The organism is Streptomyces sp. NPDC031225 (assembly GCF_055570355.1).
The window spans coordinates 115,344-165,647 of sequence record NZ_JBVIHJ010000026.1 but is presented as its reverse complement, the minus strand read 5'-3'; the positions used below and the strand labels follow the sequence as shown (position 1 = coordinate 165,647).

The 50,304-nt window shown below is 70.2% G+C and carries 55 protein-coding genes, 1 tRNA gene and 2 pseudogenes; 22 read left to right on the top strand and 36 right to left on the bottom strand.

The features are described 5' to 3' along the window. Positions 1-99 precede the first annotated feature (99 nt). Entirely contained in the window at positions 100-1,551 is a 1,452-nt protein-coding gene (locus ACZ48Z_RS35695; RefSeq protein ID WP_468740056.1) for an MFS transporter, read from the bottom strand. Positions 1,552-1,618: 67 nt separating this feature from the next. Next, entirely contained in the window at positions 1,619-2,953 is a 1,335-nt protein-coding gene (locus tag ACZ48Z_RS35690) for a DUF445 domain-containing protein (RefSeq protein ID WP_468740055.1), read from the bottom strand. 194 nt (positions 2,954-3,147) lie between these two features. On the opposite strand from ACZ48Z_RS35690, the gene ACZ48Z_RS35685 reads away from it, so the two are divergent. Continuing rightward, complete coding sequence (locus ACZ48Z_RS35685) at positions 3,148-4,482, top strand: SGNH/GDSL hydrolase family protein (protein WP_468740054.1); 1,335 nt, start codon at positions 3,148-3,150, stop codon at positions 4,480-4,482. Positions 4,483-4,603: 121 nt separating this feature from the next. On the opposite strand, the gene ACZ48Z_RS35680 is transcribed toward ACZ48Z_RS35685, so the two are convergent. From ACZ48Z_RS35680 to ACZ48Z_RS35665, 4 genes are all read right to left on the bottom strand, one after another. Continuing rightward, positions 4,604-5,320, bottom strand: coding sequence for a DUF1707 SHOCT-like domain-containing protein (locus tag ACZ48Z_RS35680; RefSeq protein ID WP_468740053.1), 717 nt, complete (start codon positions 5,318-5,320; stop codon positions 4,604-4,606). Between the two features lie 33 nt (positions 5,321-5,353). Beyond that, positions 5,354-6,331 carry an ABC transporter ATP-binding protein gene (locus ACZ48Z_RS35675; RefSeq protein WP_468740052.1) on the bottom strand — a complete coding sequence of 326 codons (978 nt, stop codon included), beginning with the start codon at positions 6,329-6,331 and terminating at the stop codon, positions 5,354-5,356. Then, the gene (locus ACZ48Z_RS35670; protein ID WP_468740051.1) at positions 6,328-7,092 is read right to left on the bottom strand and encodes an ABC transporter permease; all 765 of its coding nucleotides are present in this window, start codon (positions 7,090-7,092) and stop codon (positions 6,328-6,330) included. Before ACZ48Z_RS35670 ends, ACZ48Z_RS35675 begins: the two co-directional genes overlap by 4 nt. A 289-nt stretch (positions 7,093-7,381) precedes the next feature. Further along, positions 7,382-8,182 carry an ABC transporter permease gene (locus ACZ48Z_RS35665; RefSeq protein ID WP_468740062.1) on the bottom strand — a complete coding sequence of 267 codons (801 nt, stop codon included), beginning with the start codon at positions 8,180-8,182 and terminating at the stop codon, positions 7,382-7,384. Positions 8,183-8,383: 201 nt separating this feature from the next. Here ACZ48Z_RS35665 and ACZ48Z_RS35660 point away from each other — a divergent pair, with 201 nt between their 5' ends. Then, positions 8,384-10,807, top strand: a complete 2,424-nt coding sequence (locus ACZ48Z_RS35660; protein ID WP_468740050.1) for a transglycosylase domain-containing protein — start codon at positions 8,384-8,386, stop codon at positions 10,805-10,807. Between the two features lie 66 nt (positions 10,808-10,873). On the opposite strand, the gene ACZ48Z_RS35655 is transcribed toward ACZ48Z_RS35660, so the two are convergent. Next, positions 10,874-11,176 carry a GroES family chaperonin gene (locus ACZ48Z_RS35655; RefSeq protein ID WP_468740061.1) on the bottom strand — a complete coding sequence of 101 codons (303 nt, stop codon included), beginning with the start codon at positions 11,174-11,176 and terminating at the stop codon, positions 10,874-10,876. Between the two features lie 92 nt (positions 11,177-11,268). Continuing rightward, positions 11,269-11,598, bottom strand: a complete 330-nt coding sequence (locus ACZ48Z_RS35650) for a DUF3618 domain-containing protein (RefSeq protein WP_468740049.1) — start codon at positions 11,596-11,598, stop codon at positions 11,269-11,271. A gap of 126 nt (positions 11,599-11,724) precedes the next feature. Here ACZ48Z_RS35650 and bcp point away from each other — a divergent pair, with 126 nt between their 5' ends. Beyond that, on the top strand, positions 11,725-12,192 hold the full coding sequence (bcp, locus tag ACZ48Z_RS35645; RefSeq protein WP_468740048.1) for a thioredoxin-dependent thiol peroxidase: 468 nt from the start codon (positions 11,725-11,727) through the stop codon (positions 12,190-12,192). On the opposite strand, the gene ACZ48Z_RS35640 is transcribed toward bcp, so the two are convergent. Then, complete coding sequence (locus tag ACZ48Z_RS35640; protein ID WP_468740047.1) at positions 12,173-12,691, bottom strand: GNAT family N-acetyltransferase; 519 nt, start codon at positions 12,689-12,691, stop codon at positions 12,173-12,175. The two genes, bcp and ACZ48Z_RS35640, sit on opposite strands and share 20 nt — an antisense overlap. Positions 12,692-12,851: 160 nt before the next feature. Here ACZ48Z_RS35640 and ACZ48Z_RS35635 point away from each other — a divergent pair, with 160 nt between their 5' ends. The 3 genes and pseudogenes from ACZ48Z_RS35635 to ACZ48Z_RS35625 all read left to right on the top strand — a co-directional run bounded on the left by ACZ48Z_RS35635 (position 12,852) and on the right by ACZ48Z_RS35625 (position 14,255). After that, complete coding sequence (locus tag ACZ48Z_RS35635; RefSeq protein ID WP_468740046.1) at positions 12,852-13,502, top strand: HNH endonuclease signature motif containing protein; 651 nt, start codon at positions 12,852-12,854, stop codon at positions 13,500-13,502. An 8-nt stretch (positions 13,503-13,510) separates the two neighbouring features. Then, a pseudogene (locus tag ACZ48Z_RS35630) lies at positions 13,511-14,172 on the top strand (HNH endonuclease). Then, positions 14,172-14,255, top strand: a tRNA-Leu gene (locus ACZ48Z_RS35625). The pseudogene ACZ48Z_RS35630 and the gene ACZ48Z_RS35625 overlap by 1 nt, the downstream one beginning before the upstream one ends. A gap of 54 nt (positions 14,256-14,309) precedes the next feature. Here ACZ48Z_RS35625 and rdgB read toward each other — a convergent pair. The 4 genes from rdgB to ACZ48Z_RS35605 all read right to left on the bottom strand — a co-directional run bounded on the left by rdgB (position 14,310) and on the right by ACZ48Z_RS35605 (position 16,535). Then, a complete protein-coding gene (gene rdgB / locus ACZ48Z_RS35620; RefSeq protein ID WP_468740045.1) occupies positions 14,310-14,912 on the bottom strand; it encodes an RdgB/HAM1 family non-canonical purine NTP pyrophosphatase in 603 nt (200 codons plus the stop codon). A 23-nt stretch (positions 14,913-14,935) separates the two neighbouring features. Next, positions 14,936-15,334: a hypothetical protein gene (locus tag ACZ48Z_RS35615; RefSeq protein ID WP_468740044.1), complete on the bottom strand. Its 399-nt coding sequence runs from the start codon at positions 15,332-15,334 to the stop codon at positions 14,936-14,938. Positions 15,335-15,478: 144 nt separating this feature from the next. Further along, positions 15,479-16,216, bottom strand: a complete 738-nt coding sequence (gene rph, locus ACZ48Z_RS35610; protein ID WP_468740043.1) for a ribonuclease PH — start codon at positions 16,214-16,216, stop codon at positions 15,479-15,481. An 85-nt stretch (positions 16,217-16,301) separates the two neighbouring features. Further along, complete coding sequence (locus tag ACZ48Z_RS35605; RefSeq protein WP_328747801.1) at positions 16,302-16,535, bottom strand: PTS sugar transporter subunit IIB; 234 nt, start codon at positions 16,533-16,535, stop codon at positions 16,302-16,304. Positions 16,536-16,795: 260 nt separating this feature from the next. On the opposite strand from ACZ48Z_RS35605, the gene ACZ48Z_RS35600 reads away from it, so the two are divergent. Beyond that, entirely contained in the window at positions 16,796-18,103 is a 1,308-nt protein-coding gene (locus tag ACZ48Z_RS35600) for a PTS transporter subunit EIIC (RefSeq protein WP_468740042.1), read from the top strand. 72 nt (positions 18,104-18,175) lie between these two features. Here ACZ48Z_RS35600 and ACZ48Z_RS35595 read toward each other — a convergent pair whose 3' ends face one another. After that, positions 18,176-18,928, bottom strand: a complete 753-nt coding sequence (locus ACZ48Z_RS35595; protein WP_468740041.1) for an MBL fold metallo-hydrolase — start codon at positions 18,926-18,928, stop codon at positions 18,176-18,178. Between the two features lie 234 nt (positions 18,929-19,162). Here ACZ48Z_RS35595 and ACZ48Z_RS35590 point away from each other — a divergent pair, with 234 nt between their 5' ends. Then, on the top strand, positions 19,163-19,612 hold the full coding sequence (locus ACZ48Z_RS35590; protein ID WP_468740040.1) for a type II toxin-antitoxin system PemK/MazF family toxin: 450 nt from the start codon (positions 19,163-19,165) through the stop codon (positions 19,610-19,612). A gap of 20 nt (positions 19,613-19,632) precedes the next feature. On the opposite strand, the gene ACZ48Z_RS35585 is transcribed toward ACZ48Z_RS35590, so the two are convergent. The 7 genes from ACZ48Z_RS35585 to clpS form a co-directional block, all read right to left on the bottom strand. Continuing rightward, positions 19,633-20,583 (bottom strand): PLP-dependent cysteine synthase family protein, encoded by a 951-nt coding sequence (locus tag ACZ48Z_RS35585; protein WP_468740039.1) that lies wholly within the window; start codon positions 20,581-20,583, stop codon positions 19,633-19,635. Between the two features lie 6 nt (positions 20,584-20,589). Beyond that, the gene (locus tag ACZ48Z_RS35580; RefSeq protein WP_468740038.1) at positions 20,590-20,868 is read right to left on the bottom strand and encodes a MoaD/ThiS family protein; all 279 of its coding nucleotides are present in this window, start codon (positions 20,866-20,868) and stop codon (positions 20,590-20,592) included. A gap of 89 nt (positions 20,869-20,957) precedes the next feature. Next, positions 20,958-21,053 (bottom strand): putative leader peptide, encoded by a 96-nt coding sequence (locus ACZ48Z_RS35575; RefSeq protein WP_020940333.1) that lies wholly within the window; start codon positions 21,051-21,053, stop codon positions 20,958-20,960. 79 nt (positions 21,054-21,132) lie between these two features. Further along, positions 21,133-21,555 carry a M67 family metallopeptidase gene (locus ACZ48Z_RS35570; protein WP_468740037.1) on the bottom strand — a complete coding sequence of 141 codons (423 nt, stop codon included), beginning with the start codon at positions 21,553-21,555 and terminating at the stop codon, positions 21,133-21,135. A gap of 80 nt (positions 21,556-21,635) precedes the next feature. Beyond that, positions 21,636-23,075: an amino acid permease gene (locus ACZ48Z_RS35565; RefSeq protein ID WP_468740036.1), complete on the bottom strand. Its 1,440-nt coding sequence runs from the start codon at positions 23,073-23,075 to the stop codon at positions 21,636-21,638. 321 nt (positions 23,076-23,396) lie between these two features. Next, positions 23,397-23,999, bottom strand: a complete 603-nt coding sequence (locus tag ACZ48Z_RS35560) for a DUF2017 domain-containing protein (protein ID WP_468740035.1) — start codon at positions 23,997-23,999, stop codon at positions 23,397-23,399. A gap of 12 nt (positions 24,000-24,011) precedes the next feature. Continuing rightward, positions 24,012-24,329: an ATP-dependent Clp protease adapter ClpS gene (gene clpS / locus ACZ48Z_RS35555; RefSeq protein WP_020138980.1), complete on the bottom strand. Its 318-nt coding sequence runs from the start codon at positions 24,327-24,329 to the stop codon at positions 24,012-24,014. A gap of 57 nt (positions 24,330-24,386) precedes the next feature. Here clpS and ACZ48Z_RS35550 point away from each other — a divergent pair, with 57 nt between their 5' ends. Further along, positions 24,387-25,733, top strand: a complete 1,347-nt coding sequence (locus tag ACZ48Z_RS35550) for a nicotinate phosphoribosyltransferase (RefSeq protein WP_468740034.1) — start codon at positions 24,387-24,389, stop codon at positions 25,731-25,733. Positions 25,734-25,836: 103 nt separating this feature from the next. After that, the gene (locus ACZ48Z_RS35545) at positions 25,837-26,424 is read left to right on the top strand and encodes an isochorismatase family protein (RefSeq protein ID WP_468740033.1); all 588 of its coding nucleotides are present in this window, start codon (positions 25,837-25,839) and stop codon (positions 26,422-26,424) included. Between the two features lie 619 nt (positions 26,425-27,043). On the opposite strand, the gene ACZ48Z_RS35540 is transcribed toward ACZ48Z_RS35545, so the two are convergent. After that, positions 27,044-27,796, bottom strand: a complete 753-nt coding sequence (locus tag ACZ48Z_RS35540) for a GbsR/MarR family transcriptional regulator (protein WP_468740032.1) — start codon at positions 27,794-27,796, stop codon at positions 27,044-27,046. 224 nt (positions 27,797-28,020) lie between these two features. Between ACZ48Z_RS35540 and ACZ48Z_RS35535 the strand changes: the two genes are divergently transcribed. Genes ACZ48Z_RS35535 through ACZ48Z_RS35525 form a run of 3 tightly spaced genes read left to right on the top strand, consistent with a single transcriptional unit; the run spans position 28,021 to position 30,478 of the window. Next, positions 28,021-28,692 carry a DUF4097 family beta strand repeat-containing protein gene (locus tag ACZ48Z_RS35535; protein WP_468740060.1) on the top strand — a complete coding sequence of 224 codons (672 nt, stop codon included), beginning with the start codon at positions 28,021-28,023 and terminating at the stop codon, positions 28,690-28,692. Positions 28,693-28,733: 41 nt separating this feature from the next. Next, on the top strand, positions 28,734-29,696 hold the full coding sequence (locus ACZ48Z_RS35530) for an ATP-binding cassette domain-containing protein (protein WP_468740031.1): 963 nt from the start codon (positions 28,734-28,736) through the stop codon (positions 29,694-29,696). After that, entirely contained in the window at positions 29,693-30,478 is a 786-nt protein-coding gene (locus ACZ48Z_RS35525; protein ID WP_468740030.1) for an ABC transporter permease, read from the top strand. The genes ACZ48Z_RS35530 and ACZ48Z_RS35525 overlap by 4 nt, the downstream gene beginning before the upstream one ends. Before the next feature lie 107 nt (positions 30,479-30,585). Here ACZ48Z_RS35525 and ACZ48Z_RS35520 read toward each other — a convergent pair whose 3' ends face one another. Together ACZ48Z_RS35520 and ACZ48Z_RS35515 are read right to left on the bottom strand one after the other, a co-directional pair. After that, complete coding sequence (locus tag ACZ48Z_RS35520) at positions 30,586-30,933, bottom strand: hypothetical protein (RefSeq protein ID WP_468740029.1); 348 nt, start codon at positions 30,931-30,933, stop codon at positions 30,586-30,588. A gap of 113 nt (positions 30,934-31,046) precedes the next feature. Then, positions 31,047-33,401: an immune inhibitor A domain-containing protein gene (locus ACZ48Z_RS35515; protein ID WP_468740028.1), complete on the bottom strand. Its 2,355-nt coding sequence runs from the start codon at positions 33,399-33,401 to the stop codon at positions 31,047-31,049. 336 nt (positions 33,402-33,737) lie between these two features. On the opposite strand from ACZ48Z_RS35515, the gene ACZ48Z_RS35510 reads away from it, so the two are divergent. Beyond that, entirely contained in the window at positions 33,738-33,998 is a 261-nt protein-coding gene (locus ACZ48Z_RS35510; protein WP_468740027.1) for a hypothetical protein, read from the top strand. Positions 33,999-34,137: 139 nt separating this feature from the next. On the opposite strand, the gene ACZ48Z_RS35505 is transcribed toward ACZ48Z_RS35510, so the two are convergent. Together ACZ48Z_RS35505 and ACZ48Z_RS35500 are read right to left on the bottom strand one after the other, a co-directional pair. Further along, positions 34,138-34,776, bottom strand: a complete 639-nt coding sequence (locus ACZ48Z_RS35505; protein ID WP_468740026.1) for an RDD family protein — start codon at positions 34,774-34,776, stop codon at positions 34,138-34,140. 89 nt (positions 34,777-34,865) lie between these two features. Beyond that, positions 34,866-36,605 (bottom strand): RDD family protein, encoded by a 1,740-nt coding sequence (locus ACZ48Z_RS35500; protein WP_468740025.1) that lies wholly within the window; start codon positions 36,603-36,605, stop codon positions 34,866-34,868. Positions 36,606-36,868: 263 nt separating this feature from the next. On the opposite strand from ACZ48Z_RS35500, the gene ACZ48Z_RS35495 reads away from it, so the two are divergent. Continuing rightward, on the top strand, positions 36,869-37,381 hold the full coding sequence (locus ACZ48Z_RS35495; protein ID WP_468740024.1) for an SsgA family sporulation/cell division regulator: 513 nt from the start codon (positions 36,869-36,871) through the stop codon (positions 37,379-37,381). A gap of 19 nt (positions 37,382-37,400) precedes the next feature. Here ACZ48Z_RS35495 and ACZ48Z_RS35490 read toward each other — a convergent pair whose 3' ends face one another. Then, positions 37,401-38,807 carry an FAD-binding oxidoreductase gene (locus ACZ48Z_RS35490; RefSeq protein ID WP_468740023.1) on the bottom strand — a complete coding sequence of 469 codons (1,407 nt, stop codon included), beginning with the start codon at positions 38,805-38,807 and terminating at the stop codon, positions 37,401-37,403. A gap of 92 nt (positions 38,808-38,899) precedes the next feature. Between ACZ48Z_RS35490 and ACZ48Z_RS35485 the strand changes: the two genes are divergently transcribed. Further along, positions 38,900-40,342 (top strand): tetratricopeptide repeat protein, encoded by a 1,443-nt coding sequence (locus tag ACZ48Z_RS35485; RefSeq protein WP_468740022.1) that lies wholly within the window; start codon positions 38,900-38,902, stop codon positions 40,340-40,342. Here the strand turns inward: ACZ48Z_RS35485 and nthA are convergent. The 5 genes from nthA to hppD are packed head-to-tail and all read right to left on the bottom strand — an operon-like array spanning position 40,320 to position 42,797. Beyond that, a complete protein-coding gene (gene nthA, locus ACZ48Z_RS35480; protein WP_468740021.1) occupies positions 40,320-40,904 on the bottom strand; it encodes a nitrile hydratase subunit alpha in 585 nt (194 codons plus the stop codon). The genes ACZ48Z_RS35485 and nthA overlap by 23 nt on opposite strands. Continuing rightward, positions 40,894-41,193, bottom strand: coding sequence for an SH3-like domain-containing protein (locus tag ACZ48Z_RS35475; RefSeq protein ID WP_468740020.1), 300 nt, complete (start codon positions 41,191-41,193; stop codon positions 40,894-40,896). Before ACZ48Z_RS35475 ends, nthA begins: the two co-directional genes overlap by 11 nt. Next, positions 41,186-41,467 (bottom strand): hypothetical protein, encoded by a 282-nt coding sequence (locus tag ACZ48Z_RS35470; RefSeq protein WP_468740019.1) that lies wholly within the window; start codon positions 41,465-41,467, stop codon positions 41,186-41,188. The genes ACZ48Z_RS35475 and ACZ48Z_RS35470 overlap by 8 nt, the downstream gene beginning before the upstream one ends. Positions 41,468-41,485: 18 nt before the next feature. Next, positions 41,486-41,617 (bottom strand): hypothetical protein, encoded by a 132-nt coding sequence (locus ACZ48Z_RS35465; RefSeq protein WP_468740018.1) that lies wholly within the window; start codon positions 41,615-41,617, stop codon positions 41,486-41,488. Between the two features lie 34 nt (positions 41,618-41,651). Beyond that, positions 41,652-42,797, bottom strand: coding sequence for a 4-hydroxyphenylpyruvate dioxygenase (hppD, locus tag ACZ48Z_RS35460; RefSeq protein WP_468740017.1), 1,146 nt, complete (start codon positions 42,795-42,797; stop codon positions 41,652-41,654). Positions 42,798-42,923: 126 nt separating this feature from the next. Between hppD and ACZ48Z_RS35455 the strand changes: the two genes are divergently transcribed. The 5 genes and pseudogenes from ACZ48Z_RS35455 to ACZ48Z_RS35435 all read left to right on the top strand — a co-directional run bounded on the left by ACZ48Z_RS35455 (position 42,924) and on the right by ACZ48Z_RS35435 (position 44,642). Then, positions 42,924-43,400 carry an Lrp/AsnC family transcriptional regulator gene (locus ACZ48Z_RS35455; protein WP_468740016.1) on the top strand — a complete coding sequence of 159 codons (477 nt, stop codon included), beginning with the start codon at positions 42,924-42,926 and terminating at the stop codon, positions 43,398-43,400. A gap of 28 nt (positions 43,401-43,428) precedes the next feature. Next, a pseudogene (locus ACZ48Z_RS35450) lies at positions 43,429-43,689 on the top strand (CBS domain-containing protein); the annotation flags it as partial. Then, complete coding sequence (locus ACZ48Z_RS35445; RefSeq protein ID WP_468740015.1) at positions 43,686-43,808, top strand: hypothetical protein; 123 nt, start codon at positions 43,686-43,688, stop codon at positions 43,806-43,808. The pseudogene ACZ48Z_RS35450 and the gene ACZ48Z_RS35445, both read left to right, overlap by 4 nt. 64 nt (positions 43,809-43,872) lie before the next feature. Further along, positions 43,873-44,448 (top strand): ArsR/SmtB family transcription factor, encoded by a 576-nt coding sequence (locus ACZ48Z_RS35440; protein ID WP_468740014.1) that lies wholly within the window; start codon positions 43,873-43,875, stop codon positions 44,446-44,448. Between the two features lie 11 nt (positions 44,449-44,459). After that, positions 44,460-44,642 carry a hypothetical protein gene (locus ACZ48Z_RS35435; protein WP_468740013.1) on the top strand — a complete coding sequence of 61 codons (183 nt, stop codon included), beginning with the start codon at positions 44,460-44,462 and terminating at the stop codon, positions 44,640-44,642. Here ACZ48Z_RS35435 and ACZ48Z_RS35430 read toward each other — a convergent pair. From ACZ48Z_RS35430 to ACZ48Z_RS35420, 3 genes are read right to left on the bottom strand one after another with little or no spacing between them, the layout of a single operon-like run. Continuing rightward, entirely contained in the window at positions 44,639-45,430 is a 792-nt protein-coding gene (locus ACZ48Z_RS35430) for a S16 family serine protease (RefSeq protein WP_468740012.1), read from the bottom strand. The genes ACZ48Z_RS35435 and ACZ48Z_RS35430 overlap by 4 nt on opposite strands. A gap of 42 nt (positions 45,431-45,472) precedes the next feature. Continuing rightward, complete coding sequence (gene menC / locus ACZ48Z_RS35425) at positions 45,473-46,582, bottom strand: o-succinylbenzoate synthase (protein ID WP_468740011.1); 1,110 nt, start codon at positions 46,580-46,582, stop codon at positions 45,473-45,475. Then, positions 46,579-47,352 (bottom strand): chorismate synthase, encoded by a 774-nt coding sequence (locus ACZ48Z_RS35420; protein ID WP_468740010.1) that lies wholly within the window; start codon positions 47,350-47,352, stop codon positions 46,579-46,581. The genes menC and ACZ48Z_RS35420 overlap by 4 nt, the downstream gene beginning before the upstream one ends. 104 nt (positions 47,353-47,456) lie before the next feature. Here ACZ48Z_RS35420 and ACZ48Z_RS35415 point away from each other — a divergent pair, with 104 nt between their 5' ends. After that, on the top strand, positions 47,457-49,016 hold the full coding sequence (locus ACZ48Z_RS35415) for a PucR family transcriptional regulator (RefSeq protein WP_468740009.1): 1,560 nt from the start codon (positions 47,457-47,459) through the stop codon (positions 49,014-49,016). 373 nt (positions 49,017-49,389) lie between these two features. On the opposite strand, the gene ACZ48Z_RS35410 is transcribed toward ACZ48Z_RS35415, so the two are convergent. Beyond that, positions 49,390-50,031: an IclR family transcriptional regulator gene (locus tag ACZ48Z_RS35410; RefSeq protein WP_031041623.1), complete on the bottom strand. Its 642-nt coding sequence runs from the start codon at positions 50,029-50,031 to the stop codon at positions 49,390-49,392. Positions 50,032-50,304 lie beyond the last annotated feature (273 nt).

Here is a 50,304-nt window from a genome sequence, read left to right as displayed (position 1 = left end):
CACCCCCCACCCCGCACCCGACCCACCCACCGAACCCGAAGCGATTAGGGGCGCGGGGAACTGCGCAAAAAACGCCCGCCCCCACCGAACCCGCAGGGATCACGTCGCCGTCAGCGGCTTCGCGATGTCCTCCAGGGAGCGACGTTCCGCATGGACCGCGAGGAACGCCGCCACCAGCCCCGCCGCACACATCAGACCCGCACCGATCTGGAAGGCCAGCACCGTGTCGCCGACCTTGCCCGTACTCGTCAGGTCGGCGAACAGCAGCGGCCCGCTGATACCACCCGCCGCCGTGCCCAGCGCGTAGAAGAACGCGATCGACATCGCGCGGGTCTCCATCGGGAACACCTCGGACACCGTGAGGTAGGCACTGGACGCGCCCGCCGAGGCGAAGAACAGCACCGCACACCAGCAGGCCGTCATCGTGGTCGCGCTCAGCGACCCCTGGTCGAACAGCCACGCCGTCGCGAACAGCAGCAGTCCCGAGAGCAGGTAGGTCGACGAGATCATCACCCGCCGCCCGACCGTGTCGAACAGCTTGCCCAGCAGCAGCGGCCCGCAGAAGTTGCCGATCGCGATGACGGCGAAGTAGTACCCGGTGTTCCCGGTCGGCACGTCGAAGAACGTCGTGAGGATCGCGCCGAAGCCGAAGGTGATCGCGTTGTACAAAAAGGCCTGGCCGATGAAGAGCGAGAACCCCAGCACGGAACGGCGCCGGTAGTCGGAGAACAGCGTCCGCGCGATCTCCACGAACGAGATACTGCGCCGCTGACGGATCGTGATCTCACCCTCGGCCCGCGGCAGAGCCGAACCCCGCTCCGCCTCCACCCGTTCCTCGATCGACGTGACGATCCGCTCGGCCTCCTCGTCCTGCCCATGGATGAGCAACCACCGTGGACTCTCGGGCACATGTCGCCGTACGAGAAGGATCACGACGGCCAGCACGGAGCCCAGCGCGAACGTCAGCCGCCATCCCACGTCCTTCGCGAACAAATCCGTGTTCAGCGCGACGATCGACAGCAGGGATCCCCCCACCGCTCCCAGCCAGAAACTCCCGTTGATGATCAGGTCGACCCGCCCCCGGTACTGCGCCGGGATCAGCTCGTCGATCGCGGAGTTGATCGCCGCGTACTCGCCTCCGATCCCGAACCCGGTCAGGAACCGGAACAGGAAGAACCACCAGGAGTCGAAGGACACCGCGGTCAGCGCCGTGGCCGCCAGATAGACAGCCAGCGTGATCATGAACAGCTTCTTGCGGCCCCATTTGTCGGTCAGCCGCCCCCAGAACAGGGCTCCCACGCACGCACCGGCCACGTACAGCGCCGCCGCGATGCCGGTGACCTGCCCGGAGGAGATCGACAGTCCGCTTCCCGGTTCCGACAACCGGCTCGCGATGTTGCCGACGACCGTGACCTCCAGGCCGTCGAGGATCCATACGGTGCCGAGTCCGATGACGATCGTCCAGTGCCAGCGGGACCAGGGGAGCCGGTCGAGCCGAGCGGGGATGTTCGTCGTCACGGTACGGCCGGAATCGGCCTGCGCGGTGGTCAAGGGACCGCTCCCTCCTCAAGACGTGCGGGTCGGGCGAACCTCCCCCGTATTCCCCCGACCAGCGCGTCTACGCCCCAAGCGCCCGCGACACCGTGTAGATCAACAGCCCCACGAGTGACCCCACCACCGTGCCGTTGATGCGGATGAACTGGAGGTCCCGGCCGATGTGCGCCTCGATCTTCCGGGTCGTGTGCTCGGCGTCCCAGCCGGCCACCGTGTCCGTGATCAGCAAGGTGATCTCGCGCCGGTAGGTCGTGACCACGTACACCGCGGCCCCCTCCACCCATCCGTCGACCTTCGCCTGCACCTTCGGGTCCTCGGCCATCCGCGCGCCCAGCGACAGCAGGGACGCCCGCACCCGCAGCCGCAGTTCGCTGCGCTCGTCCTCGGCGGCGGACACGATCATCGACCGTACGGCCGTCCAGGCCGACGCGATGAGGTCCTGGACCTCGCCGCGCCCCAGCACCTCCCCCTTGAGCCGTTCGATGCGCGCGCGGGTGTCGGTGTCGGACTGGAGGTCGGAGGCGAAGTCCGACAGGAACCGGTCCAGTGCGCCGCGAGCCGGATGCGACGGCATGTCCCGCATCTCCGTCACGAACCGCAGCAGCTCCTTGTAGACCCGCTCGCCGACCTTCTTGTCGACGAAACGCGGGGTCCAGCCGGGCGCTCCGCCCTGCACCGCGTCCATGACCTGCGCGTCGTGCAGCACGAGCCAGTCATGGGCGCGGGTCACCACCAGGTCGACAGCCCGTCGGTGTCCTCCGTCGGCGACGACCTTCTCCAGCATCTTCCCGATGCCGGGCGCGATCTCCTGGGCGTCGGCACGCCGGGTGATCGCCTCGCCGACCACGGCCTGGACGTCGGAATCCCGCAGCACGGTCAGGGCGCCCCGGAGCGCGGCCGACAGCTCTGCGGTCACCCGGTCGGCGTGCTCGGGTTCCGCGAGCCAGGCGCCGAGCCGGCTGCCGATGCCCACGGACCGCAGCCGCTGCCGTACGACGTCCTCGGAGAGGAAGTTCTCGCCGACGAACTCGCCGAGGGACACCCCCAGTTGGTCCTTCTTGGTGGGGATGATCGCGGTGTGCGGGATGGGCAGGCCGAGGGGGTGGCGGAAGAGGGCCGTGACCGCGAACCAGTCGGCCATCGCGCCGACCATGCCGGCCTCGGCGGCCGCGGCGACGTAGTCCGCCCAGGTGCCGGCACCCTCGTGGGACGCCCATGTGGCCAGCACGTACACCAGCGCCACGAAGAGCAGCAGTCCGGTGGCGGTGAGCTTCATGCGCCGCACACCGCGCTGCTTCTCCAGGTCGGCCTCGCTGAAGGTGCTCATCGCACGGACGTCCGCCCGGCCACGCCGCTCGGCGTCAGATGGTCCGGTTTCTTCAGTTTTCGTACGTTCCATCCGCTCCACCCGTTCGGTGATCCCTCACCCATTGTCCCTTCCTGACCGACTCCCGGAACGGAACAAGAGTTCCCGGCGCCCGACCGGACGAGGGAACCGGAGGGGGTCTCGTCACTTGCTTCAGGTTCATGCCTCATCATGAGGTGATCAGATCGGAGCCCCGGGCTCCCATCTCCCGAGGAGACCAGCACCACATGACAAGGCGTCATGGTTACGCCCTGCTCGCCGCGATCGTCGCCACGATCGTGGCCCTGTCCACCGCCATCTACGTCGCCGTGGCGGCCGGCACCGGCACCAGGGACCGAACCTCACTGTCCGGCTCCGGGCCCTCGCGTCCCTCCGCCGCCCCCGCCTCCGCCGGGGTCTGGGTGGGCACCTGGTCCGCCGCCCCGGTCGGCGCCGAGCCCGGCACCGGCAACGAGGGCATGACCGGCCGCTCGGTCCGCAACGTCGTCCACACCAGCGTCGGCGGTACGAGTGCCCGCATCACGCTGTCCAACCTCTACGGCAAGAGCCCGCTGACCATCACCCACGCGACCATCGCGCTCGCCGCCGGCACCAGGACCGCCGCGGCGAGCGCGGGCACCATGCGGCGGCTCACGTTCGCGGGCAACACCACGGCCGTCATCGCCGCGGGCGGGCAGATGCTCAGCGACGCCGTCGCCCTGGCCGTCCCGGCGGGCAGCGACGTCCTGGTCACCACCTACTCCCCCACCCTCTCCGGCCCGGTCACCTACCACCCGGCGGCCCGGCAGACGTCGTACGCCGCCGAGGGCGACGTCACGGCGGACGCGACCGGGACGGCGTACACCGAGCGGGTCGACCACTGGCGGTACCTCACCGCGCTGGACGTGCTCAGCGACGAGGCCGACGGCACGGTGGTCGCCTTCGGCGACTCGCTCACCGACGGCAAGAACTCCACGGCCGACGCGAACAACCGCTGGCCGGACTACCTGAACCGGCACCTGCGCACGGCCCTGGCCGGCGGCCGGGACCTTCCCCGCTACAGCGTCGTCAACGCGGGGATCGGCGGCAACCGGGTCCTCGCGGACGCCCGCGGACGGCCCCTGGAGAACCAGGCCGGCATCCGCCGCTTCACCCGTGACGTGCTCGACCGCCCCAACGTCAGGATCGTCGTCGTCGACCTCGGCATCAACGACATCCTCCGCACCCCGGGTGCCGCCGACCCGAACGGCATCCTCACCGGCCTCCGCGACCTGGTCCGCCAGGCCCACGCCCGCGGCATCAGGGTCGTCGGCGCCACGCTCATGCCCTTCGGCGACCGCAACGGCTGGACCGAGGCGCGGGAAGGAGTGCGCCAGGCCATCAACGCGGAGATCCGCTCGGGGAAGGTCTACGACGCGGTCGTCGACTTCGACAAGGCGGTACGGGATCCCCACGACCCGCGGCTACTGCGCTCCCTGTACGACTCGGGGGACCGTCTCCACCCCAACGACAGGGGGTACGAGCGGATGGCGGACGCGTTCGATCTGGAGTACCTGAAGGGCGCGGCGGCGGCACGGTTGTGAGTGCGGCCCGGTGGGGACTGTTCGCGCAGTTCCCCGCGCCCCTGGGTCCGTACCCATAGGGGCGCGGGGAACTGCGCGACCAGCCACAACGGACCCGCAGCCGCCGAACGACCGCTCAGTCCTACCCCCGCGCATCGTCCCGCGCCGACCGCTTGAGCTCACGGACGGCCTCCCTGCGGTCCAGTTTCTCCTGGCGCCGTTCCTCCCGGAGCCGCTGCCGTTCCACCCGGGTGAGCTTGCGCTCGACGCCGACCCCGCCCCAGAACGCGAACCCGGTCACGATCACGCGGGGTGCCCCCGGCTCTCCCGGCACGCCGTCCTCACGCTGGTCGAACCCGCCCATGATCCCGATCCCGCGGACCACGACCTCGACCCCCGGCGGCACGATCACCTGCATCCCGCCCATCACGGCCACGCAGTTGATCTCGACCTCGCGGTCCGCGAAGTTCGCCTCGCGCAGATCGATCTCCCCGCCGCCCCAGAAGGCGAAGCAGTTGAACCGCCGGGGCACGGTCCACCGCCCCTTGCGCTGGAACCCGGACATCACCGCGACGGCCCACGTCGAGGACCCCTCGCCGCCGACGATCCGGGACGCCCAACTCCCGTCCGGCTCCGGCCGTTTCACCATGTCGACCCGGGGAGCGGCACTCTGACCGACCGGCAGGTCCCGGGTGATCGGCACGAGCTCCCCGTACGTCCGGGCTTTGAACGTCGTCTCCAGCCGCTCCTCGAACTCCTCCATGTCGAGCCGCCCCTCGGCGAGGGCGTCCCGCAGGACCTCGGCGACCCGTTCACGATCGGCGTCGGAAGCACGCAGCTCCGGGAGTTCTTCCGTCATACGGGGCAGCCTACGAGTTACCTCCCCACACGGCTACGACACCGCTTTCTCCGCTTCTCCCGCGTACATCTTCGCGATCACCGCCTCGATGTCCGGCTCCCGCACCGACAGATCCACCAGCGGATACTCCGCCGCGACCCGCGCCACGAGGGCCGCCGCCGACTCGGACGCCGGGAAGGCGAGCCACTGCCGCGGCCCCTCCACCCGGACCACGCGTGCGGGAGCCGCCTCGATCGGCGGGAGTTCCCGTTCCAGGTCCACCACCAGGGTGCGCTCGCTCTCGCCCACCTCGTGGAGACCGGCGAGCGGACCGTCGTACATGAGGCGCCCGTGGTCGATGACCATCACGCGCGAGCAGAGCTGCTCGATGTCCTGGAGGTCGTGCGTGGTCAGCAGGACCGTCGTGCCGCGCTCGGTGTTCAACTCCCGCAGGAATCCCCGCACCTTGGCCTTGGAGATGACGTCGAGTCCGATGGTCGGCTCGTCCAGGTACAGCACCTCGGGGTCGTGCAGCAGGGCCGCCGCGATGTCGCCCCGCATCCGCTGCCCCAGGGACAGTTGGCGTACCGGGACGTCCAACAGGTCGGCGAGTTCGAGGAGTTCGACACAGCGGTCGAGGTTCTCGCGGTAACGGGCGTCCGGGATACGGTACATGCGGTGCATCAGCTTGTACGAGTCGATCAGCGGGAGGTCCCACCACAGGGTGGTGCGCTGGCCGAAGACCACACCGATGCGGTGGGCCAGGCGCGTGCGTTCGCGGGACGGGTCGATCCCCGCCACCCGCAGCCGGCCGCCGGACGGGGTCAAGATGCCCGTCAGCATCTTGATCGTCGTCGACTTCCCGGCGCCGTTCGGGCCGATGTACCCGACCATCTCGCCGCGCGCCACGGTGAAGGAGATCGAGTCGACCGCCCGCACCTGGCGCCGCTCCCGTTTCAGGAAGCCGGTCTTCTTGCGTACGTCGAAGACCTTCTCGACCTGGTCGAGTTCAATGAAGGCGTCCACCGTCAACTCCCCGTACTCCGATACGAACCGAGCCCCGTCCGCCACGCCAGCCCGGCCAGCGCACAGCACAACGCGGCCACCAGCGGGGACGCGAAGGCCACCCACCCCGGCAGCTCCAGCGGGTACGGCCGCCCCAACACATGGGACGCCGGTACCCAGTTGACGAAGGCGAGGGGCAGCATGAACGTCACCCCGCGCACGAAGTCCTTCCCGAACACGGCCGGCGGATACTGCAACAGGGTGGTACCGCCGTACGTGAACGCGTTCTGCACCTCGCTCGCGTCCTGCGCGTAGATCTGGAAGGCGGCTCCCGCCACGAACAGCGCGCTGAAGATCACCGCGCCGCTCACCACCATCACCGGCACCAGCAGCACCTTCGCCACGCTCCAGTCGACGTCGACCGCCGCCAGCGCCCAGACCAGCACCACCGCGCCCTGCGTGATCCGGCCCAGCCGGCGCAGCGCGAAGCGGTCCGCGCCGATCTGCGCGAGCACCGGCGCGGGCCGCACCAGCAGGATGTCGAAGGAGCCGTCACGGATGCGGGAGCCCAGCACGTCCATCGAGCCGAGCACCAGGTCGGCGATGCCGAAGGAGGTGACGGACAGGCCGTAGAGGAAGGCGATCTCGGGCAGCTTCCAGCCGCCCAGCGAGTCGACCTGCGAGAACATCAGCAGGATCCCGACGAAGTCCAGGCCGGTCACCGCCAGGTTGCCGAGCACCGTGACGACGAAGGACGTGCGGTAGGTCATGGCGGAGCGGATCCACATGCCCGCGATCAGCCGGTAGGCCCGCAGCCCCTCGCCCAGCAGCGACGCCCGCCCCGGACGCGCTGCCTCACCCAGCAGCGGTGCCGCGGCCGGGCGCGGTGTCTCTCCCCGGCGCGATGTCCCGCCCGGACTCGATGTCCCGCCCGGACTCGATGTCCCGCCCGGACTCGATGTCTCACCCGAGCGCGCCGCCGCACCAGGCCCCGCCGCCGCACCCGAACCCGTACCCGAACCCGAACCCGAACCCGACGCCGTACCCGTACCCGGCCCCGAACCCGGCCCCGATGTCTCACCCACCCTGCACCACCACCCGCCGCGTCGCCGCAGACTGGAGCAGCCGCCCCGCCGCCAGCAGCACCACCGCCCACACCGCCTGGAAGGCGTACGCCCCCAACGGGTCCGTCTTCCCCATCAGTACGTCCGCCGGCATCTGCAGCTGCGCCGCCCACGGCAGCACCCGCACGATGTCGCCGAACACACCCGGGAAGGCGTTCAGCGGGAGCACCATGCCCGAGCAGAAGATGCCCAGGATCATCACGGCCTGCGAGACGCCCTGACCGTCCATCAGCCAGAACGCGCTCAGCGCCGCCAGGTACCGGATCCCGAAACTGACGAGCATCGCGAGGAACAGCGCCACCGCAAGGGCCGCCCAGGACATGACGTCCGTGGGCAGCGCCATCGGGAAGAACATCGCACCGAACGCGAACGGAATCACCCCCCGCCCGAACAACTGGAACGCCGAACGCCCCAAGTCACCTGCCAGCCACCACAGTTGGAGGTCCGCCGGCCGGTACAGGTCGACCGCGATCTCCCCCGTGCGGATGCGGTCCATCAGATCCTTCTCGGCGCCGCCGCCCTGGATCGCGAGCGTCGAGTAGAGACACTGCCCGAGCCACACATAGGTGACCGCCTGCGCCTGGTCGTAGCCCCCGAGATGGGGCTTCTCGTCCCACAGCGCCAGATACGTGTAGACGAGGATCACACCGAAGACGGTGTTGGTGAACACCCCTGCGAGTGTCGCCGCCCGATAGGTCGCGTACCGTCTGAATCCACCCGCCGCGACGGCCGCGTACAACCGCCCGGAACCCACATCCACAGCACTCCTCGGCCCGCCGACACCAAAGCGCAGGAGCCTACTGCGCAGGTGATGAGGCGGGCCACTCATTTTCTGGGCGAGACGCGCGCCATATCCGGGAACGGAACGCATGGTGCGAGAGTCTTCAACAGGGAGCAGAGAAGGCGTACGAGGTCGTACGGAACGTATGACGCGAAACAGGAGTCCGTGCACGACATGAGCGACCAGCCGCAGCAGCCGACCGAGGGCTGGGCACCGAGAGAACCGCAGGCGGCTGAAGAGCCCGGCCAGAAGAAGGCCAAGAAGCCCAAGCGGCCCAAGCGCACGGGCTGGCGACGGCTGATCCCGACGTGGCGCATGGTGCTGGGCGCCTTCGTCGTCGGGCTGATCGTCCTCGCCGGACTGTTCTACATCGGCTACTCCATGGTCAACATCCCGCCGGCCAACGCACTCGCCATGAAGCAGTCCAACGTCTACCTCTACTCCGACGGCAGCCAGCTCGCCCGTGACGGCGAGATCAACCGCGAGAACGTCGGCCTCGCGCAGATCTCCAAGGACGCACAGCACGCCATCCTGGCCGCCGAGGACCGCGACTTCTACTCCGAGTCCGCGATCGACCCCAAGGCCATGCTCCGCGCCGCCTGGAACACCGCCACCGGCAAGGGCAAGCAGTCCGGCTCCACGATCACCCAGCAGTACGTGAAGAACTACTACCTGGCCCAGGAACAGACCGTCACCCGCAAGGCCAAGGAGTTCTTCATCTCGATCAAGCTGGACCGCGAGAAGTCCAAGGACGAGATCCTCGAGGGCTACCTCAACACCAGCTACTTCGGCCGCAACGCCTACGGCATCCAGGCCGCCGCCCAGGCCTACTACGGCGTCGACGCCGTAGACCTCGACCCGGCCCACGCCGCCTACCTCGCCGCACTGGTCAACGCCCCCAGCGAGTACGACGTCGTCGCACACCCCGAGAACAAGGCCGCCGCCGAGGCCCGCTGGAACTACGTCCTGGACGGCATGGTCAAGAAGGGCTGGCTCAGCGAGTCCGCGCGCACCGGACTGAAGTTCCCGATGCCCAAGGAACAGACCATCTCCACCGGCCTGTCCGGACAGCGCGGCTACATCGTGCAGGCGATCAAGGACTACCTCACCACCAACAAGATCGTCACCTCGGAGCAGTTGGAAGCCGGCGGCTACCGCATCACCACCACCCTGGACAAGAAGAAGCAGAACGCCTTCGTCAAGGCGGTCAACGACAAGGTGATGGACAAGCTCGACAAGAAGAACAACAAAGTCGACAACTACGTCCGCGCGGGCGGCGCCTCCGTCGACCCGAAGACCGGCAAGGTCGTCGCCATGTACGGCGGTGTCGACTACGTGAAGCAGTACACGAACGGCGCCACCCGCGGCGACTTCCAGGTCGGCTCCATCTTCAAGTCCATCGTCCTCGCCGCCGCCGTCCAGAACCACTCCGAGACCCAGGACGGCCGGCTCATCACCCCGAACACCTACTACGACGGCACCAACAAGCGCCCCGTCGTCGGGTGGAACGGCGGCACCTACGCCCCCGAGAACGAGGACGACGGCTCCTACGGCGAGATCACCGTGCGCGAGGCCACCAACAAGTCCGTCAACTCGGTGTACGCGCAGATGGCCGTCGACGTCGGCTCCGACAAGGTCAAGCAGACCGCGATCGACATGGGCATCCCCTCCGACACCCCCGACCTCACGGCGACCCCCTCCATCGCGCTCGGCGTGAACACCGCGAGCGTCCTCGACATGGCCGAGGCCTACGCGACGCTCGCCAACCACGGCAGGCACGGCACGTACACGATGATCGACAAGATCACCAAGGACGGTTCGGAGGCCGTCGAGCTGCCCCAGCAGAGGGCCACGCAGGCCATCAGCCGCCAGGCCGCCGACACCACCACCTCCGTCCTGCAGAGCGTCGTCGACAACGGCACCGCCACCGCCGCCCAGGCCGCCGACCGCCCCGCCGCGGGCAAGACCGGCACCGCCGAGGAGGACACCGCCGCCTGGTTCGCCGGCTACACCCCCGAACTCGCCACGGTCGTCTCCGTCATGGGCCAGGACCCGGTGACCGCAGCCCACAAGTCGCTGTACGGCGCGATGGGCCTGCAGCGCGTCAACGGCGGCGGCCCGCCGGCCGAGATCTGGGCGCAGTACACCAAGGCCGCCCTCAAGGGGAAGCCGGTCGGCGACTTCGACCTCGAACTCCAGCCGGGCGCCGAGACCCAGGCCCCGAGCACCCAGGCCCCGGCCGACCCGACCACGGGCGACCAGGACAACGGCGGCACCACGGGCGACACCACCGGCGGCCAGGACACCGGCGGCAAGACCCAGGGCCAGACCCAGGGCCAGGACAACGGCGGCACGACCACCACCGGCGGCACCACCACGACGGGCGGCACCACCGGCGACACGACCACCGGAGGCACCACGACCGACGGCGGCGGCACGACGACCGCAGACACCACCGGAGACCCCACGACCGGCGGGACGACGGGCGACACCTCCGGCGGAACCACCGGAGACACGACCGGCGGAACCACGAACGGCTCGACCGAGGGGACGACGACGGGCGGAGGCCCGGCGATCACCTCCTCCAGACGGGAGTGACCGACCGTCCCATGACACGGCGAGAGGGGCCGGTGACCACAGTCACCGGCCCCTCTCGCCGTCGATCTACAGGTACAGACCCGTCGAGTCCTCGGAGCCCTCGAACCGGTCGGCGGCCACGGCGTGCAGATCCCGTTCCCTCATCAGCACGTACCCGATGCCCCGCACCTCGACCTCGGCACGGTCCTCCGGGTCGTACAGCACCCGGTCACCCGGCTCCACCGTCCGCACGTTCTGACCCACCGCGACGACCTCGGCCCAGGCCAGCCGGCGCCCGACGGCCGCGGTGGCGGGAATGAGGATGCCGCCGCCCGACCGCCGCTCGCCCTCGCCGTTCTCCTGCCGCACCAGCACACGGTCGTGCAGCATCCGGATGGGCAGCTTGTCGTCGTGGGTGTCGATTCTCTTGGCGCTCACGCCACTGAACCTACCTGCCTTCGAAGCCCGCGTACGCCTGCGGGTCAGCCCTTGCGACGCCGGGTGCCCAGGGCCAGCAGCCCCACGAGACCCACGGCGACGAGTACCACGGGCACGACCCGCTCAAGACGAGGAGCGCCCTCCTCGTCCACGAACTGGGCCTTCACCTCGGTGACAGCCTTGTTGACGGAGACGTACGCCCGCCCGAGCGCGTGGTCGACGTTGGAGACGACCTTGGCCTTCGCGTCACCGACGATCGTCTTCGGATGCACCCGCACCCCGATCTCGTCGAGCGTCTCAGCCAGAAGCTCGCGGCGGCGCTTGATGTCCGCCTCGATCTGCGCCGGGGTTCTGATGTCCGACGTGTCCGCCACGGTGGGGCCTCCGAAATAGCCGATGCCTGTCGATGTCTGTCGATGCCTGTCGTTGTCACCTGTCCTGGACAGTCTGTCAGCTCCGCCCGCGACCGCACTGTCAGGACCCCCGGTTACGCTGACCCAATGAGCGAGCGACTCCAGCCCGGGGACGTGGCCCCCGCCTTCACCCTGCCCGACGCCGACGGCACCGACGTGTCCCTGTCGGACCACAAGGGCCGCAAGGTCATCGTCTACTTCTACCCGGCCGCCCTGACCCCCGGCTGCACGAAGCAGGCCTGCGACTTCACCGACAACCTGGAGGTGCTGGCCGGCGCGGGCTACGACGTCATCGGCATCTCCCCCGACAAGCCGGAGAAACTGGCGAAGTTCCGCGACAAGGAATCCCTGCGGATCACCCTCCTCGCCGACCCGGAGAAGTCCGTGACCGAGGCCTACGGCGCGTTCGGCGAGAAGAAGAACTACGGCAAGACGTACATGGGCGTCATCCGCTCCACGATCATCGTGGACGAGGAGGGCAAGGTCGAACGCGCCCTGTACAACGTCCGCGCGACGGGCCACGTGGCGAAGATCATCAAGGACCTTGGTATCTGAACGAGATCCAGCAGTCAGGAGCCAGGCCGGGCCGCGCGGGCACCGGCCTGCGCTCCTCCCTCCAGGCACCGGGCACGATCTCCTCGGCGACACGCCGCCAGAAACGCACAGCGCCCGAGTTGTTGTGCTGAAAGGCGATGTCCCACTCCCCCGGATGCCGCGCCACCACCTCCCGGACGGCCCACAGCCCGATCCCGGTACGCCGCACTCCCCGCACGACGAAGAAGCTGTTGAGCACGCGGGTGGGCCCGCTGAGCGCCCGCACGAAGGCGAACCCGACGGGCCGCCCGCCGAGACCGATCAGATACGGCGCCCAGTCGCCGTCGCCGGAGAACGCAGCCTCCAGCCGCTCACTGCGGAAGGTCCCGTCGGCATTTGGCACTCCTCCCACGAACTCGCTCATGTCGTGCCGGAACATGAGCCAGAGGCGCTCGATGGTGTGTCGGTCGTCAGAGGTCGCTGTTCGAAGATCCAGATCTGCGATGGGTTCTGAGGTCATGAAAAAAGCCTCCCGGGCGGACAAGAGTCCACGCCTGGAAGGCTGCGTTTGACGACGCCCAGTCTATCAACCCCTTTACAAGTCGAGCGTGACTGTCCGATTAACGGTTCGTTACTCCGTACGAGGTCGCGAACATGCGGCCGGGAACGGAGGGGGTTCGGTGGGAGCAAGTGCGTACACCAAGGAGCGGCTGGAAGAGGCGGCTCGGGGGGCTCGGACGTTGTCGGAGGCGTTGGAGAGGTTGGGGGTGGATCCGAAGAGCTGGAAAAGGCGATACGTCCACGAGCGGATGCAAAGGCTCGGGGTGGACGTCTCGCACTTCGAGAGGGAGGGAGCCAAGTGGACGAGGGGAATCCTAGAACCGGTAGTCGCGGCATCGACGAGCGTCAACGAGGTTCTTCGTCAACTGGGACTTGAGGTGGTCGGCGGCCACCACACCAACATCTCCAGGCGCATCAAGGCCTACGGCATCGACACCTCGCATTTCACGCCAGTGGTCCGCACGGAGCGGCAGCGGCACAACCAGCGCCGCCGGACTGCTGCGGAGATTCTCACCGAGGCCACGTCGGCACACGCCACGCGGGTACCGAGCAGCCGCCTGAAACGGGCAATGGGCGAGCTGGGCGTGGAGGAACATTGCGCCCTGTGCGGCATCAAAGGGGTGTGGCTTGGAGAGCCACTCCCCCTGGAGGTCGACCACATCGACGGCAACTGGCGGAACAACCGCATCGAGAACCTGAGACTCCTTTGCCCCAACTGCCATTCGACAACGGACAGTTACCGCGGGCGCGGCAAGGGGCGCACGTCGTGACCCACTGCGTGAACTACACCCGCGAGCGGCTGGTCGAGGCAGCATCTCGGTGTTCCGACCTCGACGAAGTCATCGCCTTCTTCGGCACCCGGCCATACGGCTACCTCCGCAAGTACCTCACCAAGCGATTCGCCCACTTCGGCATCGACATCTCGCACTTCCACCCGTGTGGCAGGTCCGCCCGGCCCACCCCAGACGAGTTACGCGCGGCCGTCGCCGAGTCTGCCTCCTTGGCGGAGGTATTGCGCCGCCTGGGCCACATCGACAACGCTGCGCAGCGGAAGAAGCTGCACAAGTGGATCGCCGACGACCACCTCGCGACGGAACACTTTCTGGGCCAGGCACATCAACGGGGAAAGAGGCCCCCGAACGCCAAGCGACCTGAGGATGTCCTGGTACAGCACAAGGGCAAGCAGCGGACGACGACAAAGCGCCTACGTCGAGCCTCAGCGAGATCGGCGTCGCCGAAGAGTGTGCCAGGTGCGGCGTCGGCCCGGAGTGGCTCGGCAAGCCCATGACCCTGGAGGTCGATCACATCAACGGAGACTGGAGCGACGACCGGCGAGAGAACCTGCGGTTGCTGTGCCCCAACTGCCACGCAGTCACGAGTACCTGGTGCAGGGGAGGCAATCGACCGCGAACCGCTGCCGGTACGATGGCAGACAGCTAGCGGCGGTGGTGCAATGGTGACACAGCAGACTTAGGATCTGTGGCCCTTGATCGGGCTTGAGGGTTCGAATCCCTTCCGCCGCACATGAACGGCCTGCGAATCGAAAGAATGATGCGCAGGCCGTTTCCGTGCGCGTCTCAGCCCAGCAACTCCCGAACCACCGGCACCAACCCCCGGAACGCCTGCCCCCGGTGGCTGATCGCGTTCTTCTCCTCCGCCGTCAGCTCGGCGCACGTCCGCGTGTCGCCGTCCGGCTGGAGGATCGGGTCGTAGCCGAAGCCGTTCGTGCCGACGGGAGTGTGGCGCAGCACGCCTCGCAACTGGCCCTCCACCACCCTTTCCGTGCCGTCCGGAAGCGCCAGTGCCGCCGCGCAGGCGAAGTGGGCGCCGCGGTGTTCGTCGGCGATGTCGGAGAGTTGGGCGAGGAGCAGGGCCAGGTTGGCTTTGTCGTCTCCGTGGGTGCCTGCCCAGCGGGCGGAGAAGATGCCGGGGGCGCCGTTCAGGACGTCGACGCAGAGGCCGGAGTCGTCGGCGATGGCGGGCAGCCCTGTTGCCCGGGCGAGGGCGTGGGCTTTGAGGAGGGCGTTCTCGGCGAAGGTGACGCCGGTTTCCTTGACGTCGGGGATGTCGGGGTACGCGTCCGCGCCGACGAGGTCGAAGGGCAGACCTGCGTCGGCGAGGATGGCGTGGAGTTCGGTGATTTTGCCGGTGTTGCGGGTGGCGAGGATCAGGCGGGTCATGTCCACCAGTATCCAAGTCCGGGTCAGGGGGTGCAGACCTTCGTCAGTTCGCCTGCCGCGTCGGTGATCGGGCTGAGGTCGGGGGTGGCGTCGCCCTTGTCCACTGCCGTACGGACGTTGGTCACCGCGTCGCCGAGGTTGTCGACGGCCTTGTTGACGTCGGTGTTGTCCGTCTTGTCGCCGATCTGGTCGAGGTTCTTGTCGATGGAGTCGAGTGACTTCTGCAGCTGGGTGGGGTCGTTGGAGGCGTTCTCCACGGCCTGCTGGAGGTCGGTGACGCTGTCTGCGATGGCGTCGGCGGTCTGGACACAGTCGAGTGCCTTGCTCACCGCGTCGCAGCCGGTGGTGAGGCCGATCGTCAGTGCGACGGCGGCTACAGCGGCGGCGATGGTGGTGGTGCGGCGGCGTCGGCTCGCGGCCATGGTTCTGTTCCCTCCTGTGGGCAGGCCTCACAGGCCCCCGTTGTTGGCCGGGCGCCTGCTGTGCACAGCAGGCGCCCGTACTTCCGAAGACGCCGGACCGGTCGGCGGGGTTGCGTGCCGCCGCCGGTTTCCTTGGCGTTCTCTTTACCTTTCGAGGACCGTGTCAAGTGCCTTGCTCTGCAGGGCGGCGAGTTCCGTGCAGCCCGATACGGCGAGGTCGAGGAGGGTGTTGAGTTCGTCGCGGGCGAAGGGTTCGGCTTCGGCGGTGCCCTGGACCTCGACGAAGCGGCCGTCGCCGGTGCAGACGACGTTCATGTCGGTGTCGGCCTTGACGTCCTCTTCGTAGCGGAGGTCGAGGAGGGGGACGCCGCCGACGATGCCGACGGACACCGCGGAGACCGTCCCTGTCAGCGGCTGGCGGCCGGCTTTGATCAGTTTCCTGCCCTGGGCCCAGGAGATGGCGTCGGCGAGTGCGACGTAGGCGCCGGTGATGGCTGCGGTGCGGGTGCCGCCGTCGGCCTGGAGGACGTCGCAGTCGAGGACGATGGTGTTCTCGCCGAGTGCCTTGTAGTCGATGACGGCGCGCAGGGACCGGCCGATGAGGCGGCTGATCTCGTGGGTGCGGCCGCCGATCCTGCCGCGGACGGATTCGCGGTCGCCGCGGGTGTTGGTGGCGCGGGGCAGCATGGAGTATTCGGCGGTGACCCAGCCCTCGCCGCTGCCTTTGCGCCAGCGGGGGACGCCTTCGGTGACGGAGGCGGTGCAGAAGACCTTGGTGTCGCCGAAGGAGACGAGGACGGAGCCTTCGGCGTGCTTGCTCCAGCCGCGTTCGATGGTGACCGGGCGGAGTTGTTCGGGGGTGCGGCCGTCGATTCGAGACATGGCGTTGAGCCTAGCGGGAGACGGGGATGCGGAAGGGGCCCCTCCCGGGATGGAAGGGGCCCCTTGGCCGGGATGGTCTCCGGCCTCACATGAGGTCTTCGATCTCCGCTGCGATCGGGTCGGCGTCGGTGCCGATGACGACCTGGATGGCGGTGCCCATCTTGACGACGCCGTGGGCGCCGGCGGCTTTCAGGGCGGCTTCGTCGACCTTGCTGGCGTCGACGACTTCGGTGCGCAGGCGGGTGATGCAGCCCTCGACCTCTTCGATGTTCTCGATGCCGCCGAGTCCGGCGACGATTTTCTCTGCCTTGGTGGCCATGTCGGTCTCCTCACGCACAGGTGGCCCAGCTTCGTGAGCGATTGCACGCCGTACGTACCGAAAGATGACGTCACAGCAACCCAATCGTCCGTTGCTGGTCTACACCACCTGACGGGCGGTCGCCAACCCTGGAGCCCACCCGGGGCCTGACAGGGCGTAGCTCTCCGGTTGCGGAACTGACGGGTTCCTTATAACGGCCCCATCGTGTACAACAGGTCTACACCACTGAGTGGTGTAGACCACCACCCGATGGAGGACGTATGAGCACCGCCACCGAGACGGCGGCCGCCCCCGCGAAGAAGCGGGGATCCGGCCTTTTCCAGGGCCTGCAGAAGGTCGGCCGCAGCCTGCAGTTGCCCATCGCCGTGTTGCCGGCGGCGGGCATCCTGCTGCGGCTGGGTCAGGCCGACTCCCAGGAGCGGTTCCACATACCCGCCGACGTGGCGAAGGTGTTCGCCGGGGCCGGCGGGGCACTGCTGGACAGCTCCTTCGGTCTGCCCCTGCTGTTCTGCATAGGCGTGGCCATCGGCTTCGCGAAGAAGTCCGACGGTTCCACGGCGCTGGCCGCGGTGGTCGGATTCCTCGCCTACTACGCGGTGATCCACCAGTACCCGATCAAGGACGGGCACGAGGGCGCCACCTACACGCCGACCGGACTCGGCGGGGGCTTCTGGCAGAAGGGCACCGAGGCCGCGCAGTCCGCGACCTTCCAGAACCCGGGCGTGCTCGGCGGCATCATCCTCGGTCTGCTGACGGCCGTGCTGTGGCAGCGCTACCACCGCAAGCGTCTCGTCGACTGGCTCGGCTTCTTCAACGGCCGTCGACTGGTCCCGATCATCACGGCCGCCGTCGGCACGGTTCTCGGTGTCCTGGTCGTCCTGGGCTGGGAGCCCGTCGGCAACGTGATCACCAACTTCGGCGAGTGGATGACCGGCCTCGGCTCCTTCGGCGCGGCCCTCTTCGGTCTGATCAACCGCGCGCTGATCCCGATCGGCATGCACCAGTTCGTCAACTCCGTGGCCTGGTTCCAGATCGGCGACTACACCAACTCCGCAGGCACCGTCTTCCACGGTGACCTGCCGCGCTTCTTCGGCGGCGACCCGACCGCCGGTATGTTCATGACCGGCTTCTTCCCGATCATGATGTTCGGTCTGCCCGCCGCCGCCCTCGCGATCGCGCACTCCGCCCGCCCCGAGCGCCGCAAGGCCGTGCTGGGCATGATGATGTCGATGGCCCTGACCTCGTTCTTCACGGGTGTCACCGAGCCGATCGAGTTCACGTTCATGTTCATCGCCCCCGTGCTCTACGCCATCCACGCGGTCCTCACCGCGGTCTCGATGGCGGTGACGTGGGCGCTGGGCATGCACATGGGCTTCAGCTTCTCGGCCGGCTTCATCGACGTCTTCATCAACTGGGGCATCTCCACCAAGCCCTGGCTGCTGATCCCGGTCGGCCTCGCCTTCGGCGCGATCTACTACGTCGTCTTCCGCTTCGCCATCGTCAAGTGGAACCTCCCCACCCCGGGCCGGGAGCCCGAGGAGGAGATCGAGGACCTCACCAAGGCGTAACCCCGGCGTGAAGGTACGACGAAGGCCCCCGGAGTCCTGAACCTCTCCGGGGGCCTTCGTCGTGCCGTCGGGCTAGATGTCGTACGACTGTCTCGGCGTCGCCAGGGACACCGGGCCGTCGAACGCCGCGCGGGCGTCGGCGAGGTTGACCTGGGGGTCGGTCCACGGGGGGATGTGGGTGAGGACCAGGCGGCGGGCGCCTGCCCGGGTCGCCGTCTCACCCGCCTCGCGGCCGTTGAGGTGCAGGTCGGGGATGTTCTCCTTGCCGTGCGTGAAGGCCGCCTCGCACAGGAACAGGTCGGTGTCGCGGGCGAGTTCGGTCAGGGCGGGGCTCAGACCGGTGTCGCCGGAGTAGGTCAGGGACGTGCCGCCGTGCTCGACGCGGATGCCGTACGCCTCCACGGGGTGGGCCACTCGCTCGGTGTGGACCGTGAAGGGGCCGATGTCGAAGGTGGACGGCTTGACCGTGTGGAAGTCGAAGACCTCGCTCATGGAGGAGGCCGTGGGGGTGTCGGCGTAGGCCGTGGTGAGGCGGTGTTCGGTGCCTTCGGGGCCGTAGACCGGGATGGGGTCGCAGCGGCCGCCGTCGTGGCGGTAGTAGCGCGCGACGAAGTACGCGCACATGTCGATGCAGTGGTCGGCGTGCAGATGGCTGAGGAAGATCGCGTCGAGGTCGTAGAGACCGCAGTGACGCTGCAGCTCGCCAAGGGCACCGTTGCCCATGTCGAGAAGCAGCCGGAAGCCGTCGGCCTCGACGAGGTAGCTCGAACAGGCCGATTCCGCGGACGGGAACGACCCCGAGCAGCCGACGACGGTGAGCTTCATGAAACAGAAACCTCCGCGGGCGGGACTTTTCTGGGAAGGAGAACGGGGGTCGTGCGGTTCGTCGAGCGTAAGGCGCAAAACCTCTGGTCGCTCCTCCGCCCAGGGCTGTTGTGGGCGAACTCACCTGTGGTGTCACCGGTTCGGCTGGTCCGGGGGCGCGGGTGGAGTGTGAGCAGGCTTACGGCTTGCGCAGAGGGCGCGCGGGGCTGATCGCGCGCCGGTAACGTCGTCCTCATGGACACGTCCTGGTGGCTCGCGCTCGCGGCGGTGGTACTGCTCGCGCTGGTCGCGACGCTCGTGGACGGGTGGGGACGGGGGCGTCGGCCCCGGGGGCGTGCGGACCGCACGACTCGCCCGGCCGGCCGTACGGGAGCGCGGCCGCGGCCCGCGGAGATCTGGTGGGCGAACGTGCCGTTCGAGGACGGGCCGGGCGGCAAGGACCGGCCCTGTCTGGTGCTCGCGGTGCGCGGGCGGCGGGCGACGGTCGCGAAGATCACCAGCAAGTACCACGACGAGCGGGCCGGGGTGATCCCGTTGCCGCCGGGTTCGGTGGGTGACGCGCAGGGGCGCGCGAGCTTCCTGGAGACGGACGAGCTGCGCCAGGTGCCGGTGGGGGACTTCCGGCGGCGGGCGGGTGTGGTGGACCCGGTCCTGTGGGACCAGGTCCGTCACCTGGCGACCTAGTGGAGCGGTGACCTGGCAGGTCACGCCCAGAGCTGGCCCTGGAGCGTCTCGATCGCTTCCTCCGTGGTGGCGGCCGTGTAGACGCCGGTCGAGAGGTACTTCCAGCCGCCGTCGGCCACGACGAAGACGATGTCGGCGGACTCCCCCGCCTTCACCGCCTTGTTGCCGACGCCGATCGCCGCGTGCAGGGCGGCGCCCGTGGAGACGCCCGCGAAGATGCCCTCCTGCTGGAGGAGTTCGCGGGTGCGGGTGACCGCGTCGGCGGAGCCGACCGAGAAGCGGGTGGTCAGCACCGACGCGTCGTACAGCTCCGGTACGAAGCCCTCGTCGAGGTTGCGCAGGCCGTACACCAGGTCGTCGTAGCGCGGTTCGGCGGCGACGATCCTGACGTCCGGCCGGTGCTCGCGGAGGTAGCGGCCGACGCCCATCAGGGTGCCGGTGGTGCCGAGGCCCGCGACGAAGTGGGTGATGGAGGGGAGGTCGGCGAGGATCTCCGGGCCCGTGGTCGCGTAGTGCGCGCCGGCGTTGTCCGGGTTGCCGTACTGGTAGAGCATCACCCAGTCGGGGTGCTCGGCGGAGAGCTCCTTGGCGACCCGTACGGCGGTGTTGGAGCCGCCCGCGGCGGGGGACGGGATGATCTCGGCGCCCCACATGCCGAGGAGCTCGCGGCGCTCATGGGACGTGTTCTCGGGCATCACGCAGACCATGCGGTAGCCCTTGAGCTTGGCCGCCATGGCGAGCGAGATGCCGGTGTTGCCCGAGGTCGGCTCCAGGATGGTGCAGCCGGGGGTCAGGCGGCCGTCCTTCTCCGCCTGCTCGATCATGTGCAGGGCGGGACGGTCCTTGACCGAGCCGGTGGGGTTGCGGTCCTCCAGCTTCGCCCAGATGCGGACGTCGGCGGACGGCGAGAGCCGCGGCAGGCGCACCAGAGGGGTGTTGCCCACCGCGGCCAGCGGGGAGTCGTAACGCATCGACGATCAGGCCATGCCGCCGGCCACGGCCGGCAGGATCGTGACGTTGTCGCCGTCGGTGAGCTTGGTGTTGATGCCGTCGAGGAAGCGGACGTCCTCGTCGTTGAGGTAGACGTTGACGAAGCGGCGCAGCTCGCCGCCGTCCACGATGCGGGCCTGGACGCCCGCGTGCCGGGTCTCGAGGTCGCTGAAGAGCTCGGCGAGCGTGGTCCCGTTGCCCTCCACCGCCTTCTGGCCGTCGGTGTAGGTGCGGAGGATGGTCGGGATGCGGACCTCGATGGCCATGGTGGCGGGCTCCTGTCGGAAAGTGGTCTGGTCGGTGGGCGCACGACGGACGCACGCCGCGGCTCACGGCCGTACGGCGGCAGGGAAGGTCAACAGATGGCGCTGTTCAGCCTGCACAGGTCGACGTGCAGCCGCGCCACGAGCAGGATGCCCGGCGTCTTCTCGCTCACGTCGTTCAGAACCATGGGCTCATCGTATCGATTCCCGGCCCGGGTCCCGGAGTGTGATCTCGCATACTGGATGGTTTCGGACCGGATCGCGAGATCAGTAGGCCTCGACGACCGTGACCTCCTCCTCCGTGACCCCGCCTTCCACGATCCGGTACGAGCGGAACTGGAAGTCCCCGAGGCCGTCGGTGTCCGCGGTGGACACCAGGACGTAGTGGGCGCCGGGCTCGTTGGCGTAGGAGATGTCGGTGCGGGAGGGGTAGGCCTCGGTCGCGGTGTGGGAGTGGTAGATGACCACCGGCTCCTCGTCGCGGTCGTCCATCTCGCGGTAGAGCTTGAGCAGGTCGCCGGAGTCGAACTCGTAGAACGTCGGCGACATGGCCGCGTTGAGCATGGGGATGAAACGCTCGGGGCGGTCCGACCCGGCCTGTCCCGCGACGACTCCGCACGCCTCGTCGGGGTGGTCCTTGCGCGCGTGCGCGACGATCTGGTCGACGAGGGCCTGGGTGATGGTCAGCATGCCGAAAAGGATAAGCAGAGGGCCGCCCCGTACCGGAGAACGGTACGGGGCGGCCCACATGCTGGACTTTGCCGGCCTTTCTAGCCCGCGACCTTCTCGAACTCCGGGTCCTGCCGGTCCGTGATCCCGGGGTTGCGGGACTTCAGCACGGCCCAGCCGATGCCGAGCGCCGCGGCCCAGCCGGCCATCACGTACAGACAGATCCTGGCGTCCGCGTCGTACGCGATCAGACAGGTCACGAAGAGCAGGAACACGATCGCGATGTACGAGCAGACCGAGCCGCCCGGCGCCGGGAACGAGGAGGCCGGCAGCCGGCCCGCGTCCACCGCGCGGCGGTACAGGACGTGGCTGACCAGGATCATCAGCCAGGTCCAGATGCCCGCCGCGGTGGCCACCGAGGTCACGTATCCGAAGGCCTTCTCGGGGACGACGTAGTTCAGGACCACGCCGATGCCCATGAAGAGGACGGAGACCGTGATGCCGAAGGCGGGCGTCTTCGTGGACGACAGCTTCCTGAAGACCGCCGGGGCCTCACCGCTGTCGGCCAGGTTCCGCAGCATGCGGCCGGTGGAGTACATGCCGGAGTTGCAGGAGGACAGGGCCGCGGTGAGGACGACGAAGTTGACGATGCCGGCGCCCGCCGGGATGCCGATCTTCGCGAAGGCCTCGACGAACGGCGAGACGCCCGGCGCGAACTCGGTCCACTTCACCACGCAGAGGATGACGGTGAGCGCGCCGACGTAGAACAGCGCGATCCGCCAGGGCAGGGTGTTGATCGCCTTGGGGAGGGTCTTCTCGGGGTTCTCGGACTCGCCCGCGGTGACGCCGACGAGCTCGACGGCGAGGTAGGCGAACATGACGCCCTGCAGGGTCATCAGGGACGAGCCGACGCCCTTGGGGAAGAAGCCGTCGAAGGCCCACAGGTTGGAGACGGCGGCGGTGTCGCCGGCCGAGCTGAAGCCGAAGGTGAGTACGCCGAGGCCGATGACGATCATGCCGATCAGGGCGGTGACCTTGACCATCGAGAACCAGAACTCGAGCTCGCCGAAGACCTTCACCGAGATCAGGTTGACCCCGAAGAGGACCACCAGGAACGTCAGCGCGGTCACCCACTGCGGTATGTGGGGGAACCAGTAGTTGACGTAGATCGCGGCGGCCGTGAGCTCGGCCATGCCGGTGACGACCCACATCAGCCAGTACGTCCAGCCGGTGAAGTAGCCGAAGAACGGGCCGAGGAATTCACGGGAGTACTCGGCGAAGGAGCCCGAGACCGGGCGGTAGAGCAGGAGCTCGCCGAGCGCCCGCATGATGAAGAAGACGATCACGCCGGCGAGGGCGTACATGAGGATGAGGCTGGGGCCGGCCTTGGCGATGTTCGCGCCGGCGCCGAGGAAGAGGCCGACGCCGATGGCGCCGCCGATCGCGATCATCTGGACCTGGCGGCTGCCGAGTCCGCGCTCGTACCCCTCTTCGGAGCTCTTCTCCGGGTCCGAGCCTGTGTCGACCTGAGCGGAGGTCATGAGTGTGGTGCGCCTTTCTCCATGCCGAACCGGGCCTCTGGTCGGCCTCGGATCGGCTTCGATCCCCCCGGATTGATGGAGTGGTGCCTGGCCGACGGTCGTCGGCTCGGTGGCGCACCCGGCCGAACATGCGGGTGGTGTTCGCCGGGCGGTCGTGCAGATTTATCACGGCCGCACGATGGATCACCCGGGTGAAATGTGGCGCAGAGCACAGGAAGAAGCGGACAAAAGGCGTCCGGGAAACGCGAATGCCGTCAGCGCGGTGACGTGATCGTTATCCGGATTTGAGCACCATCTGAGCGAACACGGAACCGCCACATCTCATGGCATAAGGGTGTTCACGAGGGTCTCCTGGAGGCCGCCCAGCCAGAGGTACGCCATCACCATGGGCTTGCGCGGGTCCTCGTCCGGCAGGCGGTACAGGAGGTCGGTGTCCTCCTCGTCGGTGATGTCGAGGCGCGAACCGATCGCGAGGCGCAGGTCGTTGAGGGCCCCGAGCCACTTCTGGGACTCGGCGGTGGACAGCTTGAGGACCGCCCCGCCCTCGCCGACGGCGTGCAGCGCGTCCAGGGAGCGGATCACCACGAGGGCGCTGTCGCGCTTGCCGGCGCGCAGGTCGTTCTCGGTGTAGCGGCGGAACTCCGAGGAGTACTCCCGCTGTTCCTCGGCCTCCTTGGCCTGCGGGGTGCCCTCGGGGTCGCCGTAGGCGTCCGGGAACAGGCGCCGCAGCACGGGATCGGAGGGCGGCTCGCTCGGTCCGTCCGCGAAGAGTTCGGCGAGCGGGTCGTCGGGGGCGTCCTCGGCTGGTCCGGGCCCGATGAGCTCCAGGAGCTGCACGGCCAGCGACCGGATGATGGAGATCTCGACGTCGTCGAGGGCGACGGCCGCGCCGCCGCCGGGAAGCGGTTCGAAGTGTCCGGGCATCAGTGGATATCGCTACTTCCGGTCCTGCTGGAGGGTGGCCCACAGGCCGTATCCGTGCATGGCCTGCACATCGCGTTCCATCTCCTCGCGGCTGCCGCTGGAGACGACCGCCCGGCCCTTGTGGTGGACGTCCATCATGAGCTTGGTGGCCTTGTCCTTCGAGTAGCCGAAGTACGTCTGGAAGACGTAGGTCACGTAGCTCATGAGGTTGACCGGGTCGTTGTGCACGATCGTGACCCAGGGGACGTCCGGCTCGGGTACGGCGAAGACCTCCTCCGCCGACTCGGTGCGTTCGATCTCTACGGGAGCGGGTGACGTCACACGGCCCATGCTGCCACGCACAGCATAAATCGTCACACTGACGCGAAGAGGGGTAGCATGCTCGTCATGAACACTGCGGATCTTGGGCTGCCGGTGGACGTTCCCTCGACGGCGCTCTTCACGGACCAGTACGAGCTCACGATGCTCCAGGCCGCGCTCAAGGCGGGTACCGCCGAACGGCGCAGCGTGTTCGAGGTCTTCACCCGTCGGCTGCCGGAGGGGCGGCGCTACGGCGTCGTCGCGGGCACCGGCCGGGTGCTGGACGCGGTGGAGAACTTCCGCTTCGACGCGGACGTCCTCGGCTTCCTCCGTGAGCGGGGCATCGTCGACGAGGAGACCCTGGACTGGCTGGCCTCCTACCGCTTCGGCGGTGACATCTGGGGCTACCCGGAGGGCGAGGTGTACTTCCCGGGCTCGCCGATCATGCGGGTGGAGGGCTCCTTCGCCGAGTGCGTGCTCCTGGAGACCGTGATCCTGTCGATCCTCAACCACGACTCCGCGATAGCCGCGGCCGCCTCCCGGATGTCCTCGGCCGCGGGCGACCGGCCACTGATCGAGATGGGCGCGCGCCGCACCCACGAGCTGTCCGCGGTGGCCGCCGCCCGCGCCGCCTACGTCGGCGGTTTCGCCACCACCTCCGACCTCGCCGCCGGTTTCCGCTACGGCATCCCCACGGTGGGCACCTCCGCCCACGCCTTCACCCTGCTGCACGACCAGGAGCGGGACGCCTTCCAGGCCCAGGTCGACTCGCTGGGCCGCAACACCACCCTGCTGGTGGACACCTACGACGTCACCGAGGCCGTCCGTACGGCCGTGGAGGTCGCCGGGCCCGAGCTGGGCGCCGTCCGCATCGACTCCGGCGACCTGCTCCTCGTCGCGCACCGGGTGCGGCAGCAGCTGGACGAGCTGGGCGCGAAGAGGACGCGGATCATCGTCACCTCCGACCTCGACGAGTACGCCATCGCCTCGCTGGCCGTGGCCCCGGTGGACGCGTACGGCGTCGGCACGCAGCTGGTGACCGGGTCCGGGCATCCGACCGCCTCGATGGTCTACAAGCTGGTCGCGCGCGCCGAGTCCGACGACCCGAAGGCGCCGCTGATCCCGGTCGCGAAGAAGTCGTCCGGCGGCAAGAGCTCGGTCGGCGGCCGCAAGTGGGCGGCGCGGCGGCTGGACGCGGACGGGGTCGCGGAGGCGGAGGTGGTGGGCACGGGCCCGGTTCCGCCCGCGCTCGCGGACCGGCAGCTGCTCGTCGAGCTGGTCAAGGGCGGCGAGGTCGTGGCGCGGGAGGCGCTGGACGTCGTACGCGACCGGCATGCGGCCGCGCGGGCCAACCTGCCGTTGTCGGCAACGCAGTTGTCGCGCGGAGAGCCTGTCATTCCGACGGAGTACGTACAGGGGCGCCCGGGTAGCTAATGCGGGTGCGCCCTCCCGCAGTGCCGTCGAAGTCTCTAGGCTCGTAAGTTCACCCTCCCCCGGGTTCGCAGGAGCCGGGGGACCGCCGTCGAAGGACACCACCATGCGCCGCGCCTTGATCGTCGTTGACGTGCAGAACGACTTCTGCGAAGGGGGCAGTCTCGCGGTGGCCGGGGGTGCCGATGTGGCCGCCGCCGTCACCGAGCTGATCGGGCAGGCGGCGGGCTCCGGCTACCAGCATGTGGTGGCCACCCGCGACCACCACATCGCGCCCGGCGGCCACTTCGCCGACAACCCGGACTTCGTGCACTCCTGGCCCGCGCACTGCGTCGCCGGTACGGAGGGAGTCGGGTTCCACCCGAACTTCGCGCCGGCCGTGGCCTCGGGCGCGGTCGACGCCGTGTTCGACAAGGGGGCGTACTCGGCTGCCTACAGCGGGTTCGAGGGCGCCGACGAGAACGGCGTGACGCTGGCCGACTGGCTGCGTGCGCGGAACGTGTCGGAGGTGGACGTGGTCGGGATCGCCACGGACCACTGCGTGCGGGCCACGGCTCTGGACGCGGCGCGGGAGGGTTTCCGCACGCAGGTGCTGCTGGACCTGACCGCCGGGGTCGCCGAGGCGACGACCGAGCGGGCGCTCGAGGAACTGCGCGAGGCGGGCGTGGAGCTGTCCGGGAAGCCGGTGGTGTAGGCCGGGGAGCGAGGCCGCTCGTCAAGCCGGTGGTCCAGCCGTGGGCGGCCGGAGGCCGGGGCGGTGGCGACCGGGGGGTCGGGCGGTGGGGCCCGGTGGTGCATCGGTAGGCGCAGGGCGGTTGCGGCCGGTGTGCCCGGTGGTCGAGGCGTAGGCGGCCGGGGGTGCCGGTGGGTGCCCGATGATCACGCTGTAGGCAGAGACGACGCCCGGTGGGCAGATCGCAGACCATCCGTGGCGGCCGGTCGGCACACCGTTCCGCCCGGGTCGGCCGGTGATCCGGCCGCCGGTCTCTGCCTTCCGGGGATGCCGGGGCAGGCGCCGGGGTCCGCCCCTCCGGGGGTGCCGGGGCGCGCGCCGGGGTCCGCCTGTCCGGAAACGCCCGGACAGCCGTCGGTGTCCGCCCGCCAGGAGGCGCCGGGACAGCCGCCAGGACCCGCCCCGGCCAGAGGGCGCCGGGGCAGCCGCCGAACCTCCGCCCGGCCAGAAGGTGCCGGAGCAGGCGCCGGGGCCCGCCCGTCAGGAGGCGCCAGGACAGCCGCCGGTCTCCGCCCCGGCCGGACGGTGCCGGTGCCGCCGCGGGCCGCCCGGCCGGGCGGAGGTGTGTAAGCGCTCGGTGTCAGTGGTGCTGGGGCGGCTGAGCGGTGGTGTGCGGGGGCGTTTCGGGTTTCGTGTGGAGGATGTCGCGGGCCTGGTCCGCGGCGCGGGCGATGCTCTCGGAGACGAAGTCGAGGAAGCGGGCCATGTTCTCCAGGCGGGTGGCGGCCGGGGTGCCCGAGCCGAGGACGCCGACGCCCTCGCGAGCGGTATCGGCGACCTGGGCGGTGGACCGGGCACTGGCCATCATCGACTCGTACATGATGTCGTCGTCGACGACATAGCGCTCCCGGCGGCGTTCGTCGCGTTCCCTGCGGACCAGGTCCTGGCTCTCCAGGAACGCGACGGCCTTGGAGACGGACGCCGGGCTGACCTGGAGGCGCTGGACGAGTTCGGACGCGGTGAGGCTGCCCGCGTCGCTGATGATGAGGCAGGCCATCACCCGGGCCGTCATCTTGGGCATGCCCGACTGCATGAAGACGGTGGTCATCGTCTCCTCGTACTCGCGCACGGCGTCGACGTCACGGCCGTGGGCCGGCGGCGGCACATCCGGCCCGCGGGGCGCGGCCTGCCTGCGGCGGTGGGCGCGGTGTTCGGTGGCGCGGTGGGCGAGGTCGGCGCGGTAGGCGGTGGGGCCGCCGTTGCGCATGACCTCACGCGTGATGGTCGAGGTCGGGCGGTCCAGGCGTCGGGCGACCTCGGCGTAGGCGAGGCCGTCCGCCAGTCCCAGCGCGATCTGCTGTCGTTCCTGCTGGGTGAGCCTGCCTCCCGGCATCGCGGTCTCCTTATGTGGTGCGTGGTGTCTCCAGCATAGCGTTCACCTTCAATCTGTTGCAACGATTCACTCTCTGACGTTGCGTTATCTTCAGGCTCGTTGCAATGAAATATGGCAGCTGAGCTGCAGCTACGACCTCCACTTGCAACAAGCTTGTTGCCTGAATCATAAACGCAACGTAGCTTTTCCCTCATCGGAAACAGCGACAAGCACTGGAGAGCATGATGCAGAAGTTCGCCACCACCACCCCGGTCACCGCCGTTCTGGACCTCCCCGCCGGCCGCATCCAGGTCATCGCCGCCGACCGCACCGACACCACGGTCCAGGTCCTGCCCGCCGACCCCGGCAAGAGCCGCGACGTGCGGGCCGCGGAGCAGATCACGGTCACCTACGACGACGGCGTCCTCAGGGTCACCGCTCCGGCCCCGGCGAACCGGATCGTCGGCCACTCCGGGTCCGTCGAGGTGATCCTCCAGGTCCCGGCCGGATCGCACGTCGAGGCCACCACGGCCGCCACCGGGTTCCGGGTCGTCGGACGCCTCGGCGACATCGCCTTCAAGGGCGCACACGGCCCGGTCAAGATCGACGAGGCCGCCGGTGTCGAGCTCACCGCCGCCGACAGCGACGTCACCGTCGGACGCCTGACCGGGCCCGCCCGGATCACCACGCAGAAGGGCGACATCCGCGTCGCCGAGGCCGTACGCGGCACGGTCGAACTGACCACGCAGATGGGCTCCATCTCGGTCGGCACCGCCCGGGGAACCTCCGCCACCCTCGACGCCGGCACCGGCTACGGCCGCGTCGACAACACCCTGCGAAACAGCGACGGCCCCGCCGCCGACCTGCGCATCCGCGCCACCACCACGCACGGCGACATCACCGCCCGCAGCCTCTGACACCCGCCTTCGACTCCCGCCTCCGCAGAGGAGCACCCCTCATGACCCACCTGGCCATCGCGGCGAACGGGCTGCGCAAGTCCTACGGCGACAAGACCGTCCTGGACGGCGTCGACCTGGCCGTCCCGGAAGGAACGGTCTTCTCCCTGCTCGGCCCGAACGGGGCAGGCAAGACCACCGTCGTCAAGATCCTCTCCACCCTCGTCTCCGCCGACCGGGGCACCGGCGGCATCCACATCGGCGGCCACGACCTGGCCGCCGACCCGCAGGCCGTGCGTGCCGCGATCGGGGTCACCGGGCAGTTCTCCGCCGTGGACGGGCTGATCACCGGCGAGGAGAACATGCTCCTCATGGCCGACCTGCACCACCTCTCCCGACAGGAGGGGCGCAGGGTCACTGCCGAACTGCTGGAGAGGTTCGATCTCACCGAGGCCGCGAAGAAGCCGGCCTCCACGTACTCCGGGGGCATGAAGCGCCGCCTGGACATCGCCATGACCCTGGTGGGCGGCCCGCGGATCATCTTCCTCGACGAACCGACCACGGGTCTCGACCCGCGTTCCCGGCACACCATGTGGCAGATCATCCGGGAGCTGGTCTCCGACGGCGTCACCGTCTTCCTCACCACCCAGTACCTGGAGGAGGCCGACGAGCTCGCCGACCGGATCGCCGTACTCCACGACGGCAGGATCGCCGCCGAGGGCACTGCGGAGGAGCTGAAGCGGCTCGTCCCCGGCGGCCACGTGCGGCTCCGCTTCACCGACCCGGACGGCTACCGGGGCGCCGCCGCCGCGCTCGGTGAGGTCACCCGGGACGACGAGTCGCTGTCGTTGCGGATTGCCGGTGACGGCAGCCAGCGCGAGCTGCGCGCCATCCTCGACCGCCTCGACGCGGCCGGTGTCGAGGCCGACGAGCTGACCGTGCACACCCCCGACCTCGACGACGTCTTCTTCGCCCTGACGGGCGGCGCCGACGTCACCGACCCGAGCAAGGAGAACGTCCGATGAGCACCCTCTCCCTCGCCGTGCGCGATTCGACGACGATGCTGCGCCGCAACCTCCTGCACGCCCGTCGCTACCCCTCGCTGACGCTGAACCTGCTGCTCACGCCGGTCATGCTGTTGCTGCTCTTCGTCTACGTCTTCGGCGACACCATGAGCGCGGGGATCGGCGGCGGCGACCGCTCCGACTACGTCGCCTATCTCGTCCCGGGGCTGCTGCTGATGACCATCGGCTCCACCACGATCGGGACGGCGGTCTCCGTCTCCTCCGACATGTCCGAGGGCATCATCGCCCGCTTCCGGACGATGGCGATCCACCGTGGTTCGGTGCTCGTCGGGCACGTCGTCGGCAGTGTGGTCCAGGCGGTCGTGAGCGTGGTCCTCGTGGGCGCCGTAGGCGTCGCCATCGGCTTCCGCTCCACCGACGCCACCGCCCTGGAGTGGCTCGCGGCGTTCGGCCTGCTCGTGCTCTTCGCCACCGCGCTCACCTGGATCGCGGTCGGAATGGGCCTGATCAGCCCCAACGCCGAGGCCGCGAGCAACAACGCCATGCCGCTGATCTTCCTGCCGCTCATCTCCAGCACGTTCGTCCCGGTCGACGCGATGCCGGGCTGGTTCCAGCCGATCGCGCAGTACCAGCCCTTCACGCCGGCCATCGAGACCCTGCGCGGTCTGCTGCTCGGCACCGAGATCGGCGACAACGGCTGGCTCGCCGTCGCCTGGTGCGTGGGCCTCGCGGTGCTCGGGTACCGCTGGTCGGCCTCGAAGTTCGACCAGGATCCGAAGTAACCGCCGTGACAGCGCGGGCCGGCTCCCGCACCCCGTCCCACCGCAGGGCGGCGTACACCGACACCTCGTCGGAGTACGCCGCCCTGTCCGGCTGGGCAGCGCGCCCTCTACGCCGCCGGTGCCGCCGGGCGCCTGAGCAGGCTCCGGATCGGGTGCCACAGCTCCTGGGCGAGCTCGGGGCCGCCCACGACAGCGTTGTCGGGGGCGGTACGCCATATCAGGCCGTCCGGGTGGTGCAGTACGGCGGTGATCTCGTCCGGGCTCGGCGGCTCGGCGTTGCCCCGCAGGTACACCGCGCGCAGGCCCAGGTTGCGCAGCCTGGTCAGGGCGCGCGCCCGGTTCCGGGAGTGCACGAGCACCCGCACGCTGCCGCAGCCGTCGGTGGGCGGGCGGGGCAGGTTCAGTGCCACCACCACCATGCCGTTCGGCAGCTTGCAGAAACCTCCTGCGGCCATGCAGTCACACCCCCGTGTGCGTCGGTGTCAATAAGAAAGCCACAGGACGCACCTAAACACGATCGGCGGCAACCCGCCAGGGGTTGCCGCCGATACGCTTTTGACCTGCGGTTTTACTTCTTCTTGGCCGAAGGTCCGACCTGGAGCGTGACTGTCTGGCCGTTCAGCGGCTCCTTGACGATCACTATCCGGGTGTTGGTGTCAGTGATCTTGACACCGGCGAGCGGGTTCGTCGTGTCGTAGTACGTCGACCGCCGGTCGTCGAAGACCGGGACGCCCGGCTTCGACTTGATCTTCGTCGCGACGTCGGCCTGGTGGAGCGTGATCGCGTCCGTCGGGTACCAGCTGAAGGTGGAGTCGTAGGCCTGGATGCGGTTGCGCATCAGCGTGCCGTCGGACCACTTCAGCGCGGTCGGGTGGGAGTCGACCGGGAGGATCAGGCCCTCGCCCGGGTGCTGGCTGGTGTTGTCGTCCGCCTGCGAGGTGTCCCACTTCCAGATCAACAGACCGTTCTGGTAGGCGTAGTGCTCCACCCAGGCCGGACGGGTCGTCGAGAAGCCGTAGTTGTAGGGACCGACCTTCAACACCTTGTCGTAGGACACGTATTGGCGGTTCTCGGCGAGGTAGTACTGCGCGTAGTCGTCCGTGATGGACCCGCCGATGCGCGAGAAGCCGGTCGCGGTCCAAGCGGCGTCCGCAGCCTCGGCGTTGTCGGAGAACAGGGTCGCGCCGTCGGCGGTCACCGTGATCTCGTCGGCCGCGAAGCCCTTCTGGGCCACGCCGCCGTCGGTGGCGTAGCGGAAGCGCAGCTGGATCTTCTGGCCCGCGTAGGCGTTCAGCGGGAAGGTCAGCTTCTGGTAGGCGTCCACCGTGCCGGTGAGGGCAGGCTTGCCGCTGCCGTCCTTCGGGATGGCGGTGCCGTCGGCCAGAGTGCCGTCGATCGGCGTCCAGTTGGAGCCGTCGGTGGAGACCTCGGTGTAGAGGTAGTCGTAGTCCTGCTCGATGTCCCACCAGCCGTCGAGGGTCAGTGCCGCCGACGTCTTTCCGGTCAGGTCGACCGAGCGGGTCAGGGTGTTGCGCAGGTCGTCACCGCTGCCGCTCCACCACTGGGTCGCACCCTGCGCCGGGGTGACCACCTCGGTGGTGACCTCCTTCTCCGGCAGCTGGACCACGAGCGCCTGGGCGTCCTTGGTGTTGTACTCCGCGACGCCGAGCTTGTGGTTGGAGCGCTTGCCGGCCTTGGCCACGTCGTAGTCGAGCCAGCCCAGCTGGAGCTTGTCCCAGGCGTTCATGTCGCCCGGCAGGTCGCCGATCGACTGCTTGCCGGTGCCGAGCCAGGAGCCGGAGGACATCAACGTCCAGAAGCCGGTGGAGTTCTCGCCGCCGCCGGAGGTGTCGTACTCGTCGGGCAGGCCGAGGTCGTGGCCGTACTCGTGGGCGTAGACGCCCAGGCCGCCGTTCTCGGGCTGGATGGTGTAGTCGCCGACCCAGACGCCGGTGTTGCCGATCTGGGTGCCGCCGAGCTTGTTGCCGGAGGGGCCGGTGGAGCCGGCGTCGGTGCCGAAGGCGTACCAGCGGTGCGCCCAGATGGCGTCCTCGCCCTGGGCGCCGCCGCCCGCGGACTCGTCCTCGCCGGCGTGCACGATCTGGAAGTGGTCGATGTAGCCGTCGGGCTCGTTGAAGTTGCCGTCGCCGTCGAAGTCGTAGCGGTCCCACTGGTCGAACTGGGCCAGTTCCGCGCTGATCTCGGCGGCCGTGTCACCGGCGGCCTCGCGGTCGGCGACCCAGGCGTTGACGCCGTCCTGGACCGCGTACCAGGCGCCGGTCGCGGCGTCGTTGGAGCCGTAACGGGCCTCGTTGTACGGGACCTTGACCCAGTCGGTGACCTCGCCCTCGACCGAGTAGCGGCCCGAGGACTGCTTCTCGTAGTACTTCTTCAGCGACTCGCTCTTCTTGCCGGTGCCGAAGTACAGGTCCTGGAAGTGCGACTGGTTGTAGTCCGCCTGCCAGGCCGTGCTGTTGTCCTGCTTGCGGTCCGGCTGGGCGATCTTGTTGTGCAGCGGACCGGCCGTGCCGCCGTAGCGGGGGTCCACCTGGTCGCCGAACTCGACCAGGATGGTGAAGATCTTGTCGGTCTTCTCGCGGCCGAGTTCGACGTACTTGCTGTCGCCCTTGCGGCTCTTGAGCTGGACCACCTTGGAGCCGTCGCGGTTCTTCACCGTGGCGGCGCCGGATATGACCTGGTCGAGCGCCTCCTGGCGCTGCGCCTGCCGGGTCTTGGTCAGCGGGCCGTCGAAGTCGTGCTCCCTGGCCTTCGCCGGCTGCGGGTCCTGTCGGCCGACCGCGGTGGTCTCCGCGAACTTGTCGTCCGCGGCCTGTGCCACGGCGAACGTCGAGAACGTGACCGAAGCCGCCGTGAGGGCGGCCACCGTCGCGGCCGTTCTGAACGTCCAGGATCTGTCTGTCACTTGCGCCTCTCCCCTTTAGTCAAGTGACCGGTATTTGACTAAAGGTTGAGGAAAAAAGACAGATCTTGACTTGGACCCGTCAAGTGCATTAATGGGAGCCCGTGTTCGCATTGCGGACACGTGACTGCAACACGACAGGCGCGTACAGAGGTCCACTTGGTGGACGCCATGAATCCGTGCGCCCCCTGTGCTCCGGCACTGTTGGTTAGGTCACGCTTACCGTTCGTTCCGCTCGGGCACACAGCCGATTAGAGTCGGTTGGCGGAACGCCCGGGTGTCGGCGGAATGCCAGGACGACACCCCCCGTGGACCCCCAATTCCGAGGACACGATTGCCATGCCTCGTCCGACTGCCGCACAGCTCCTCTACGGTTCGATCACCGTCGTCTTCTCGGCGCTCGCCATGCTGCTGCTGTCACAGACGAGTTCGACCGTGGGGACCGCGGTCATCGCCGTCTCGGCGCTCGCCCTCGGCCTGCTGGTCGCCATGACGGTGCCGCAGCCCAAGTCCCGCGTGGTGGCGCTGCGCAAGCCCGTACGGCACACGGCGGAAGAGCCCGTGCCTGCCGTGGCCACGAGCTCCAAGACCGCTGCCTGAACCCTGATTCCACCGCACCGCGCGCTCCGGCCCGCCCCTCGGATCCTTCGGGTCGGCCCGGGCGCGCGGTCGCGTCGTCCTCGGGTCCCCGGCGTCGTCGGCCGGGTCCTCCCCGCGACGACGGCCGGGGCCGTCCGGGTCAGTCGCTGCTGACCACGACCGTCTTCGCCGCCTTGTCGTGCAGGCCCTGCTTGTAGGGCTTGTCGAAGTAGCTCCAGCCGCCCGAGATCGCGGTCCAGATGCAGGCGCAGCAGAACGCGAACGGGATCCACAGCACCGCCGAGCGGATCAGCGTGGTCTGCACGGAGGGCGTGGAGCCGTTGTCGAGGTTCGCCACCCGCATCCCGAGCCACTTCTTGCCGAGCGTCTGCCCGGACCGGGTGATCATGACGGTGTCGTAGGCGATGTAGAGCACCGCCGCGAGGAGCGACTGCGCGAGCGACTTGCCGTACTGCATGTCGTCGCTGTTGACGTCGTACTCGCTCACCCCGAGGCCCCAGGTGATCAGCCCGACGACGACGGCCACCAGGATCATGTCGATGATGCGCGCCAGCGTGCGCCGGCCACTGGCGGCCAGGGGCGGCATGCCGGACAGCGGATCGGTGGGGTAGGAGCCGCCGCCGTACGGATCGCCGCCCTGGGGGCCGCCGCCGTAGGGCGGCGGCGGGGACGGCGTGCTGTACGGCGATCCCGAGCCCTCGGCAGGCGGGGGCTGCTTCCTGAACGGGTCGTCATCCGGCGGCTGCTGGCCGGAGCCCGGAGGCGGTTCGCTGCTCATGGCCCGAGTCGACCGCGAACCTCCCGGCTCCGCATCCGGCGAGCGGCCGTCCGGAGTACCGAATCGTGTACGCCCTTCGCCGTACCCGCTCAGCCGGCCACGAACGTATGGGCCGCCTTGTCGTGCCAGCACTGGCGCCACGGCCGGTCGAACAGGCACCACACGACGCCCACGAGGCCGATACCGAGCAGGCCCGGGACGCTGTAGACGAGCCAGCGGCGCAGGGCACCGCCGAAGGACGGGGGCTCGTGGCCCTCGATGTCCCGCACGTCCAGGCCGAACAGCTTCTTGCCGAGGGTGCGGCCCCACTTGGCGGTGGGCAGCGCCTCGTACAGGACACCGGCGACGAGGAGGACCGCGACCACGATGCCGAGGTACACCGACGTGGTGCCGTCCAGCAGCCAGACCGTCACGGTCTCGCCGGACAGCTTGGCCGCGTCGACCTTCTCGCTCACGTGGTCGGCCGCCCTGGTGCCGAGGGGCACGGCGGCCACGGCGGTCACGGCGCCGACGACGAGGGTGTCGAGGAGCCGCGCGGCCAGGCGCTTGCCGAGGCCCGCGGGTCGCGCGGAGGCCTGGCGGCGGGCGGCCGCCTGGAAGATGTCCTCGACCGGCGGCTTCCAGGGAGCGGGCTGCTCCTCGTCGGGCCCGGCGAGCCGGTGCACCTGCTGCGCCCAGGACGGCTGACCGCCACCGTGACCGGCGCTCATGGGGGCGCTCATGGGGGTGGCGGCGGGCTGGGGGCCGTGGTGCTGCGGAGCACCTTGCTGTCCTGCGGCCTGCTGGGGCAGACCCGGAGAGCCCGTCTGCGGGCCGGCGGCGGGGGCGGGCTGCGGGGAGCCGGAGAGGGCGCCGGCAGGGGCGGAGGCGGGGCCCTGCGGGCCTGGAGCACCGGCGACCGCGGCCCGCTCGGCGGCGGCCTTTCCGGCACCGAAGCCGGGGCCCTGCGGGCCGTCGGCCGCGGGGGGCTGGGCGGTGGGGCCGGCGTACGCGGGACCGGACGTGCTCCCGCTCTGCGCCCCGGGACCCGCGCTCTGCTGCGCCGTGCGCGGGGAGAGCGCGCGGAACGTCATGGTGCCGTCGTCGGCGCCGGGGTCGGCGGGGCCGGGGACCCGGGGAGCGCCGGGGGCACTGCCACCGGTCCGCTGCGCGGCTCCCGCCGCTGTCCCGGACCCTGCCGTGGGCCTGCGGAAGACTCGGGTGCCGCCGTCCTCGTCGGGCTCGGCGGGCGGGATGGTCGCCGTGCCGTCGGTACGGGCGGCGCGGCCGTCCGGCTGGGCCGGGGCGGAGACGTCGGCGGAGCGCCCGGCACCGGCCACCCTCGGGTCGGCCCCCTGCGGCACCCCGGGCTGCGCGCCCTGCTGCGGCACGCCGTGCTGGGCGCTCTGAGGGACCCCGCCCTGTCGGCCACCGTACGCGGCGGCCTGAGGCGCCCCGCCCTGCTCGGCCTGCGCGGCACCCTGCGGGGACCCCCACGACACCCGGCGGTCCTGGTCGCCGCCGAAGCCCGCCTGGTGGGCCCGGTCCGCGGACCACGCGGACGCGGGTTCGGGGCGGCTGCCGTGCAGGGCGTCGGCGGCGGGTCCCCCGGCCGGGTCCTCGTCGAAGAAGTGCGGGCCCGTCTCCTCGACCTGGGCCGGGGCCGGGGCGGGCGCGGAGCCCTCGCCCGCGGGCGGGGCGAGCGGTTCGCCGGCCGCCGGGGCGGGGCGGCTGGTGCCCGGCACCCAGGAGCCACCGTTCCAGTAACGGACATATCCAGGAATGGACGGGTCCGGGTAATAGCCCTCGCGGGGCCTGTCGTCACCGGGTGCCGGGGTTGGGGCGCTCATGTCCGTCGTCCCGTATCTGCTCGGGGGTCAATAGAGGGGGCTCCACATCTATCAGACCGGCGCAAGACCCACCGCCAGTCCCACCGGACCCACCCCTTTTGAGCACGACCGTGATATCGGCCGCGGTGCCGCCCGTGCCCCGTCCATGACCCCGGCGGAAAAAAGTTCGCCGAACCCGCGTAATGATGCCGGCCGCTGCCCCCTCTCCACTCGTACGGGCCCACCGCAGGACCCGTACGAGAGCCGAGAGAGGAACGAACGACATGCACCACACCGTGGTTGAGCGCGAACTGGAGCTCAAACTGATCCTGTCGCCCGAGCGCAGCATCCCGGTCCCGGCCCGGCTGGGCTACCGCAGCGACGACCCCTTCGCCGTCCACGTCACCTTCCACATCGGCTCGGACCACCCCGTGCACTGGACCTTCGCCCGCGAACTCCTCGTGGAGGGGGTGTTCCGGCCGTGCGGGCACGGGGACGTGCGGGTGTGGCCGACGAAGGTCGCGGGTCGCAGTGTCGTGCTGATGGCGCTGAGCTCACCGGGCGGCGACGCCCTTCTGGAGGCCCCCGCCGCGCAGGTGTCGGCCTGGCTGGAACGCACGCTGAGGGTGGTCCCCCCGGGCTCTGAGGCGGAGCAGCTCGGCATCGACGACGGCCTCGCCGAGCTGCTGGCGCCCTCCCCCACTTTCGGCTCCGCTCAAGCGGGGGGACCCCCATCGGCCGACGACCTCTGGCTGCGCGACCCGTGGCCGGGCGACGAGTTGACGGACGGGGAGTGATCCAGCGCCGGGGAGCGGATCAGAACAGCTTGCCGGGGTTGAGGATGCCCAGCGGATCGAAGACCCCCTTCACCGCGCGCTGCATCTCCACCCCCACCGGGCCGATCTCGCGCGCCAGCCACTCCTTCTTCAGTACGCCCACCCCGTGCTCGCCGGTGATCGTGCCGCCGAGCTCCAGGCCGAGGGCCATGATCTCGTCGAAGGACTCGCGGGCACGCCGGGACTCCTCGGGGTCGGCCGCGTCGAAGCAGACGGTCGGGTGGGTGTTGCCGTCGCCCGCGTGGGCGACGACACCGATGGTGAGCTGGTACTTCTCGCCGATCCGCTCGGTCCCTTCGAGCATCTCGGCGAGCCGGGAGCGGGGCACGCACACGTCGTCGATCATCGTGGTGCCCTTGACGGCTTCGAGGGCGGTGAGGGACAGCCGGCGGGCCTGGAGCAGGAGTTCGGACTCGGCGGCGTCGTCGGCCGGGACCACCTGTGTCGCGCCCGCCGCCTCGCACAGCGCGCCGACGGCCGCGAGGTCGGCCGCCGGGTCCGTGGTGTCGAAGGCCGCGAGGAGAAGGGCCTCGGTGCTCTCCGGGAGTCCCATGTGCGCCAGGTCGTTGACGGCCTTGACGGTCGTACGGTCCATGAGTTCGAGGAGGGACGGCACGTGCCCGCCCTCCATGATCCGGCACACCGCGTCGCAGGCGGCGGCCCCGGAGGCGAACTCGGCGGCCAGCACCAGCTGTGCGGGCGGCTGCGGCCGCAGGGCCAGGGTCGCCCGGACGACGATCCCGAGCGAGCCCTCCGAGCCGACGAAGAGGCGGGTCAGGTCGTATCCGGCGACGCCCTTGGCGGTACGGCGGCCCGTGGACATGAGCCTTCCGTCGGCGAGGACGACGTCGAGGCCGAGGACGTACTCCGCCGTCACGCCGTACTTCACGCAGCACAGTCCGCCGGAGGCGGTGCCGATGTTGCCGCCGATCGTGCACATCTCCCAGCTGGAGGGGTCCGGCGGGTAGTAGAGGCCGAGTTCGTTCACCGCGCGGGAGAGGGTCGCGTTGACGACGCCCGGTTCGACGACGGCGATGCGGTCGACCGGGTTGATCTCCAGGATCCGGTCCATCCTCGTCAGGGACAGCACGATGCAGCCGTCGGAGGCGTTGGCCGCGCCCGACAGGCCCGTGCGGGCGCCCTGCGGGACGACCGGGACGCGCAGTTCGGTGGCGATGCGCATGACGTGCTGGACCTGCTCGACGGTGCGCGGCAGGACGACCACGGCGGGGGTGCCGGCCGGGCAGAAGCTCGCCATGTCGTTGGCGTAGGAGGCCGTGACGTCCGGGTCGACGAGGACGGCCTCGGCGGGCAGACCGCTCAGCAGACGGTCGACGAGGTTGCCCGTGTCCTCGTCGCGGGGCGCTTCGATACGGCTCATGATCACAGCGTCGCACCGGGGGCCATCGGTGTGAACCCCGTCTGCGGCAGCTGCCGCGCACCGGGGTGTGGTCGTCGTATTGACGCACAGTGAGCGCCATGGAGAACCAAGCCACGGAGAACCCGTCGCAGGAGCGGCGCGTCCGGCTGTACGGGCGGCTGGTGATCGCCGCCGTCGCGGGATGCGCGGCGCTCGGCACGGTGCTGATGCTGCTGCCCTCGGAGGGTACGGCGACCCGCGCGCCCGCCCCGGCCCCGGGCGCCCAGGCCCTGACGGCGGTCGCCGCCGGGGTACCGGCCGCGCTGCCCGACCTGGCGGTGCTGATCGGTGAGCGGGAGAGCCATCTGCGCAGGCATCCGCGGGACGCCGAGTCGTGGGCGGTGCTCGGGACGGCGTATGTCGAGCAGGGGCGGCGCACGGCCGACACGGCGTTCTACCCGCGGGCCGACACCGCGTTGCGGAGGTCCCTGAAGGTGCGCGGCAGCGCGCAGGCCCTCGGTGGTCTTGCCGCCCTCGCGAACGCGCGCCGGGACTTCCGGGCCGCACAAGCCTGGGGTGAGGCCGCGCGGAAGCTGGAGCCGAAGCGCTGGACGACGTATCCGCAGCTGATCGACGCGTACACGGGGCTCGGCGACTACAAGGCGGCCGACAGGGCGCTGGAGACGCTGACGGAGCTGCGCTCGGGTCCCGCGGTGATGGCCCGGACGGCGGCCGTGTACCGGGACCGGGGCCGGCGCGAGGACGCGGCGGCCCAGCTCGCGGACGCGGCGGCTCGGGCGCAGGCACCGGCCGAGCAGGCGGCCTGTCTGGAGCGGGCCGGAGAGCTCGCCTGGGAGCGCGGTGACCGCGAGGACGCGCTGCGGCACTTCCAGGAGGCGGTCCGCGTCGACCCCGACCAGCGGGCCGCGCAGGCCGGACAGGGCCGGGTGCTGGCGGCACTGGGCCGCACCACGGAGGCCCTGAGCGCGTACCGGATGGCTCTCGCGAAGCAGCCGCTGCCTCAATACGCGCTGGAACTGGGCGAGTTGTACGAGTCGCTGGGGCTGGGGCAGGCGGCCCGGGTGCAGTACGACCTGCTGCGGGCCCAGGTGCGGGCCGCGGCGGTGTCCGGGGCCGACGAGGAGCTGGTCCTCGGGCGGTTCGAGGCGGACCACGGGGATCCCGTCTCGGCCGTACGGCGGCTGCGGGCCGAGTGGCGACGGCAGCCGGGGATCGAGGTGGCTGACGCCCTGGGGTGGGCGCTGCACCGGGCGGGCGGGGACACGGAGGCCCTGTGGTACGCCCGGATCGCGACGGACAGGGTGCACGGGGGCCGGGTGCGCAGCGCGCCGTACGCCTATCACCTGGGCATGATCGAGAAGGAGTTGGAGCAGTACGCCCCCGCGCACCGGCACCTTGAGGAGGCGCTGCGGATCAACCCCTACTTCTCGCCCTCGGGGGTGCGGGCGGCGCGGGAGGCGTTGGCGGTGCTGGGGGACGTGCCGGACACGGGTGTGCCGGTGATGGACGCGAAGGCGGTCACACCGCGGCCGTACCGATGAGGGCGTTCCTCGTCACCAGCGCCGCCAGCTCCTCCTCCCCCAGTCCTTCGGTGCCCTGTGGTCTGCGGGGCAGGACCAGGTAGCGGGTCTCCGCGCTGGAGTCCCAGACCGTGATGTCGACGGAGTCGGGGAGCGTGAGCCCGAACTCCCGCAGGACCTCACGGGGTTCGCGGACCACGCGGGAGCGGTAGGCCTCGGACTTGTACCAGCTGGGGGACGGGCCGAGGAGGCGGAGCGGGTAGCAGGAGCAGAGGGTGCAGACGACGACGTTGTGGCGGGTCTCGGTGTTCTCCACGACCCGCAGGCGCTGGAACGAGCCCTCCATGTAGCCGAGTTCACGGACCGCCGCCGTGCCGTCGCTCAGCAGGCGGGCCCTGAAGCCGGCGTCGGTCCAGGCGCGTGCGACGACCCGCGTCCCGTTCGCCGGCGAGGACTCCGCGAGGAACGCGTCGATCGCCTCGTCCAGCCGCTCGCCGGTGATCAGGCCCTTCTCCTCCAGCAGGGTCTCCAGTCGCCGCACCCGCCGGGCGGTCGTCGCGTCGGTGTGGTGGTCACCGCTCATCGGGACGGTCCTCCTCCAAGTAGCTCTCCCACAGGTCCAGTACGACGTGGTGGTCGCCCTCGCCCCAGAGGTCACGGGCCTCGAAGCGGACCGCGTAGATCTGCTCGACGGGTGCGTCGCCCCGGCCCTGCGCGCTGACGTCGGCCAGTTCGTCCGGGCCCTCCGGCTCGACGACCACGCCCCGCTTGCCGCGCGCGTACCTCGGCAGGCGGGTGTGGTGCGGCGGGTCGTGGCGGAAGGTGCGGACCGGGGTGCCGGGCGGGAAGCGGTCGGGAGACGCGTCAGTCATCGAGCTCACCCGGCTCGATCACACCTTTGCGTTCCAGGAGCGAGCAGATCGCCAGGAACCAGCGCTCGTAGTACGAGGTCGCGAGGTACTGCGCCGGCGGCATCGACTCGATCGTGTCCCGGAACTCGTTGGTGTTGAAGATCCCCTGTGCGCGCAGGGTGTTGTAGAGCCCGACCACCCGGGCCTCCCAGTCCGCCTGGAAGGGCTCGGCGTCGTCGGTGGTGTCGATCGGCCCGAAGCCCTGGGTGCCGCCCACGTCGTTGATCCTGGCCATGGGGTCAGCCTACGAGTGTCACGCGGGCCGGGGCTTGCAGTAGAGGGAGAACCGGCGCGCCCCGCCGCTCCGGAGGACCGTGCGCTCGTGGAGCGTCTTCTTCCAGAGCCGGCGGACCGCCGGCACGGACAGGTCGAAGCGTTCGGTCACGGTCCCCCCTGGACCATGGGTGCTGTCGGGGGTGCTAGAGGTTGCCCCGCTTCTCCTGCTCTCGTTCGATGGCCTCGAACAGTGCCTTGAAGTTGCCCTTTCCGAAGCCCATGGAGCCGTGCCGCTCGATGAGTTCGAAGAAGACGGTCGGCTTGTCCTGGACCGGCTTGGTGAAGATCTGCAGCAGATAGCCGTCCTCGTCGCGGTCGACGAGGATCTTCAGCTCCCTGAGCGTGTCGACCGGGACGCGGGTGTCGCCGGCCCACTCGCCGAGGGTGTCGTAGTAGGAGTCGGGGGTGTCGAGGAACCGGACTCCCGCCGCCCGCATGGTCCGTACGGTCTGCACGATGTCGTTGGTGTTGAGCGCGATGTGCTGGACGCCCGCGCCGCCGTAGAACTCCAGGTACTCGTCGATCTGGGACTTCTTCTTGGCGATGGCAGGCTCGTTGATCGGGAACTTGACCTTGAGGGTGCCGTCGGCCACGACCTTCGACATCAGCGCGCTGTACTCGGTGGCGATGTCGTCGCCCACGAACTCCTTCATGTTCGTGAAGCCCATGACCTTGTTGTAGAAGCCGACCCACTCGTTCATCCGGCCGAGCTCGACGTTGCCGACGCAGTGGTCGACGGCCTGGAAGGTGCGGTGGGCGGGCGGTTCGACGATCGGGTCGGCCTGGGCGAAGCCGGGGAGGTAGGGGCCGTCGTAGCCGGTGCGCTCGACCAGGGTGTGGCGGGTCTCGCCGTAGGTGGCGATCACGGCGAGGACGACCGTGCCGTGGTCGTCCTTCAGCTCGTACGGCTCGGCGATCGAGCGGGCGCCGTGTTCGACGGCGTAGGCGTGGGCGCGGCGGGCGTCCGGGACCTCGATGGCGAGGTCGATCACGCCGTCGCCGTGCTCGGCCACGTGCTGGGCGAGGAAGTGGCCCCAGGGGGTGGCGGGCTTGATGACCGAGGTGAGCACGAAGCGGGCGGAGCCGTTGGTGAGCACGTACGACGCGGTCTCGCGGCTGCCGTTCTCCGGTCCGGAGTAGGCCACGAGCCGCATGCCGAAGGCGGTCGAGTAGTAGTGCGCCGCCTGCTTGGCGTTGCCGACGGCGAAGACGACCGCGTCCATTCCCTTGACCGGGAAGGGGTCGGCCTGCCGGGCGGTGTCGGGAGCGGGGTGAGTGGTCTGCGTCATGGGGGAAGCCTGGCCCCGCCTCGCAAGGTGCGCAATAGTTCGCGTCATCGCTGGACAATGTGTTCGGCGAGCAGGGCGCTTCGGCGGCCTTTCTGTACAGGATGACCATCGGTCCGGGAGGCTGCTGTGGGGATCGACGAGCTGGACGGGCGGATCATCGTGCTCCTCGCGCGGGAGCCGCGCATCGGGGTCCTCGAGATGTCGAGGCGGCTGGGGGTGGCCCGGGGGACCGCGCAGGCGCGGCTCGACCGGCTTCAGTCGAACGGAGTCATCCGGGGATTCGGTCCGCAGGTCGATCCGGCGGCGCTCGGCTACCCGGTGACCGCGTTCGCCACGCTGGAGATCCGGCAGGGGCAAGGGGCCGACGTACGGGCGCACTTGGCGACCGTGCCGGAGGTCCTCGAACTGCACACCACCACCGGCAGCGGGGACATGCTGTGCCGGCTGGTGGCGCGCTCCAACGCCGATCTCCAACGTGTGATCGACCGGGTTGTCGGTTTCGATGGGATCGTCCGGGCCGCCACGGCGATCGTCATGGAGAACCCCGTTCCGCTGCGGATCATCCCGCTGGTGGAGCAGGCGGCGGGAGACCGGGAGACCTGACCGATCCGAGCCTGGGGTGAGCGCGTGAGACACCGTGACCAGGGACGCGACCCTGCGGGAAGCGCTGGAGGCCGTGCTCGGGGACAACGCGGGGCGGGTCGCGGTGACCGGGCGGCGCGGCGAGTACACCGGGGTCGTCGACATGCAGACGCTCATGCACTCCGTGCACGGACTCCTGGAGGCCGACCGGCTGGACGCCGTGGAGCACCGGCACGAGCCGGAGGAGACCCGGGCCCACCGCACGCACGCCGAGCAGGAAGGCGCCGGCGCACGGGAGGGGAAGGCGTGACCGTCTCCGAAGTGGAGGGCCGGGAAGAGGAGGAGGCCGGGGCTGGGGGTCCCCCGCTTCCCGGCCGGCCGGTGCCGCGCCTCTCCTGGCAGAAGCTGACCCTCCTGCCCGGTCCGTGAAGTAGGTCGGCCACTTCCAAAGAAGGTGTTGCAAAGAAGTCTTTGCATAGCTATCTTTGTACGCATGCCGGAACAGCCCGACGTACGTAAACTCGACGCCCGTTCACTGCGCGGGCTGGCCCATCCCCTGCGGATGGAACTGCTCAACGCGCTGCGCCGACGCGGCCCCGCCACCGCGTCGATGCTCGCCGAGCGGCTGGGCGAGTCCAGCGGCGCCACCAGCTACCACCTGCGCCAGCTCGCCGAGCACGGCTTCATCGCCGACGCTCCCGAGCACGGGAAGGGACGGGAGCGGTGGTGGAAGGCCGTGGACCAGGCTCTGACCTTCGACACCACCGAGTTCGACAGCGCCGGACCCGAAGTACGCGGGATGGCCGAGATCTACCTGCACGAGATCGCCGCCACCCACGCACGCGAGATCTCCGGCTGGCTCAGCACCCGGGACCACTGGTCCGCCGAGTGGACCCGCGGTTCCGACATGAGCGACATGACACTCCAGCTCACACCCGAGCTGGCCACCGAGCTCGTCGACAAGATGCACGCCCTGATCAACGACTACCGCGACCGGGCCACCGACGAGGACCCCGGCGCGGAGCAAGTACGCATCCACACGCACCTGTTCCCCATCGAGACGGACTGAAAGGCCCCGCCATGCATCCCGAGACCCACCTCGCCCAGCACCACCTGCGCGCCGCCGACCTCCGCGCCGAGGCCGACGCGTACCGGCTCGCGGCCCAGGCGAAACCGCCGTCCGCCATCCGGACCCGGCTCGGCTGGACCCTCGTCGAGGTCGGCCTCCGGCTGGCCTCCCCCGGGCCGGCCCTCGTGCACTAACAGCTCGGCACGGACCCCTTACCGCTCTCCAGCGCGGTCAACGCGCTCACCGCCCCCTTCAGCGACGTCACCGGGACCAGCCGCAGTCCCTTCGGCAGTTCCGCCTTCGCGTCGGCGCACTCGTCCTCGGGGACCAGGAACACCGTCGCCCCGTCCCGCTTCGCGGCCTGGGTCTTCAGGGCCACGCCGCCCACCGCGCCGACCGTCCCGTCGGCGTCGATCGTCCCCGTCCCGGCGATGGTGCGGCCGCCGGTGAGGTCACCCCCGGCGCCGTCGCCGTGGAGTTTGTCGATGATCCCCAGGGTGAACAGCAGGCCCGCGCTCGGCCCGCCGACGTCAGCGAGTTTCAGCGTGACCTTGACCTTGTCGCCGCTGAGCTTGAGGTAGGTGAGGGCGGCCTCGGTCGCCGCGTCCTGGGAGTCCTGCATCTGCTCGGTGTTGTGCTGCTCGATCTCCTTGACGCTCTGCCCGCTGGGGTACACGGCGTCGCGCGGCATGACCGCCCGGTCGGTGCGGAACCAGCTGTCGAAGACGTCGCCGAACGAGACGTGGGTGTCGGGCCCGGTCGCCTCGATGGTCGTCATCCGCAGCTGCCCGCTCGTCGTGCGGGTTGTCGCGCCGGAGACGGTGATCACCGGCGTGCCCTTGTTGTCGCCGAGGACGTTCGCCGTCATCCCGGGCTGCGCCAGCGCGAACGGCAGCGGCGCGAGGAGGGCCGTGGCGAGCAGTGCCACGACGGGCAGGGCACAGACGGCGACGGCCTGGGGGCGCGTGAGGCGAGAGAGCACGGGGTCAATCTAACGCGGCGGTCACTTCCGGCCACGAGCCGGTCAGCCCGCGTACAGGTCCTGCCGGCGAACGGTGAATCGCCGTAGCACCTCGGGCAGGGGCTCGACCCCGATACCCGGCCCGCTCGGCACGCGCAGGTGGCCGTCGTCCAGGACGAACGGCTCCGTGATGTCCTCGGCGAAGTAGCGCGAGGACGCCGAGGTGTCGCCGGGCAGCGTGAAGCCCGGCAGGGCGGCGAGGGCGAGGTTCGGGGCGCGGCCGATTCCCGTCTCCAGCATGCCGCCGCACCACACCGGCACACCGTGCGCGCGGGCCACGTCGTGGATGCGGCGGGCCTCCAGGTAGCCGCCCACCCGCGCGGGCTTGATGTTGACGACCCGGCACGCGTCCATCGCGATCGCGGAGGCGGTGTCCCGCGCGTTGTGCAGGGACTCGTCGAGGCAGACACGGGTGGCGATACGGCTCTGGAGGCGGGCGTGACCGTGCAGGTTGTCCTCCTCCAGCGGCTCCTCGATCAGCAGCAGCCCGAACTCGTCCAGCCGACGCAGGTGTTCCGTGTCGGCGAGGGTGTACGCCGTGTTCGCGTCGACCTGGAGGGGCAGCGCGGAGCCGAAGCGCTCGCGCACCGCCCGTACCGGCTCGATGTCCCAGCCGGGTTCGATCTTCAGCTTGATCCGCACGTATCCCTCGGCCAGGTATCCCTCGACGGCGTCCAGCAGTTCCGCGACGGACTCCTTGATGCCGACCGACACCCCCGCCGGGACCCGTTCGCGCACCGCTCCCATGTATGTGGCCAGCGACATGCCGTACGACCGCAGTTCCGCGTCCAGGACGGCCGTCTCCAGCGCCGCCTTCGCCAGCTCGTGCCCCTTGATCCCCCTGACGGCGGGCCCGACCAGCGCCGCCGTGGGTGAGGGGAGCGCCGCCACTCGGGGCACCAGGAAGTCCCGCAGCACGATCTCCGCGCCCGCCACGAACTCCGGGCAGTACAGCGGCCGGGGGTCACCGGCGAACTCCGACCAGCCCTCGGCGCCGTCGGTGACGACGTGCAGCAGGAAGGTGTCCTTCGTCGTCATCGTCCCGAACGACGTCCGGAAGGGGCTGACCAGCGGGATCGCCACATGGACGACCTCGACGCGTTCGAGTTTCATGCGTCTCCCTCAGCTTCTCGGGTGAGTGTGTACCAGCCGTCCCGGGACATCCCGGTCGCCCGGAACCCCTGCGCGAAGGCCTCCGTGAACACCTCGCGCACGGCCCGCCGCCAGCGCAGCGCGAGCTCGGGGTCTGCGGCCCGCAGCTTGACGACGTCGTCCGGGACCCGGCACCAGACGTGCCGGCCGGCGAGGTCACGGCGGGCGAGGGGCCCGCCGTCGGGTGCGCGGTGCGAGACGGGCGCGCCCTCGCGGTCCCCCGGGCCGTACCCCGGGTCGTACGACGGTCCCGGCGCCGCCAGGTCCCATGTCGCCGTCAGCCGGTCGCTCTCGTCGCCGCCGTTCACGCCGTCCGACATGGGGCCGTAGAAGTCGACGACGTACTCGGTGCCGACCGCGCCCAGCTTGGCCAGATTGAAGCGGGCGTTGCGGCCGACGAGCGGGTCGAAGGTCCAGCGCATGGTGCGGGCGCCCTGCTCCAGGGCCCAGGACCGCTGCGCCTGCTTCACGGCCACGCCCAGCCCCTGGTCGGCCGCGGCGACCAGGGAGTACACGTCCCCGCCAGGGCTGAAGACGGCGAGGGAGGCCCCGGCCAGCCGCTCCCCGCGGTGGGCGGCGTGCACCGCCCCGCCCGTGTGGACCAGGCTGCACAGGACCTCCGCCGGGTAGGGCGGGGCCGTGCGCGGCGTCTGCCACACCTCGCCGAAGTACGCGCTGACGGCACCGAGGCCGGCGACGTCGTGGACGGTACGGATGCTCACTTCGCTCATGTCCCGAGTCTGGGAGCCGGTCGGGCATCCCGGGTTGTGCCGCCGTACAACATCTGCATAAGTTCTTTTGCGGATCCGCCAAACCACCAGCCACGAGGGCGCTCATGGACACCTTCACCCTGGGCGACCTCCTGGACGTCGTCGGCACCTCCGTACGTCTGCACACCGCCCCCGCCGGACTCACCGACCCGGTCACCGAGGTCCTCCTGTACGACCCCCACGCCCCGCTCCCGCGGGTGCCGGGCGCGCTGCTGCTGGCGGTCGGGGTACCGGCAGCGGCGGCCGGGCCGCTGGTGAGGAGGGCCGCCGAGGCCGCGATGACCGGGATCGTGGTGCGCGGTCCGGACGGACCGACGGCCGAGGCGGCGGCGCACGGCGTGGCGCTGCTGTCCGTCGCCGCCGACACCGCCTGGCACCGGGCACATCTGCTGCTGGCCTCGGCGATCGGCGCCCGGCCGGTGTCCCCCGCGGGCGGCCACGGCGACCTCTTCGCGCTCGCCGACGCCATCGCGACGGCGACCGGCGGGGCCACCCTCGTGGAGGACCCGCGCCGGCGGATCCTCGCCTACTCCACGGTCCCCCACCAGCCGGTCGACGAGAACCGCCGCCAGGGCATCCTGGGCCTCCAGGTGCCGGACAGCCCCGAGAACTCCGAGGACTACCGGGCGCTGTTCGCCGCCGACGGCCCCCTGTCGCTGCCCGCGCTCCGGGACGACTGCCTGCCCCGCCTCGCGGTCGCCGTCCGGGCCGGCGGGGAGACCCTCGGGTCGGTGTGGGTCGTCGACGACGGCACGCTCGCGGCGGACGCGCGGGAGACGCTCGCACAGGGGGCGTCGACGGCGGCACTGCTGTTGCTGCGGGCACGGGCGGCACAGGAGCTGGCCCGGCACCAGAACAGCGATCTGCTGCGCCGGCTGCTGGACGGCACTGCGGACGCGGTGACGGCCGCCGACCGGCTGGGAGTCGAGGGTCCCGTCCGGGTGGCCGCGTTCGTCCTGGACGTGGCCGGCCTTCCGGACGCCGAGCAGACCGGGCTGCGGCTGCTGGACGTCGTACGGCTGCAGTGCGAGGCCCGTTACGGGCGGCACGCGTGTGTGCCGGTCGACGGGGTGGTGTACGCGCTGTTGCCGGCCGCCGGGGAGTACGCCGGGGGCCGTCACAAGCGGCTGGCCGAGGACATCGTGGCACGGGCAGGACAGGCCCTCAGGGTGCCGGTGCGGGCGGGACTGGGCGAGGTGGTGGCGGGTCTCGGGGAGGCGGCGCTGTCACGGGCGGACGCCGACCTGGTGCTGCGGGTGCTGGGGCCGTCCCTGCCCGTGGCCACCGTCGAGGAGGTCCGCCCGCGCGTCACCCTGCTGCGGCTGACCGAAGTGCTCGGCGAGCGGCGGGAGTTGAGCACGGGGGCGTGGCAGCGGGTGCTGGCCCACGACGGTGCGCACGGCACCGACTACGCGCGCACGCTGGTGTGCTGGTTCGACGCGGGCTGCGACATGGCGGGGGCGGCGAAACTGCTCGCCGTGCATCCGAACACATGCCGCTACCGCTTGAAGCAGGTACGGGAACACGTCGGGGTGGACCTGGACGATCCCGACGAGCGGTTGGTGCTGTGGCTGCAGTTGAGGACGCTGGCGGGGGTGGGGCCGGTGTTGGGTCGGGGTGGGTGAACTGGGCGGACTGGGCGCGCCGAGTGAGCCGGTCGAGCCGGGGCCGGGTGCCGGGGCCGGGTGCCGGGTGCCGGGTGCCGGGTGCCGGGTGCCGGGTGCCGTTGAGAGCTTGGAGGCCGAAGGGGCCGTAGCCGACGGTCCGGTCGCCGTCTGTGCGCCGGACTCGATCCGCTGTCCGCCCAAGGACCGGCGGACGCCTTGCCGCCAGGTCGGCTGGTGTGCGCCGCCCGGCGGTTGACCACCCGGGTACCGTCCGGACACGATCCACCGTCCGCTCGACGGGGTACGGTCACCGGCCGTCGCCGACCCCGGCTCCGTCGGCTGCCGCCACCCAACGCCCCGCCCTGCACCCCGGTTCAGCGCAGCGCAGCGCTCAGCGCAGCGCTTCCGCGACCTCCCGTGCCGCGTCCACCACCCGCGGCCCCACCCGTTCCGGCACCGCGTCGGCCAGCATCACCACGCCGACGCTGCCCTCGACCCCGGTGACTCCCAGCAGCGGCGCGGCCGCCCCGCTGGCACCGGCTTCGAGCTCCCCGTGGGTCAGCATGTACCCCGGCTCGCCGAAGCCCTGCTGCCTGGCCGCGAGAATGGCCCGCCCCGCGGCCCCACGGTCCAGGGGATGCCGGAACCCCGCCCGGTACGCCACGTGGTAGTCCGTCCAGGTGGGCTCCACGACGGCCACGGCCAGTGCCTCCGCACCGTCCACCAACGTGAGGTGAGCCGTCGCCCCGATGTCCTCCGCGAGCGAGCGCAGCGCGGGCAGCGCGGCCTCCCGCACCAGCGGATGCACCTGCCGCCCCAGCCGCAGCACCCCGAGTCCCACGCGGGCACGCCCGCCCAGATCACGCCGTACGAGTGCGTGCTGCTCCAGCGTGGCCAGCAACCGGTACACAACGGTCCTGTTCACGCCCAGTTTGTTGGAAAGCTCGGTGACGGTGAGCCCGTGGTCCGTATCGGCCAGGAGCTTGAGGACGCGCAGTCCCCGGTCAAGCGTCTGAGAGGTCTCCGCGGTCACGACGCCCACTCCTCCAAGTGGTGAGGTCGGCAGCCCCCTCGCGACGGATGCGTCACCAAGTCCCGTCGGCGACGCGCTTCAGAGGCCGCCGATCGGCCGGCGGCCCGGTCTGTTTCCGGGCCGCGTCGCTTCACGGCTGCGCTCCGCGGCGGCGCTGCCACGGGGCGTGTGCGTAGCGGGACAGTAGCGAAGCGGGTTCGCTCAGCGGAAGCCTCCGTCCAGAATCCGGGCAGCAGCCGGTACGGACCGCTCCGTTTGCCCGGATACGTGCGG

Coding starts and splice junctions, on each gene's coding strand:
- ACZ48Z_RS35510 (WP_468740027.1), top strand. CDS start 33,738: ATGCCTCGTCCGACTGCCGCACAGCTCCTCTACGGTTCGATCACCGTC.
- ACZ48Z_RS35475 (WP_468740020.1), bottom strand. CDS start 41,193: ATGACTGACGCGTCTCCCGACCGCTTCCCGCCCGGCACCCCGGTCCGC.
- ACZ48Z_RS35495 (WP_468740024.1), top strand. CDS start 36,869: ATGCACCACACCGTGGTTGAGCGCGAACTGGAGCTCAAACTGATCCTG.
- ACZ48Z_RS35470 (WP_468740019.1), bottom strand. CDS start 41,467: ATGGCCAGGATCAACGACGTGGGCGGCACCCAGGGCTTCGGGCCGATC.
- bcp (WP_468740048.1), top strand. CDS start 11,725: ATGAGCGAGCGACTCCAGCCCGGGGACGTGGCCCCCGCCTTCACCCTG.
- hppD (WP_468740017.1), bottom strand. CDS start 42,797: ATGACGCAGACCACTCACCCCGCTCCCGACACCGCCCGGCAGGCCGAC.
- ACZ48Z_RS35505 (WP_468740026.1), bottom strand. CDS start 34,776: ATGAGCAGCGAACCGCCTCCGGGCTCCGGCCAGCAGCCGCCGGATGAC.
- ACZ48Z_RS35685 (WP_468740054.1), top strand. CDS start 3,148: ATGACAAGGCGTCATGGTTACGCCCTGCTCGCCGCGATCGTCGCCACG.
- ACZ48Z_RS35575 (WP_020940333.1), bottom strand. CDS start 21,053: ATGGTTCTGAACGACGTGAGCGAGAAGACGCCGGGCATCCTGCTCGTG.
- ACZ48Z_RS35605 (WP_328747801.1), bottom strand. CDS start 16,535: ATGGCCACCAAGGCAGAGAAAATCGTCGCCGGACTCGGCGGCATCGAG.
- ACZ48Z_RS35570 (WP_468740037.1), bottom strand. CDS start 21,555: ATGCTGACCATCACCCAGGCCCTCGTCGACCAGATCGTCGCGCACGCG.
- ACZ48Z_RS35435 (WP_468740013.1), top strand. CDS start 44,460: ATGCATCCCGAGACCCACCTCGCCCAGCACCACCTGCGCGCCGCCGAC.
- ACZ48Z_RS35565 (WP_468740036.1), bottom strand. CDS start 23,075: ATGACCTCCGCTCAGGTCGACACAGGCTCGGACCCGGAGAAGAGCTCC.
- ACZ48Z_RS35590 (WP_468740040.1), top strand. CDS start 19,163: ATGGACACGTCCTGGTGGCTCGCGCTCGCGGCGGTGGTACTGCTCGCG.
- ACZ48Z_RS35595 (WP_468740041.1), bottom strand. CDS start 18,928: ATGAAGCTCACCGTCGTCGGCTGCTCGGGGTCGTTCCCGTCCGCGGAA.
- ACZ48Z_RS35580 (WP_468740038.1), bottom strand. CDS start 20,868: ATGGCCATCGAGGTCCGCATCCCGACCATCCTCCGCACCTACACCGAC.
- rph (WP_468740043.1), bottom strand. CDS start 16,216: ATGTCTCGAATCGACGGCCGCACCCCCGAACAACTCCGCCCGGTCACC.
- rdgB (WP_468740045.1), bottom strand. CDS start 14,912: ATGACCCGCCTGATCCTCGCCACCCGCAACACCGGCAAAATCACCGAA.
- ACZ48Z_RS35680 (WP_468740053.1), bottom strand. CDS start 5,320: ATGACGGAAGAACTCCCGGAGCTGCGTGCTTCCGACGCCGATCGTGAA.
- ACZ48Z_RS35535 (WP_468740060.1), top strand. CDS start 28,021: ATGCAGAAGTTCGCCACCACCACCCCGGTCACCGCCGTTCTGGACCTC.
- ACZ48Z_RS35420 (WP_468740010.1), bottom strand. CDS start 47,352: ATGAGCGAAGTGAGCATCCGTACCGTCCACGACGTCGCCGGCCTCGGT.
- ACZ48Z_RS35560 (WP_468740035.1), bottom strand. CDS start 23,999: ATGCCCGGACACTTCGAACCGCTTCCCGGCGGCGGCGCGGCCGTCGCC.
- ACZ48Z_RS35415 (WP_468740009.1), top strand. CDS start 47,457: ATGGACACCTTCACCCTGGGCGACCTCCTGGACGTCGTCGGCACCTCC.
- ACZ48Z_RS35600 (WP_468740042.1), top strand. CDS start 16,796: ATGAGCACCGCCACCGAGACGGCGGCCGCCCCCGCGAAGAAGCGGGGA.
- ACZ48Z_RS35440 (WP_468740014.1), top strand. CDS start 43,873: ATGCCGGAACAGCCCGACGTACGTAAACTCGACGCCCGTTCACTGCGC.
- ACZ48Z_RS35540 (WP_468740032.1), bottom strand. CDS start 27,796: ATGCCGGGAGGCAGGCTCACCCAGCAGGAACGACAGCAGATCGCGCTG.
- ACZ48Z_RS35525 (WP_468740030.1), top strand. CDS start 29,693: ATGAGCACCCTCTCCCTCGCCGTGCGCGATTCGACGACGATGCTGCGC.
- ACZ48Z_RS35500 (WP_468740025.1), bottom strand. CDS start 36,605: ATGAGCGCCCCAACCCCGGCACCCGGTGACGACAGGCCCCGCGAGGGC.
- ACZ48Z_RS35660 (WP_468740050.1), top strand. CDS start 8,384: ATGAGCGACCAGCCGCAGCAGCCGACCGAGGGCTGGGCACCGAGAGAA.
- clpS (WP_020138980.1), bottom strand. CDS start 24,329: ATGGGCCGTGTGACGTCACCCGCTCCCGTAGAGATCGAACGCACCGAG.
- ACZ48Z_RS35530 (WP_468740031.1), top strand. CDS start 28,734: ATGACCCACCTGGCCATCGCGGCGAACGGGCTGCGCAAGTCCTACGGC.
- ACZ48Z_RS35640 (WP_468740047.1), bottom strand. CDS start 12,691: ATGACCTCAGAACCCATCGCAGATCTGGATCTTCGAACAGCGACCTCT.
- ACZ48Z_RS35655 (WP_468740061.1), bottom strand. CDS start 11,176: ATGCTGCACGACCGTGTGCTGGTGCGGCAGGAGAACGGCGAGGGCGAG.
- ACZ48Z_RS35690 (WP_468740055.1), bottom strand. CDS start 2,953: ATGGAACGTACGAAAACTGAAGAAACCGGACCATCTGACGCCGAGCGG.
- nthA (WP_468740021.1), bottom strand. CDS start 40,904: ATGAGCGGTGACCACCACACCGACGCGACGACCGCCCGGCGGGTGCGG.
- ACZ48Z_RS35670 (WP_468740051.1), bottom strand. CDS start 7,092: ATGTGGATCCGCTCCGCCATGACCTACCGCACGTCCTTCGTCGTCACG.
- menC (WP_468740011.1), bottom strand. CDS start 46,582: ATGAAACTCGAACGCGTCGAGGTCGTCCATGTGGCGATCCCGCTGGTC.
- ACZ48Z_RS35485 (WP_468740022.1), top strand. CDS start 38,900: ATGGAGAACCAAGCCACGGAGAACCCGTCGCAGGAGCGGCGCGTCCGG.
- ACZ48Z_RS35585 (WP_468740039.1), bottom strand. CDS start 20,583: ATGCGTTACGACTCCCCGCTGGCCGCGGTGGGCAACACCCCTCTGGTG.
- ACZ48Z_RS35615 (WP_468740044.1), bottom strand. CDS start 15,334: ATGGCCGCGAGCCGACGCCGCCGCACCACCACCATCGCCGCCGCTGTA.
- ACZ48Z_RS35550 (WP_468740034.1), top strand. CDS start 24,387: ATGAACACTGCGGATCTTGGGCTGCCGGTGGACGTTCCCTCGACGGCG.
- ACZ48Z_RS35520 (WP_468740029.1), bottom strand. CDS start 30,933: ATGGCCGCAGGAGGTTTCTGCAAGCTGCCGAACGGCATGGTGGTGGTG.
- ACZ48Z_RS35545 (WP_468740033.1), top strand. CDS start 25,837: ATGCGCCGCGCCTTGATCGTCGTTGACGTGCAGAACGACTTCTGCGAA.